The organism is Bradyrhizobium mercantei, from assembly GCF_001982635.1.
Lineage (GTDB): Bacteria > Pseudomonadota > Alphaproteobacteria > Rhizobiales > Xanthobacteraceae > Bradyrhizobium > Bradyrhizobium mercantei.
On record NZ_MKFI01000012.1, the window covers coordinates 57,672 to 115,342 of the forward strand.

Annotated in this window: 51 protein-coding genes (1 of these 51 only partly in view); 11 read left to right on the forward strand and 40 right to left on the reverse strand. The window is 65.6% G+C overall.

The window, feature by feature from the left end; translation table 11 throughout:
• The 19 genes from BI327_RS38385 to hutI form a co-directional block, all read right to left on the reverse strand.
• Window positions 1-4,116 carry the 5' portion of a filamentous haemagglutinin family protein gene (locus BI327_RS38385; RefSeq protein ID WP_076866829.1) on the reverse strand. The gene continues 7,884 nt to the left of window position 1, outside the view, so the window shows 4,116 of its 12,000 coding nt (coding positions 1-4,116); it begins with the start codon at window positions 4,114-4,116; the stop codon falls past the left edge of the window.
• 144 nt (window positions 4,117-4,260) lie between these two features.
• Entirely contained in the window at window positions 4,261-5,256 is a 996-nt protein-coding gene (locus tag BI327_RS38390) for a FecR family protein (protein WP_076866832.1), read from the reverse strand.
• A gap of 94 nt (window positions 5,257-5,350) precedes the next feature.
• Window positions 5,351-5,833: an RNA polymerase sigma factor gene (locus BI327_RS38395; protein ID WP_245335061.1), complete on the reverse strand. Its 483-nt coding sequence runs from the start codon at window positions 5,831-5,833 to the stop codon at window positions 5,351-5,353.
• A 31-nt stretch (window positions 5,834-5,864) separates the two neighbouring features.
• Entirely contained in the window at window positions 5,865-6,539 is a 675-nt protein-coding gene (locus tag BI327_RS38400) for a TonB C-terminal domain-containing protein (RefSeq protein ID WP_076866836.1), read from the reverse strand.
• A gap of 208 nt (window positions 6,540-6,747) precedes the next feature.
• Window positions 6,748-9,036, reverse strand: a complete 2,289-nt coding sequence (locus BI327_RS38405) for a nitric oxide reductase activation protein NorD (RefSeq protein ID WP_076866930.1) — start codon at window positions 9,034-9,036, stop codon at window positions 6,748-6,750.
• Window positions 9,037-9,050: 14 nt separating this feature from the next.
• Entirely contained in the window at window positions 9,051-9,863 is an 813-nt protein-coding gene (locus BI327_RS38410) for a CbbQ/NirQ/NorQ/GpvN family protein (protein ID WP_283807840.1), read from the reverse strand.
• 49 nt (window positions 9,864-9,912) lie between these two features.
• Complete coding sequence (locus BI327_RS38415; RefSeq protein ID WP_076866838.1) at window positions 9,913-10,932, reverse strand: alpha/beta fold hydrolase; 1,020 nt, start codon at window positions 10,930-10,932, stop codon at window positions 9,913-9,915.
• A 35-nt stretch (window positions 10,933-10,967) separates the two neighbouring features.
• Window positions 10,968-12,302 (reverse strand): purine-cytosine permease family protein, encoded by a 1,335-nt coding sequence (locus BI327_RS38420; protein WP_076866839.1) that lies wholly within the window; start codon window positions 12,300-12,302, stop codon window positions 10,968-10,970.
• Between the two features lie 81 nt (window positions 12,303-12,383).
• Window positions 12,384-13,421: an aliphatic amidase gene (locus BI327_RS38425; RefSeq protein WP_028331418.1), complete on the reverse strand. Its 1,038-nt coding sequence runs from the start codon at window positions 13,419-13,421 to the stop codon at window positions 12,384-12,386.
• Window positions 13,422-13,450: 29 nt separating this feature from the next.
• Window positions 13,451-14,143 carry an urea ABC transporter ATP-binding subunit UrtE gene (urtE, locus tag BI327_RS38430; RefSeq protein ID WP_076866840.1) on the reverse strand — a complete coding sequence of 231 codons (693 nt, stop codon included), beginning with the start codon at window positions 14,141-14,143 and terminating at the stop codon, window positions 13,451-13,453.
• Window positions 14,136-14,888 carry an urea ABC transporter ATP-binding protein UrtD gene (gene urtD, locus BI327_RS38435; protein WP_076866841.1) on the reverse strand — a complete coding sequence of 251 codons (753 nt, stop codon included), beginning with the start codon at window positions 14,886-14,888 and terminating at the stop codon, window positions 14,136-14,138. Before urtD (BI327_RS38435) ends, urtE (BI327_RS38430) begins: the two co-directional genes overlap by 8 nt.
• A complete protein-coding gene (urtC, locus tag BI327_RS38440) occupies window positions 14,885-16,024 on the reverse strand; it encodes an urea ABC transporter permease subunit UrtC (protein WP_076866842.1) in 1,140 nt (379 codons plus the stop codon). The genes urtD (BI327_RS38435) and urtC (BI327_RS38440) overlap by 4 nt, the downstream gene beginning before the upstream one ends.
• A 16-nt stretch (window positions 16,025-16,040) precedes the next feature.
• Window positions 16,041-16,910 carry an urea ABC transporter permease subunit UrtB gene (gene urtB / locus BI327_RS38445; protein ID WP_076866843.1) on the reverse strand — a complete coding sequence of 290 codons (870 nt, stop codon included), beginning with the start codon at window positions 16,908-16,910 and terminating at the stop codon, window positions 16,041-16,043.
• A 128-nt stretch (window positions 16,911-17,038) separates the two neighbouring features.
• A complete protein-coding gene (locus BI327_RS38450) occupies window positions 17,039-18,289 on the reverse strand; it encodes a transporter substrate-binding domain-containing protein (RefSeq protein WP_076866844.1) in 1,251 nt (416 codons plus the stop codon).
• Window positions 18,290-18,416: 127 nt separating this feature from the next.
• Window positions 18,417-19,058 (reverse strand): ANTAR domain-containing response regulator, encoded by a 642-nt coding sequence (locus tag BI327_RS38455; RefSeq protein ID WP_016845707.1) that lies wholly within the window; start codon window positions 19,056-19,058, stop codon window positions 18,417-18,419.
• The gene (locus BI327_RS38460) at window positions 19,055-20,209 is read right to left on the reverse strand and encodes a transporter substrate-binding domain-containing protein (protein WP_076866845.1); all 1,155 of its coding nucleotides are present in this window, start codon (window positions 20,207-20,209) and stop codon (window positions 19,055-19,057) included. Before BI327_RS38460 ends, BI327_RS38455 begins: the two co-directional genes overlap by 4 nt.
• A gap of 307 nt (window positions 20,210-20,516) precedes the next feature.
• A complete protein-coding gene (gene hutU, locus BI327_RS38465; RefSeq protein ID WP_076866846.1) occupies window positions 20,517-22,184 on the reverse strand; it encodes a urocanate hydratase in 1,668 nt (555 codons plus the stop codon).
• A 17-nt stretch (window positions 22,185-22,201) separates the two neighbouring features.
• Window positions 22,202-23,761, reverse strand: a complete 1,560-nt coding sequence (gene hutH / locus BI327_RS38470; protein WP_076866847.1) for a histidine ammonia-lyase — start codon at window positions 23,759-23,761, stop codon at window positions 22,202-22,204.
• A complete protein-coding gene (hutI, locus tag BI327_RS38475) occupies window positions 23,758-24,972 on the reverse strand; it encodes an imidazolonepropionase (RefSeq protein WP_076866848.1) in 1,215 nt (404 codons plus the stop codon). Before hutI ends, hutH begins: the two co-directional genes overlap by 4 nt.
• Window positions 24,973-25,057: 85 nt before the next feature.
• On the opposite strand from hutI, the gene BI327_RS38480 reads away from it, so the two are divergent.
• From BI327_RS38480 to BI327_RS38500, 5 genes are all read left to right on the forward strand, one after another.
• On the forward strand, window positions 25,058-26,416 hold the full coding sequence (locus tag BI327_RS38480) for a formimidoylglutamate deiminase (RefSeq protein ID WP_076866849.1): 1,359 nt from the start codon (window positions 25,058-25,060) through the stop codon (window positions 26,414-26,416).
• Window positions 26,413-27,156: a histidine utilization repressor gene (hutC, locus tag BI327_RS38485; RefSeq protein ID WP_076866850.1), complete on the forward strand. Its 744-nt coding sequence runs from the start codon at window positions 26,413-26,415 to the stop codon at window positions 27,154-27,156. Before BI327_RS38480 ends, hutC begins: the two co-directional genes overlap by 4 nt.
• Before the next feature lie 132 nt (window positions 27,157-27,288).
• Complete coding sequence (locus BI327_RS38490; protein ID WP_076866931.1) at window positions 27,289-28,233, forward strand: ABC transporter substrate-binding protein; 945 nt, start codon at window positions 27,289-27,291, stop codon at window positions 28,231-28,233.
• Window positions 28,233-29,006 carry an ABC transporter permease gene (locus BI327_RS38495; RefSeq protein ID WP_076866851.1) on the forward strand — a complete coding sequence of 258 codons (774 nt, stop codon included), beginning with the start codon at window positions 28,233-28,235 and terminating at the stop codon, window positions 29,004-29,006. The genes BI327_RS38490 and BI327_RS38495 overlap by 1 nt, the downstream gene beginning before the upstream one ends.
• Entirely contained in the window at window positions 29,003-29,788 is a 786-nt protein-coding gene (locus tag BI327_RS38500) for an ABC transporter ATP-binding protein (RefSeq protein WP_076866852.1), read from the forward strand. The genes BI327_RS38495 and BI327_RS38500 overlap by 4 nt, the downstream gene beginning before the upstream one ends.
• 192 nt (window positions 29,789-29,980) lie before the next feature.
• Here the strand turns inward: BI327_RS38500 and BI327_RS38505 are convergent, their stop codons facing one another.
• The 7 genes from BI327_RS38505 to urtA all read right to left on the reverse strand — a co-directional run bounded on the left by BI327_RS38505 (window position 29,981) and on the right by urtA (window position 36,668).
• Window positions 29,981-30,331 carry an FmdB family zinc ribbon protein gene (locus BI327_RS38505; protein ID WP_076866853.1) on the reverse strand — a complete coding sequence of 117 codons (351 nt, stop codon included), beginning with the start codon at window positions 30,329-30,331 and terminating at the stop codon, window positions 29,981-29,983.
• Between the two features lie 98 nt (window positions 30,332-30,429).
• The gene (gene fmdA, locus BI327_RS38510; protein ID WP_076866854.1) at window positions 30,430-31,659 is read right to left on the reverse strand and encodes a formamidase; all 1,230 of its coding nucleotides are present in this window, start codon (window positions 31,657-31,659) and stop codon (window positions 30,430-30,432) included.
• 31 nt (window positions 31,660-31,690) lie between these two features.
• Window positions 31,691-32,380 (reverse strand): urea ABC transporter ATP-binding subunit UrtE, encoded by a 690-nt coding sequence (urtE, locus tag BI327_RS38515; protein WP_076866855.1) that lies wholly within the window; start codon window positions 32,378-32,380, stop codon window positions 31,691-31,693.
• Window positions 32,381-32,391: 11 nt separating this feature from the next.
• Window positions 32,392-33,147 carry an urea ABC transporter ATP-binding protein UrtD gene (gene urtD / locus BI327_RS38520; protein WP_024579726.1) on the reverse strand — a complete coding sequence of 252 codons (756 nt, stop codon included), beginning with the start codon at window positions 33,145-33,147 and terminating at the stop codon, window positions 32,392-32,394.
• Between the two features lie 12 nt (window positions 33,148-33,159).
• The gene (urtC, locus tag BI327_RS38525) at window positions 33,160-34,293 is read right to left on the reverse strand and encodes an urea ABC transporter permease subunit UrtC (RefSeq protein ID WP_076866856.1); all 1,134 of its coding nucleotides are present in this window, start codon (window positions 34,291-34,293) and stop codon (window positions 33,160-33,162) included.
• A 17-nt stretch (window positions 34,294-34,310) separates the two neighbouring features.
• Entirely contained in the window at window positions 34,311-35,237 is a 927-nt protein-coding gene (urtB, locus tag BI327_RS38530) for an urea ABC transporter permease subunit UrtB (RefSeq protein ID WP_076866857.1), read from the reverse strand.
• 168 nt (window positions 35,238-35,405) lie between these two features.
• Window positions 35,406-36,668: an urea ABC transporter substrate-binding protein gene (gene urtA / locus BI327_RS38535; protein WP_050400067.1), complete on the reverse strand. Its 1,263-nt coding sequence runs from the start codon at window positions 36,666-36,668 to the stop codon at window positions 35,406-35,408.
• 172 nt (window positions 36,669-36,840) lie between these two features.
• Between urtA and BI327_RS38540 the strand changes: the two genes are divergently transcribed.
• Entirely contained in the window at window positions 36,841-40,209 is a 3,369-nt protein-coding gene (locus tag BI327_RS38540) for a hybrid sensor histidine kinase/response regulator (RefSeq protein ID WP_076866858.1), read from the forward strand.
• Window positions 40,199-41,125 (forward strand): response regulator, encoded by a 927-nt coding sequence (locus BI327_RS38545; protein ID WP_076866859.1) that lies wholly within the window; start codon window positions 40,199-40,201, stop codon window positions 41,123-41,125. The genes BI327_RS38540 and BI327_RS38545 overlap by 11 nt, the downstream gene beginning before the upstream one ends.
• 10 nt (window positions 41,126-41,135) lie before the next feature.
• Here the strand turns inward: BI327_RS38545 and BI327_RS38550 are convergent, their stop codons facing one another.
• On the reverse strand, window positions 41,136-42,098 hold the full coding sequence (locus BI327_RS38550) for an AraC family transcriptional regulator (protein WP_076866932.1): 963 nt from the start codon (window positions 42,096-42,098) through the stop codon (window positions 41,136-41,138).
• 132 nt (window positions 42,099-42,230) lie between these two features.
• Here BI327_RS38550 and BI327_RS38555 point away from each other — a divergent pair, with 132 nt between their 5' ends.
• The 3 genes from BI327_RS38555 to BI327_RS38565 all read left to right on the forward strand — a co-directional run bounded on the left by BI327_RS38555 (window position 42,231) and on the right by BI327_RS38565 (window position 43,864).
• A complete protein-coding gene (locus BI327_RS38555) occupies window positions 42,231-42,767 on the forward strand; it encodes a carboxymuconolactone decarboxylase family protein (RefSeq protein WP_076866860.1) in 537 nt (178 codons plus the stop codon).
• 36 nt (window positions 42,768-42,803) lie between these two features.
• On the forward strand, window positions 42,804-43,310 hold the full coding sequence (locus BI327_RS38560; RefSeq protein WP_076866861.1) for a YkgB family protein: 507 nt from the start codon (window positions 42,804-42,806) through the stop codon (window positions 43,308-43,310).
• Between the two features lie 362 nt (window positions 43,311-43,672).
• A complete protein-coding gene (locus BI327_RS38565) occupies window positions 43,673-43,864 on the forward strand; it encodes a hypothetical protein (protein ID WP_076866933.1) in 192 nt (63 codons plus the stop codon).
• 13 nt (window positions 43,865-43,877) lie between these two features.
• Here the strand turns inward: BI327_RS38565 and cobF are convergent, their stop codons facing one another.
• Genes cobF through cbiE form a run of 6 tightly spaced genes read right to left on the reverse strand, consistent with a single transcriptional unit; the run spans window position 43,878 to window position 49,007 of the window.
• Entirely contained in the window at window positions 43,878-44,627 is a 750-nt protein-coding gene (gene cobF / locus BI327_RS38570; RefSeq protein WP_076866862.1) for a precorrin-6A synthase (deacetylating), read from the reverse strand.
• A 7-nt stretch (window positions 44,628-44,634) separates the two neighbouring features.
• Window positions 44,635-45,363, reverse strand: a complete 729-nt coding sequence (gene cobA, locus BI327_RS38575; RefSeq protein WP_076866863.1) for a uroporphyrinogen-III C-methyltransferase — start codon at window positions 45,361-45,363, stop codon at window positions 44,635-44,637.
• Window positions 45,360-46,670, reverse strand: a complete 1,311-nt coding sequence (locus BI327_RS38580) for a cobyrinate a,c-diamide synthase (protein ID WP_076866864.1) — start codon at window positions 46,668-46,670, stop codon at window positions 45,360-45,362. The genes cobA and BI327_RS38580 overlap by 4 nt, the downstream gene beginning before the upstream one ends.
• Window positions 46,667-47,464: a precorrin-4 C(11)-methyltransferase gene (gene cobM / locus BI327_RS38585; RefSeq protein WP_076866865.1), complete on the reverse strand. Its 798-nt coding sequence runs from the start codon at window positions 47,462-47,464 to the stop codon at window positions 46,667-46,669. Before cobM ends, BI327_RS38580 begins: the two co-directional genes overlap by 4 nt.
• Window positions 47,461-47,829, reverse strand: a complete 369-nt coding sequence (locus BI327_RS38590; protein WP_076866866.1) for a cobalamin biosynthesis protein — start codon at window positions 47,827-47,829, stop codon at window positions 47,461-47,463. The genes cobM and BI327_RS38590 overlap by 4 nt, the downstream gene beginning before the upstream one ends.
• Window positions 47,826-49,007: a precorrin-6y C5,15-methyltransferase (decarboxylating) subunit CbiE gene (gene cbiE, locus BI327_RS38595; protein ID WP_076866867.1), complete on the reverse strand. Its 1,182-nt coding sequence runs from the start codon at window positions 49,005-49,007 to the stop codon at window positions 47,826-47,828. Before cbiE ends, BI327_RS38590 begins: the two co-directional genes overlap by 4 nt.
• Between cbiE and BI327_RS38600 the strand changes: the two genes are divergently transcribed.
• Window positions 49,006-49,755 carry a cobalt-precorrin-6A reductase gene (locus BI327_RS38600; protein WP_076866868.1) on the forward strand — a complete coding sequence of 250 codons (750 nt, stop codon included), beginning with the start codon at window positions 49,006-49,008 and terminating at the stop codon, window positions 49,753-49,755. The genes cbiE and BI327_RS38600 overlap by 2 nt on opposite strands.
• Here BI327_RS38600 and cobJ read toward each other — a convergent pair.
• The 7 genes from cobJ to BI327_RS38635 are packed head-to-tail and all read right to left on the reverse strand — an operon-like array spanning window position 49,731 to window position 57,638.
• On the reverse strand, window positions 49,731-50,465 hold the full coding sequence (gene cobJ, locus BI327_RS38605) for a precorrin-3B C(17)-methyltransferase (protein WP_076866869.1): 735 nt from the start codon (window positions 50,463-50,465) through the stop codon (window positions 49,731-49,733). The genes BI327_RS38600 and cobJ overlap by 25 nt on opposite strands.
• The gene (locus tag BI327_RS38610; protein WP_076866870.1) at window positions 50,462-51,193 is read right to left on the reverse strand and encodes a precorrin-2 C(20)-methyltransferase; all 732 of its coding nucleotides are present in this window, start codon (window positions 51,191-51,193) and stop codon (window positions 50,462-50,464) included. The genes cobJ and BI327_RS38610 overlap by 4 nt, the downstream gene beginning before the upstream one ends.
• Before the next feature lie 2 nt (window positions 51,194-51,195).
• The gene (locus BI327_RS38615; RefSeq protein ID WP_076866871.1) at window positions 51,196-51,825 is read right to left on the reverse strand and encodes a precorrin-8X methylmutase; all 630 of its coding nucleotides are present in this window, start codon (window positions 51,823-51,825) and stop codon (window positions 51,196-51,198) included.
• On the reverse strand, window positions 51,825-52,988 hold the full coding sequence (gene cobG, locus BI327_RS38620) for a precorrin-3B synthase (protein ID WP_076866872.1): 1,164 nt from the start codon (window positions 52,986-52,988) through the stop codon (window positions 51,825-51,827). The genes BI327_RS38615 and cobG overlap by 1 nt, the downstream gene beginning before the upstream one ends.
• Window positions 52,985-56,233: a cobaltochelatase subunit CobN gene (gene cobN, locus BI327_RS38625; RefSeq protein WP_076866873.1), complete on the reverse strand. Its 3,249-nt coding sequence runs from the start codon at window positions 56,231-56,233 to the stop codon at window positions 52,985-52,987. Before cobN ends, cobG begins: the two co-directional genes overlap by 4 nt.
• Complete coding sequence (gene cobW / locus BI327_RS38630; protein ID WP_076866874.1) at window positions 56,233-57,267, reverse strand: cobalamin biosynthesis protein CobW; 1,035 nt, start codon at window positions 57,265-57,267, stop codon at window positions 56,233-56,235. Before cobW ends, cobN begins: the two co-directional genes overlap by 1 nt.
• Window positions 57,264-57,638: a DUF1636 family protein gene (locus BI327_RS38635; RefSeq protein WP_076866875.1), complete on the reverse strand. Its 375-nt coding sequence runs from the start codon at window positions 57,636-57,638 to the stop codon at window positions 57,264-57,266. The genes cobW and BI327_RS38635 overlap by 4 nt, the downstream gene beginning before the upstream one ends.
• Between the last annotated feature and the right edge of the window lie 33 nt (window positions 57,639-57,671).

Sequence of the window (57,671 nt, forward strand, 5' to 3'; positions counted from 1 at the left end):
GGAAAGGTGAAGACTACGTGACAAGCTGAGATCGACATTGCCGTCAAACAGCAGAAGATCGCGCGTGTAGAGCGAAAGCGAACCAAAGCTGCCCTTCGCGATCTGGTCGACGCCGATGACCGTCCGTCCGTATTGCAAAGCCGGATCGGCCTCGCCGGGCAACAGATCGGCGCTCAGGCCGCTGCCCGCGGCGCGTTGCACCAGCGTGATATCACGCGATCTCTGGAACGCCTCGGGCAGATCGCCGGCGGCGTAAGGCGAGTGCGCGTCGGGCTGCCCCACAACATAGCCGCGCGACGACATGGTCAGGCTCAGCGAGCCGCCGGACGCGCCGCTGCCGCCGGCGGCCGCACGCAAGGTGCCGTCGAGCACGATGCCGAAGCTCGAATAAAGCGAGATCGCCCCGCCGTCGCTTGCGGCGGGCGTCGGGACATAAGCCTTGCCATTCTGGACATCGACCACCGCCGAAGTACCGGACGCATCGATCAGCGCGCCCGGGCGAACGATCACGAACGCATCGCTGATAACGGGATAGCCGTCTGCATCGAGCGCGCCCGTGCCGCCGATCCGGACCGAGCCGCCGTCGGGTATGGCCGCATAGGAGAGCCCGCGGTCGTCGCGCCCCACCGCGTCGCGGGCCGAAACATCGAGCACCGCGTCATCGCCGATCCAGAACGAACGCGTCAGGCCGAATTCGCCGTAGCCCATATTGTAGCGGGTGTCGCCGGGGGCATCCTGCAAGCTCGTGATCAGGATGTTGCCTGCCGGCGCCGTGATCGCACCCTCGATGACCGTCTGGCGATTGGCGTAGATCGAGACCGAGCGCCCGGGATCGACATTGATCGACGCGCCCTTCGCCAGCGTGAAATCATGCAGGCTCCAGAACGTCACGTCGGCGCCGACGCGCTGCGTGGCACTCTGCTTGAAGGAATCGATCGTGAACCTGGGTGGCGTCCAGAGCTCCGCGGCATCCGCGACGAGGCTGCCGCTCGGCGCGGAGTAGCTGTTCTGGATGAAGCGATAGACCGGCACCACGGCATCCACGCGCGTGCCTTCGCCGATCTGGATGCCGGTGTTGCTGCTGATGTTGTAGGCCGTGAAGCCGGACTGGAAGAGCGCGGGATCGAGCACCAGCGCATCGGCCACGGCTTCGCCGATCGCGATCTCCTGGCCCGCGTTCAGCGTCAGCGTGCCGCCGCCGGCGAAGCCATACGCGCGGATCGTGCCGTCGAGAACGAGCGGGTTGGTGAAGAACTGAGTCCAGACCAGATGCGAATAGTCATTGGCCACGAGGCCGACATTGCCGCCCTTGCCGCCCTTGGTTTTGCCGGTCGCCAGGATCGCACCACCTGACGACACGTCGATCAGCGAGCCGCCCGCAAGCGTGACGCCGCCGGTCGTCGAAACGGTGAAGTTGCCGCCATCGACATGCGCCTGGCCGGACACGTCGGTTCCGGTCAGCGCGTTGCTCCACAACCCGCTGAGATCAACGGTGACGTTCTGGCCGATCGTCATCTGCGACTTGCCGTCCGCGTCGCGAAGCGCCCACCATTGCTCGTTCTGCCCCTGGCCGAACACGGCATGCATGAGATTGGTCAGCGTCACGCTGCCACCATGCGTCGTGACGTTTGCGCCGATCTCGACATGCGGCGCCGTGAAGGTCACCTGCGCGCCGGGGGCAAGCTCGAGCGGCGCCTCGACGACGATTTCCTTGCTGCTCGCAATGTTGAGACCGCCCAGCCTGGCGGCATTGAGCGCGTCCGAATTGAACAGTGCGGTCCCGATGCGATCGTCAGGCAAGACCGACGTGACGTTCAGCGCATCTGATATCTCAGGCGTCCGGCCGAACACCACGCGCGCAGCGGAGGCATCGGTGAGGCCAAGCCCCGAATAGCCACCGAGCGCGAGCTTGCCCTGGAGTGGCGCGACATTCTGAGACAGCTTGTAGCCGTCGGTGGTGCCGACCGGCCGGGCCGTCGTCTGGCGTGAGCCGGTGACGACGTCAGCAACGATGTCGGCTTCGAAGACCGACGTCGGCGTCGACAGGATGAGAGAGCCGGCGTCGCGGCCGATGGTGTAGCCGTCCTCCCAGCGGCGCGTCAGGCGGCCGTTGCCGAACGGGCTGGTCCAGATTTCGGTCAGGTTCGGCGCAACCTTGCCGCCGAGCTTGTGCTCGCGAATGAATCCCCCGCCAAAGCCGTAGAACTGCATGTCGGCGCGTGCCTGACCGACACTGTAGAGACGGCCGTCCGCGCCGAGCAAATTGGTGGTCTGGATGTAGCCGCCTTGATAGCTGACCGAACCGCCGGAGACGTCGAACACCGCTCCCTTCTGCGCGACGACTTCCTGCGCCGACAGCGTGACGGTGCCGCCAATCGCGGCCCATTCGCCGATCCGGTGGGCGGTATTGGCGAGATATCCGGAAACCTCGAGCAGGCCGCCCGGCGTATAGTAGCGGTCCGTCGCATAGCCGCCGGTGCCCGCCGGGACCAGCACCAGGTCGCGCGCGTCGATCCAGACATCGGCGTTCTTCAGCGCGTCCTGGTCGCGATTGACCGGCGAGTCGCGCAGCTCATTGCCCTGCACGTTGATCAGGAGGTTGTTGGCCGACATCGGCAGCAGCACGCCGCGCACGCCCGAGACGTCGATGATCGATCCGCTCTCGGCGAAAACACGGCGACCGGCACTGACCGAGACCTGGCCGCCCTGCGCCTGCGTGACCGAACCGTCCTTGAATATCACATCGCCGCCGCTGACGACCTCGATACGCCCCTGATCGAGCCGGTCGGAGAGCCGGGAAAGGTTGTCGAACTGGGCGTTGGCGACCGGCACATGAGCGAACGCGCTGGAATCGGCGACCAGCTGGCTGCGCTGGCTGTCGAGCGCAGTGTCGGTGCTGTCGAGCTCGGGCAGGATCGCGGTCAGGCTGCCGCCGCCGAGCGTGATGCTGCCCGCAGCATCGGAGGCTGCGTTCAGGAGATGGATGGTGCCGCGGGTATTGACCGAGGTGGTGGCGACCAGCACGCCGTCCTGGCTGATGCTGCGGCCCGCGAGCGTGATGTCGCCCTGCTGGGCGAAGATCAGGCCCGAGTTGCCGACGGCGGCGATCGCGTCGCGGACGATCGGCGAGATTTCATTGCCGCGCGTGGTCGAAGCCTGGTTGGCGTCGGTGCTGTAGCCCGGCCGCAGCAGAAAGTCGTTGCCGGCGGCGAGTTGCACCTGGCCGCGCGGCGCGCTGATCGAGCCGGCATTGCTGACCTCGGTTCCCATCAGCAGCACGAAGCCGCCGCCCTGCGTCACCGAGGACGGCGCGCTGGTCGAGATCAACGCACCGGCCTCGACCTTCACGGCGCCACGGGCATCGGTGAAGCTCGGCACGTACTGGCCGCTCGCCTGCGGCGAGTAGATGCCGTTGCTGAGGAACTGGGTGTCGGTGATGCCGGCGGTCGAGGCGATCAGCGAGCCGACGTTCACCTGGCTCGCGCCGCCGAAGATGATGCCGTTCTGGTTGATCACATAGACCGCGCCGTCGGCCTTGATGTTGCCGAGGATCTGGCTCGGCGCCGTGCTGCCGACCACGCGGTTGAGCGCCACCCAATTCGCATTGCCCTGCTGGTCGTAGGTCAGCGTGGTGCGCGCGCCGACGTTGAACGAATTCCAGTTGAGGATCGCCTGCGCCCTGGTCTGCTGGATGCCGACCTGGGTCTGACCGGCGGCATCGACCGCCTGCGTCGGCGCATTCGCCCCCTGCCATCCCGGCGCCACCTGCAGGCCGCCGGGCGCGAGGCCGTTGGGGACGGCGACCTGCGGCAGCGTCACCGAACGCTGCGAGGCCTGCGCGGAGCTGCGCGCCGCACTCTGCAAGGCCTGCATCGCCTGGATGGCGCGCGTGGCCCGCGCCATCGCATCCTGGCCCTGCTTGGCGGCCGCCGCCGCATCCTGTGCGGTCGATTGCGACGCTGCCATCGCTGCGGCCGACGGTGACGCGGTCCCGGCCGATCCGAACGGGCGCGCGGCCACCGGCGCATTGGCAAGGAGCGCCGCGACGCTGACGCTGCCGAACAACGCGGCGCGAACGGACGCGCGGGACAAAGACCTGGAGAAGCCGGGAGCCATGGAATCGCTTTCTTGCGCGGGCGACGCGGAGCCGAATATTCGTGTCCCGGCGCCAGCACCGGGACCCTTGCGGCTGTGACGATCCCGAATGGGTCGACCCGCACGCCGGACTCGCACTTTTTTCGTAACCCGCGCGTCGCCTCCTCAGCTCAGCAGCACAATGCCGCCGGGAAGTGTTTTCGCCTTCACGCCGAAGGCCTGCTCGAGCTGGAGGAGAACCTCGTCGATCCGGTCGATGTGAAAGCGGCCGTTGATCAGATGGGCGTTCAGCTCGGCATTGACGACGAAGATCCGGCCCGATCGGTACCTGTTCACCTCCTCCACCACCTTGGGCAAAGGCGTGTAGCGGAAGATCAGCAAACCTTCTTGCCAGGCCGCTTCGACGGCGGGATCGATTGCGACGATGTCGCTCATGCGTCTGCCGTCATAGGCGATCTGCTGCCGTTCGCGAACAATGCGAGCATTCCCCTGATGCTCGACGCGAACCTCGCCGCCGAGACAGGTGACGCGCACCTCGGCTCCGAGGTAGCGCACGTCAAACGAGGCGTGCGTCGCGACCGTTTGACCGCTCGACGCGATCACGGTCACGGGTCTCGAGACCTGCGGGGTGGTTGCGATCGATGCCTGTCCCGAGATCAGCTCGATCCGGCTGGTGTCGCCATGGTCCGGCCGCAGGGCGATGCTGGTTCGTGAGTCCAGGTTGATCGACACGCTGTCGCTCAATGCGAGCTTGCGCTGCTCCCCCGTCCCCGTCCGATAGTCCGCCGCAAGCTCGGACCATGACGGCCAGAGTTCGAGCGGCGGACGCAGCGCCACCGCTCCAGCCGCGACGGCGGCGGTCGCGAGGCCGCCGCGAAGCACTAGCCTGCGCGTCATCACGCGCTTGGCTTCGCCATCCAGCAAGACGCCAAGCGATGCAGGATCGTAGCGGAGATTATGACCGGCGTTGCCGACCGTGTCCCAAAGCTTGCTGGCCTTCGCAAAGGCAATCGCATGAGCTGCGCTCTGGCGGCGCCACGCCTGGAATGCATCGGCATCGTCGACCGTCGCGTCGCCGGACGTCAAGCGCCGCACCCAGGCGTGAGCTTCACGCTCCATTGCGCCGAGCCCCATCGCCGATTTGCCGCCTTTACCCGTCATGCAGACTTGCCTCGCAGCGCACCTCGTCGGCTGCCTCCGCAGCCCGGACGCCCGCTTGTCCAATTGACGTTCGCCATGGCCATAAACCGCACAACTATTTTCCGAGCTTCAATGCGCAATGTTCCTGGGCGAGGCGGAGCTCCTTCTCGACCAAACGCAGCGAGACCCCGAGCCGGTTGGCGATTTCCCGCTGCGGCATCCCCTGAAGGCGCGCCGCCAGCAGGATGACCCGGCGGCGCGGCGTCAGCTCCGCAATCGCCTTCTCCAGCGCCTCGATCTCGAAACGGGCCTCCGCGATCTGGCCGGGCCCCGGGGCGTCGTCCACGATATGCAGCAGATCCTGGACCTCGTTGCGCGCCAAACGCCGTTTCTCGGCCCGCTGCCGGTCGATTGCGACGTTGACGGCCATGCGGAACAGATAGGCCGCCGGGCTTTGCACCGACCCCGCCACCTCGGCCTTCCCGAGACGCACATAGGTGTCCTGCAACGCATCGCTGGCAAGCTCCGCCGATCCCAGACGGCGGCTTAGCCGCAGCTTGAGATCATCGTAACGGGCAGCCAGGAAGCTGCGGAGCATGGTCCGGGTTGCGTCACTCATCGCAGCACGATCAGTTCGCTCCGCCGCTGGTACGGATTGCGTCGATACCGGCGCAGTCCTGCGCCTGCTCGGACGGACGCGGCGCCACGACCATCGTGAGGGGTTGCGAGATGCCCGGCGGAGGCACCTCCTTCATCTTCAATCCGCGAAGGGTGGTCTCGATCGCGCTATCGATGCGCGCATCGCCGCTCTTGCCCAGCAGTCGGGTCTGGTCGACAGTTCCCGTCGGAGCGATCCAGAACTGCACGGCGATCCGGTAACGGCCCGGCCGCAGCGCGCTGTCCCTGCAGAATGCCTCCCGAACGCGCTCCTGCACCACGGCGTAGTAACGGGCACGAAGGACTGGATCGCCCTTTCGCGTATCGACGTCGGCCGTTGTCCGCTGCCCGGCAGCCGGAGACGCGGACACAATCACCACTGCATTCTCCGACACCAGACGGCCGACAAGGCCGGTTCCATCAAGCAGGAGCTGCAAGGCTTCGGAAGGCGCGAAAACGCCCCTCACCTCGCCGGAGACCCGGCCGGTCGCAAGCCGCGCATCGTAAAGCACCTCACGCTTCGACGTGGCGCCGTAACTTTCCAGCGCGGATGTCAGGGGTTGCGACGGAATATCGAAGCTGATGCGCGGAGCAGAAGCAATCGGACTCTCTTGTCCCATCGCGAAATCGGTGCCGGCGCCCAGCACGCAAAGACAGATCAAAACGCACAATCGACGAGCGTCTGAGGGGCGCCCTGCCAAGCCCCTCGAAAGATATCCAATACTCATCGTATCCGCGTCGATTGTTTCCCGGGCGCGCCGCTGTGTCCAATCTGCAACGATAGCGCCGAAGTGTGACAGCGGTGCGTAGGCTGGTGGCGGCGGATGGGGACCGCGCTCCGGGCGGCGGCACTCTTTATTTCTTCAGTTCGGCATAAAGCTGCATCACCCGCTGCGGCAACACCTCGATGCGCGGCACCCGGAGTGCGTAGCGCTCGCCGAAAATGCGATCGAGCTGGGGAAATCTGTCTTCGCCTATCCCAAAAGCGAAAATATCGGTGCCGCGCCGCCGCAGCTGCTGCGCGGCACGGCGCGCGTCCTCCACAAGATATTGTGGGTCGGGCACATCGACGTCGGACGGCTCGCCGTCGGTCAGGACCAGCAGCACCTTCCGGAACGCGCGCCGTTCCGCGAGGTAGCCCCCGGCATGGCGCAACGCCGTGCCCAGCCGGGTGGAATGGCTGCTGCGAAGGCCCGCGAGACGCGATCGAACGACGGCGTCCATCGGCTCCTCAAAGCCCTTGATGCGGAGATAGCGCACGCGCCCGCGGCCATCAGAGCTGAAGCCGTGCACGGCGATCGCATCATCGGCGGCATCGACCGCCGTGGCCATGATCGCGGCCGCCTTGCGCTCGACGTCGAGAACCGTCCGGCCACGGCGGTCACGGTCGGCGGTCGATTGCGACAGGTCCAGCAGCAGCAGAATGGCGAGATCGCGCGGTCCCGGCGCGTCGCGCTGGTAGACCCTGGGCTCGCTGATGCTGCCGGCCCGCCGCTCGATCGTCAGCGCGATCGCCGCGTCGATGTCCAGCGCATCGCCATCGCGCTGGCCCTTGTGCCTGATACGACGGCCGATCGACGCATCGCGGGTCAGCTCCGTGATCCAGCGCATCGCCTCGCCATCCGTCGAAGGATCGAACGGCTGCGCGGAGGCCACCGCATCGGCCTCCAGGATCGTGGTCCAGTCGGCCCGCTCGGTACGCGCCGCATAGTCCCATTCCGGGTAGGTCGCGACCGGAAATCCGTCCAGCAGCGTCACCGCGCCGGCCTTCGCACGCAGCGTCTCGTCCGGCCTTGCGTTGTCGTCGGTCGATTGCCCAGCCGCATCGTCGCGCCGCTCGATGCGCACGGAATCGGCCGCGAGTTCGATCGTCTCGGTCGGACTGTCCGGCTGGTCGCCGAAATCCCACAGCGCCAGATTGTCGTCGCGGTAGGCGGGTTCGACGACATAGCTCTTGGCGTTGAACTGCAGCCGCATCTGCCCGATGTCGTTGCCGAGCAGTCCGCCGATCTCGCGGCTGATGGCCGGATCGGTCCAGCGGTCGGCGGCAGCGGCCAACAGCGTACGTCCTTTGGTCACCCAGGCATCCGGATCCTGGTAGTCCGGATCGATCAGCGCCCGCGCCAACCGCATCATCAGCCCGGCCGCCGTTGCCTGCCCCGATGGCGCTGCGGTGTGGAATGGCATCCAGAGCCGGCGCAGGCCGGGCATCTCGCGCAGCGCCAGCGTCTCGACCCTGGCATCCTCGATCAGCGAGACCAGCGCGATCTGCAGCGCCTTCAATCGCCCCACGGGGAAGCGCACGGTGGAATGCACCAGATGTGCTCCGGCATGCGCGACCGCCGCGAGATAGACAGCGTCCGCCCCCTCGCCCTCGAAGCCGGCAAAGGTCTCCGGCAAGCCGATGAAGCCGGCGGCAAGCGAGGCACGTCGCGGCACCGGCGTCGGTGCAACGGCTAGCTTGCGGAAACGCGGCTTTCTGTTCCACAGCGCGGTCGTGGTCGCGGCGAGGCGCTTCTCCAGCCGTGCAAAATCATCGCCGGTGCGGCCGACCGCGAACAGCCGCATCGACAGCGGATCGTCGAGCGCGAAATAAGCGCGCCGCCGCGCCGCGCGGCTGCCGCTTGCGCGCAGGCCGGCAGAAACCCAGGCGGAAAAATCTTCGCCCCCGGCATGCGCCAGCAATTGCCCCAAGCGGCCGATCGCAAGGCCGACCGATTCCGGACCCATCTCCGCGAGTTGGCCGAGCGCGGCAAGAACGGCGGAGAGTTCGCCGGCGGCCGCGAGCCGCGGCAGCACTTTGGACAGTTCGGTCAGCAACGCATGGGCGACGCGGCTTCCAGCATTGCGGCCGACATCGCCCGCGGCGCGGCCGATCGCGACCAGATCATCGATCGGTCGCTGCGCCGGCCATTGCTCCGATAGGCGCAGAAAGCCCAACACCACGGCCTGGCCGAAATTGGCCGCAAACAGATCGTGCACAGCCTCGTCCCAGGCCGCGACGTGATCGAGTGGACCTGTCCGAAGCAAAGCGGCTCGCGCCGCCTGCACGGCCGAGCCGATGTCATCGTGGCCGCGCAACAGCGCCGCAAGCCGGCGGGCGGATCGGAAGCTCTCGAGCGAACTGATTTGCGCGACCGCCACCTCGAGACTTCCGTTCACGCGCAGGCCGAGATCACGTCGCGCAACGTGTTCCTGGTGTCCGCATCGTCGGTCAGCGGGACCACGATCGTGGTCTCGCACGCCTTTTCGAGGCTGATGCCGCAGCCGATCAAGCGGCCGGCATTGACCAGCATCCGGGTCGAGGCGCCTTCATCAAGCCCCTGGCCTTTCAAATTGCGGCTGTGCTGGGCGATCTTCACCAGCAGATCGGCAAGGTTCGGCTCGATGCCGGCCTCGCGCGACACCACCTCGGTTTCCGCCGACCGGTCGGGGTAGCCGAAATCCAGCGCCGCGAAGCGCTGCTTGGTGGATTCCTTGAGGTCCTTGATCGCGCTCTGGTAGCCCGGATTGTAGGAGATCACGAGCTGGAAGTCGGAATGGGCGTGGATCAACTCGCCACGCTTTTCCAGCGGCAGCACACGACGATCGTCGGTCAGGGGATGGATCACGACCGTCGTGTCCTGACGCGCCTCCACGATCTCGTCGAGATAGCAGATCGCGCCGAGACGCACGGCCGTCGTCAGCGGCCCGTCACTCCACACCGTCCCCTCCGCATCGAGCAGCCAGCGCCCGACCAGATCGGCGGCCGTCATGTCCTCGTGACAGGCGACCGTGATGAGCGGTCGGCCGAGCCGCCAGGCCATGTATTCGATGAAGCGGGTCTTGCCGCAGCCGGTCGGGCCTTTCAGCATCACCGGCATGCGGTTCGCATAGGCTGCACCGAACAGTTCGACCTCATCCTTGAGCGGCCGGTAATACGGCTCCTCCCGGATGCGGTACTGGTCGAGCAGCAAAGCGGAATTGGACAAGCTCACGCCTCCCATGATCACGCAGGCAGCCGTTCGCAACCATTCAAGCTCACGATGCGAGCAGCTCCTTGAGCTTGGTATCGATGAACGCGACATCGACCGGGTTGGTGCCCGGCCCGCCCGCGAAGTGGCCCCAGATCGACGGCACCGGCACGAACTTGGCGTTCGGCATGTTCGCGACCTCGTTCTCGCTGTCTTCGGGCGGGAAGTAGAGATCGGTCTGTCCCGGCATGACATAGGTCTTGGCCTTGATCGCTCGCAGCGCGGCCTTGAAGTCGCCGTTGTAGATCTCGTTGGCGCTGATGTCGCCGTTCTGCCAGGTCCACAGCATGGTCAGCAGATTGTTGGGATCCTTCGGCAGGAAGAAGCCCTCCCAGAACGCCACCAGGAAATCCTCCAGCGACGAATAGCCCATGGTCTTGATGTCGAGCTGCTCGCGATAGAAGGCCTGCGAGAAGCCCCAGCCGGCATAGACCCGCGCGGCGGCACGCAGGCCGCGGGCCGGCTTGTCGGTGTACCAGCCCTCCTTCCACGCGGCATCCGCGGTCAGTGCGGCCTTGACGCCCTCGAGGAACACAAAATTGTGCCGCGAGCATTTGGCCGAGCCGCAGAACGGCGCCAGCAGGTCCATCATGTCGGGATAGAGCGCGCCCCAATGGAACGTCTGCAACGCGCCCATCGACCAGCCGACCACCAGGCGGATGTGCTTGATGCCGAATTTCTCGGTCACCAGCCGGTGCTGGGCCCGCACATTGTCATAAGCCGTCACCTGCGGGAAGCGCGGTCCATTATAAGGTTCCGGCGTGTTGCTCGGCGACGACGACAGGCCGTTGCCCAGCATATTGGGAATGATGATGAAGTATTTCGCCGGATCGAGCGCCATGCCCGATCCGATCAGCCATTCATTGTCGTAGTGCTGGCCGGAGTACCAGGTCGGATAGACGATCACATTGTCCTTGGCCGCATTGAGCTGGCCAAAGGTCTTGTAGGCGAGCTTGCAGTCGCGGATGGTCGCACCGCGCTGCAAGGCCAGATTGCCGAGATCAAAGATCTGATAGTCGACGCTCATTTGAGGTACCCTTCTTGCTTGATCGAGATCGTCGCTTACGCGGGACGCGCTACCTTCTCTGCCGAAGATTCCACCCGTGCGATCGCCCCGTAGACGATACCGGCGACCAGCGCGGCTGAGATCGCAGTGGACAACCCCGGCATCAGATTTTCAACCGCAAAGGCGCACAGCGACCCGATGCCCCAGGCAATGAACGGCTTCGCCCGCCAGTCGACGTCCGCACGCGCGTCGGTTCGCAGCAGGTACTGATCGACCAGAATGATCGCGCCGATCGGCGGCACCAGGATGCCGAGCAGCGACAGCCATTGGATGAAGAACGCCCAGACATTGCCGGCGGCGACGACGATGCCGATGGCGCCGAGGATCACGGCCATCAGGCGCATGTTGGTGCCGAGAATACGCGACCAGCCGGTCGCCGCATTGTACAGGCAGTGCGAGCAGACCGAGCCGAGGTTGGTGTAGAGGAAGATGAACGCAAGAATGCTGAGCCAGGTCAGCTGCTTGCCGTTCATGAAGCCGAACATGTTGTCGACACCGAATGGATTGGCATTCGGCACGGCCAGCGCCGCCGTCATCACGCCGCCGACCAGCATCGCCACCAGATTGGCGAACGGAAACGCGCTGAACGTGGCGAGCAGCGATGCCCGCGAACTGGGCGCCCAGCGGTTGAAGTCCGCCGTCACGGTGCCGGCGTCGATGAACAGCGCCAGCACCACCGTGAGGCCGACGCCCATCGACATGCTGGCGACGCCATTATTGCCGGCATAACCGAAGATCGCCGCTGACGTCGTGGTCGAGGCGGCGTCGGCCGCGACCCAGAGCCCGAGCACGACGAACAGCGGCACCGATGCCAGCCCGATATAGTGCAATCCCTTCACGCCGACGAAGGTGATCGCGATATAGAGCACGCCCGCAACGATGGTCATTGCCACATAGTTGAGGCCGTAGGTCGAGGAGATCAATGCGCCGGTGATGCCGGTCTGCACCGCGTACCAGCCGAGCAGCAAGGTCGACAGCAGGCCCGACGCCAGCACGTAGCCCTTCTTGCCGAACACGATGCTCGCGATCAGCGCGAAGTTCATGCCGCGGCGGGTCCCGATCAGGCCGAGCGCGCCGACATAGGCGAACATGATCAGATTGCCGATGATCATCGCCACCAGCGCATTCTTGAAGCCCATGCCGAGCACCAGCAGCGATCCGGTCATCGCGCCGGTGATGATCATCGGAAAGCCCAGCCACACCATCGTGACCGAGAAGGCGCTGCGCCGGGCGCTGATCGGCACCGGCTCGTGCTCGAATTCGTGGCCGAGAAGATCGTCGATCTGCTCCTCGGTCTGATGAACCAGTCCGTTATTTGCTTGGCTGCTCATGGTAACCCCCGTTTCCCCTTGCAACAGTTTCAGAACCGCGCCGGCGCAAATGATCGCGCCGGCACGGCGCGACTTCTCCGATCAACGATGTGCGACTTTCTGGTTCGGAATGCCCTCGATCGGGCATTCATCGGTCCCGACGGTCGGACGAGTCATGGCTTCAACCATCTCGCGCGTGCCTTCGGGATCCGTGATCCAGTTCTTGTAGAAGGTGTAGGGGCAGACCGCGTGGCCGCGGTCGCCGTCACCGGAATTGATCAGCCCGGTATAGCCGCGGTGCATCAGCTTGAAGAGATGGTTCTGCGACTGCATGTTGCGGCGGGCGTCGCGGATCAGCGACACCGAGAGCTGCGCGTACTGGATGCCGTTCTCCTCGGTGCCGCACTCGCCGAGCGTCCTTCCGTCGAAGCCGATCAGCGCGGAATGGCCGAAGTAGGAATAGACGCCGTCGAAGCCGGAGGCATTGGCGACCGCGACATAGCAGTTGTTGGCCCAGGCCATCGACTTCGAGATCTGGATCTGCTGCTCCTTGGCCGGATACATGTAGCCCTGGCAGCGGACGATCAGCTCGGCGCCGCGCATGGCGCAGTCACGCCATATCTCCGGATAGTTGCCGTCGTCGCAGATGATCAGGCTGATCTTCAGCCCCTTCGGGCCGTCAGAAACATAGGTGCAGTCGCCGGGATACCAGCCCTCGATCGGCACCCACGGCATGATCTTGCGATACTTTTGCACGATCTCGCCCTTGTCGTTCATCAGGATCAGCGTGTTGTACGGCGCCTTGTTGGGATGCTCTTCATGGCGCTCGCCGGTCAGCGAGAACACGCCCCAGACCTTGGCCTTGCGGCAGGCGTCGGCGAAGATGCGGGTCTCCTCGCCCGGCACCGACGACGCGGTCTCGTACATCTCCTTGGAGTCGTACATGATGCCGTGGGTCGAGTATTCCGGGAAGATCACGAGATCCATGCCCGGCAGGCCGAGCTTCATGCCTTCGACCATCTTGGCGATGTTGCGCGCGTTATCCAGCACCTCGGCCTTGGTGTGCAGGCGCGGCATCTTGTAATTGACCACGGCAACGCCGACCGTGTCCTTGCTGCTCGATATGTCTCCATGCAACATGTCTCGACTCCCTTTCCTGATAATTCCCGCTACACGGCCATGTGCAGCTGGATGAGATCATCGGTGAGCTCACCGATCGCGCCCTTGGCGACGACGCGTCCCTTTTCGAGCAGCGCGAAGCGGTGAGACGCACGCCGCGCGAACGCGACATTCTGTTCGACCAGCACGACCGTGATGCCGCGCTCGCGATTGAGACGGGTGATCACGTCCTCGATCTGCTCGACGATGTTCGGCTGGATGCCCTCGGTCGGCTCGTCCAGCAGGATGACCTTGGGCTGGGCCAGCAGCGCACGCGCGATCGCGAGCTGCTGCTGCTGGCCGCCGGAGAGATTGCCGCCATAGCGGTTGAGGAAATCCTTGAGCACCGGGAACAGCTCGAGCACCCACTCCTCGATGCCGTTGGCGGATTTCGCGGCGAAGGTTCCGAGCGTCAGGTTCTCCCGCACGGTGAACTTCGGCAGGATGCCGCGGCCCTGCGGCACATAGGCGATGCCGGCCTTGGCGCGCTGATAGGTCCGCAGCGGCGAGATGTCGGCGCCGTCGAGCGACAGCCGTCCGGTGCAGCGGTCCATCAGGCCGAGGATGCTGCGCATCAGCGTGGTCTTGCCGACGCCGTTGCGGCCGAGCACCGACAGGAACTCGCCATTGCCGACCATCAGGTTGATGCCCTGCAAGGCGCGGCTGTTGCCATAGAAAGCGTCGACGTCGGTCAGCTCAAGCATGGCTGATGCCTCCCGATCCGAGATAAGCGCGGCGCACCTCGGGATGCGCCTCGACTTCCGCCGCGGTGCCCTCAGCCAGCATCTGGCCCATGTGCATGACGGAGATGATGTCGCCGATCGCCTTCACAAAGCCCATGTCGTGCTCGACCACGATCAGCGTGTGCTTGCCCTTCAACCGCGCGAACAGTTCGGCGGTCTTGCGGGTTTCCTGCGCCGTCATGCCCGCGGTCGGCTCGTCCATCAGGATCAGCTCGGCGTCCTGGGCGACCAGCATGCCGATCTCCAGCCACTGGGTCTGGCCGTGCGACAGATAGGCGGCCGGGCGGTCGAGCTGTTCGGTGAGCCCGACCAGTTCGGCAAGCCGCTCGATGTCCTCTCGCCCGGAATTGCCGATATTCCAGCGCAGATTGCCGAGCACGGAGGTGCGGCGGGCGCGCGCCACGTCGAGATTCTCGGAGACCGACAGCTCGCGGAACACGCTCGGTACCTGGAACTTGCGGCCGACGCCGGCGCGGGCGATCTCATATTCCTCGAGGTCCTGCAGCGCGGTGCCGTCAAAGCTGACAGTGCCGGCGCTCGGCTTGACCTTGCCGCAGATGATGTCGAGCGCCGTGGTCTTGCCGGCGCCGTTCGGCCCGATCAGGCAGCGCAGCTCGCCCTTGCGCACGCTCATGTTGAGCGCGTTGAGCGCCTTGAAGCCGTTGAAGCTGACCGAGACGTCGCGGAGATCGAGATGCGAGCTCATGTGCTGCCCTCCGTCTGGCCGACGCCCTGGGCGACGCCGCGGGTCGAGGCCTGTCGGCGCTGCACGATCCAGCGCCAAACGACCTGTGCGAGGCCGGCGAGCCCCTTCGGCAGGAACAGCACGACGAGCACGAACAGCGCGCCCATCACCAGCGTCCAGGTTTCCAGGAACGCCGCGGACTCCGACAACGCCCCCTGCATGCCGGCGACCAGCACGGCACCGAGGAAGGCACCGACCAGGCTCTGCCGGCCACCGACCGCGCACCACACCACCACCGAAAGGGAAAGCTGCACGCCGAGGAAGGTCGGCGAGGCAAACTCCATCACGACGGTGTAGAGCATACCGGCGAGGCCTGCGATCGCAGCCGACAGCGCGAACACGAATATCTGGTAGAGCGCGACGTCGTAGCCGAAGTAGCGCACCCGGCTTTCGTGGTCGCGGATCGCCTGCACGATCAGGCCGGCCTTGGACTTCGTAAAGGCAAAGGCCACCAGCAGGCTGAGCAGCACGCACCCGGCTACGAGATAGTAGGTCGCGCGGCCATAGGCATCGAAGGCGACGCCGAACAACTCGAGCTGGGCGAGATCGGTGATGCCGTTGAAGCCGCCGGTGAAGCTCTGCTGGTCGATGATCACGAGATTGATCACCACCATGGTGGCGAGCGTGATGATCGAGACATAGACGCCGGTGACGCGTCCGCGGAACATGAACCAGCCGAGCGCCGCCGCGACCAGCGCCGGCACGATCAGGCCCGCGGCGATGGCAAAGGACAGCGAGCGGAACGGCTCCCAGAACCATGGCAGGTGCTGGACGTTGTTCCAGACCATGAAGTCCGGCAGGCCACTTGCTCCGGTGTGCACGGGAACGGTCTTGAGCTTCAGCGCCATCGCCATGGCGTAGGAGCCGAGCCCGAAGCTCATCGCCTGGCCGAGATTGAGGATGCCGCCGAATCCCCAGGACAGCCCGAGCGATATCGTGAGGATCCCCAGCACCAGATAACGCGCGACCTTGTTGAGCAGGAAGTCATTGTTGAGCAGCACCGGCAGCGCGAACACGATCGCGCAGACGACAAGTATCGGTGCAAGCTGCGCGATCAGGCGCTGCAATCCGTTGGGGTTAGTAACGTTCGACGGCATGAATGAGCGATCTGTCTCAGGCCCGCACGCGTGCGGTGAAAAGCCCTTCGGGGCGGAAGCGGATGAGGACGACGATGGCGAGCAGCACGATCGCCTTGGCCACCGTATCGTTCTGCAGGAAGGCGATGCCGCCGGAGAGCTCGCCGAGGATGAAGGCACTCGCCACCGTTCCGGCGAGGCTCTGCACGCCGCCGAGCACGACCACCATGAAGGCATCGACCACATAGCCGGTGCCCATGTCGGGCGACACGCTCTTGAGCGGCGACACCAGCGCGCCGGCAAGGCCCGCAAGGCCGGCGCCATAGGCAAAGGTCAGCGCATAGACCCGCTTGGCGTTGATGCCGAACGAGGCGGCAACCGAACGGTCCTGGATGATGGCACGCAGCTTCATCCCGACCGTGGTGCGGTTCATCAGCAGCCAGGTCGCCCCGAACAGCGCGATCGACACCACGAACAGGAACACCCGATAGGACGACACCGGGATCCCGAACACGCTCATGCTGTCGGACAGCGCCGGCGGCAGCTGGACGTAGCGCAATTCGCTTCCGACCATCAGCCGCACCGCCTGCTGCAGCATGATGCCGACACCCCAGGTCGCGAGGATCGTATCCAACGGCCGGTTGTTGAGCAGGCTCAGGACGTAGCGTTCGATGACCCAGCCGAACGCGGCGACCACCAGGAAGATCGGAACCAGGCTCGCCAGCAGGCCGAGCCCGAGATAGGTGTGGAACACCCAGGCCGCGTAAGCGCCGAGCATCACGAACTCGCCATGCGCGAGATTGATGATGCCCATTGAGCCGTAGATGATCGACAGCCCGAGCGCCACCAGCAGCAGGATCGACCCGATGCTGAGGCCGGTGACGATTTGTTCGATGAATTGGTCCACGCCGGGATCCAGTCTTCAATGTTCGTTTGCTGCGCCCTGCCCCTGCCCGATGCGTGCGAGGGGCGGCATTCGTTGCGAGGTGCCGGCCGCCGGCGCCGCACGCCGACGGCCTTGGTCGGCTCCCGTCGTCAGCTCTTCTCGACCAGGCCCTTTTCGGTGCAGGACTGCCCGGGATAGGCCGCGTAAGGCACCGGCTTCAGCCACTCCTTGGCCTCGACGAGAATCTCGAACTGGCCGTTCGACTTCGCCTGGGCGATCTTGGGCCACAGCCAGGTGTGCAGGTTCTCCGGCTCGATCTCGACCTTGCCCTGCGGCGCAATCATGCTTTGGCCCTTGACCGCATCGCGGATGCTCGGCGGCGTCAGGTCGCTGGTCGCAAGCTTCTCGACCGCCTGCTTGAACAGGTAGGTCTGGAAGTAGCAGGCCTCCGACACGAAATGCGTCACCTTGTCGGCGCCCCAGCGCTTCTTGTAGGCCTCGACGAACTTCTCGTTCTCGGGCGATTTGTGCACCATGAAATACGGCGCCGAGGTGAAGTGACCGGCGGCGGCCTCGCCGCCCATCGCCGCGACCTCGTTCTCCGACGTGGTCAGGCTCGCCATCGGCATCTTCTCCGGATCGAGGCCGGCAGCCTTGTATTGGCGATGCAGTGCGACCACGGAATCGCCGACCACGGTGGAGAAGATCACGTTCGGCTGGGTCGAGCGGATCTTGTTGATGACGGAGGAGAATTCGGAATGGCCGAGCGGCACATATTCTTCCGCCACGACCTCGCCGCCGAGCTTCTCGAGCAGCTTCTTGCAGTAATTGTTCTCTTCCTTCGGATAGATGTAGTTGGATCCGATCAGGTAGAACTTCTTGCCGAACTTCTTGACCAGCCAGGGCACGAACTCGTCCTGCTGCTGGTTCGGCACCGCGCCGGTGTAGATCACGTTCTTCGAGCACTCGCGGCCTTCATAGAGCGTCGGGTACCAATAGAGATTGTTCTGGCGCTCGAACACCGGAAGCACCGCCTTGCGGCTCGCCGAGGTGTAGGAGCCGAACACGCTGACACATTTGTCGCCGACGACGAGCTTGCGCGCCTTCTCCGAGAACGTCGCCGGATCGGACGCAGGATCCTCGACGATAGGCACGATCTTGCTGCCCTTGATGCCGCCTGCGGCGTTGATTTCCTCGATCGCGAGCAGCGTCGCCTTGTTCAGCGACTCCTCGATGATCGCGGTCGTTCCGGTCAGCGAGAACAGCACGCCGACCTTGATCTCGCCGCCAGCGGCGTAAGCGAGGTCGGCATTCTTGATCCAGATGTGCGGCAGTCCGGCGCCGGCAAACGCGCCAAGCGCCGCGGTATTCCTCAGCAAAGTCCGCCGTGAAATGCTCATCCCTTGCTCCCTTCAGGACTGAAAAAACAAAAAGCCCTCCCGATGCGCGCTGACGCGAGCATTGGGAGGGCTTTGTTGCCGGTTGTGTCGAAGGCGGCGCTGTCGCCGCCGGCCCCGCTATTGGGGCTTACTGTTGATGATCGTAGCCAAGCAGTTCGAACGAGTCAACAATCGCCGCAGCGACTGCGCTTGCGGACACGCGACGATCCATCGCCTGCCGTCTGATGAAGCCATAGGCTTCGGTTTCCGGCATCTGTCGCGTCGCCATCAGGATGGCCTTGGCGCGTTCCACCGTGCGCATCGAGCGCAGATTGTCGTCGAGCTTCTCGATCTTGCTGCGCAGCCGCCGTTCATAACCGAACTGGCTGCGCGCCAGCACGAGGCTCGACAACACCGCATTCTGCGTGAATGGCCGCGGCAGCACCGCGTTCGGCGTCGCATGACACAGTGCGTCGGCGTGAACGGTTTCCGTCGCCGGCAGGATCACGACCAGCGCCGAACGCGCATCGCCGGGAATCCACGGCAACCGCCGCGCCAGGTCGGGTGAATATTCGCAATACACCACGTCGGCATCGGCCGGCACGCTCTCCGGCATCGGCCAGACCTGACGGACCCGCATCCTGAACCGCTGCAACTCCCGCAGCAGCATGCCGACCTGATCGTCGACCGGCGCGACTACGACGGCCGACAGATCGGCGAGTTCCTGAACCATGGTCTTGCGTCCGCCGACGTCTCGGCTCAGCGACGGCTTACGCGACATCTCGTTCATTGGACGCTTCCTGTTTGCGTTGCACGACCATATCCGATCAGGAACGGATCCGCATGCACCGGCTCTTTTGACTGACTGACAACGTCGAACTGCCCCTGGCGGTTGGCGCGCCCGATGCGGGTCCACAGATCAGTATGGCCCGACATCGGGTTGACTGTCACCGCACCTTGCGGTGCATCAAAGCTGGTGCCGAACACCATGGAGCGCAGCACCTCGGTGTCGAGCGAATTGACCTGCTCGAGCGCTTTGGCAAACAGATGCAGCTGGAAATAGGACGCCTCGGCACACATGTTGGTCGAGATGTCGGCGCCGAACCGCTTCTTGAAGCGCTGCACAAACGCGTTGTTGGCGCTGCCCTCGACGCCCTGGAAGTACGACGCCGCCGTGACGTGTCCCTCGCCGACGTCGAAGCCCATGGCTGCGATCTCCGCTTCCGTCGTGGTCAGGCTGGCGATCGGCACCTGCTTGGGATCGAGCCCGACATTGGCATAGGCCTGATAGAGAAACACCGTGCCCTCGCCGACGACGGTCGAGAAGATCACGTCGGGCCTGACCCGCTTGATGTCCTGGATGATCGGCACGAAATCCTGCCAGCGCGCATAGACATTGACATAGCGCTCGCCCACGACAGAGCCGCCGTTGCTCTTCAGCAGTTCCCGCATCACCCGGTTGGATTCGCGCGGGTAGATGTAATCCGACCCGACGAAATAGAACCGCGTTCCGAACGTATCCATCAGATAGCGGCACAACGCGAGGCTGTTCTGGTTCGGCGAGGCGCCGGTGTAGATCACGTTCGGCGATGCCTCGAAGCCTTCGTAGAGCGTCGGATACCAGAGCAGGCCGTTCAGCCGCTCGACCACCGGCAGCACGGCCTTGCGGCTCGATGAGGTGTAGCAGCCGAAGATGGTGCTGACCTGATCCTCGACCATCAGCCGCTTGGCGTAATGGCCGTAGGCGGCCGAATCCGATCCGGGGTCGTAAGCAACGGGAACCAGCTCGCGGCCGCAGACGCCGCCGGCTTCGTTGACCTCTTCGATCGCGAGTTGCGTGCCCTGATACTGGGTCTCCTCGATCACCGACATGAAGCCGGTGCGCGAGAACAGCACTCCTATCCGCCACGGAGCGGATGTCGTTTGGGTAGGGTTCGACATGATCAGGCCCTCGACAGAATTGGAGGGACGAGAGGGATTATTGCTCTTGTTGCTCTCGAACAGCTTTGCCGGGAGCGGAAGATTGCATGTCGTCTGCCGCGAGACAAGGACCCTGGCCGCTCATCCTGTCAGCGAAGCTGACGCGAAAGCAGGCAGCGGCGGCGGAATAAAGGTGCAGCGCTCCACCCGGATATCTATCTCCGGTAGACCTGCGATCGATTTCCCGTATCAAGGCGTGTCCGGTCACCTCGCGTCCATCAACCGGAAGGTTGACGGCCGCGAAGAGATCTCGCGCTATCCTTCGCCGTCAGCGCAGGCTCGGCAGATCGAGCCCGTTGGCGCGGGCGCATTCGATCGCCGTCTCGTAACCGGCATCGGCGTGCCGCATGACGCCGGTCGCCGGGTCGTTCCACAGCACGCGCTCGAGCCGGCGCGCCGCTTCCGGCGTGCCGTCCGCGACGATCACCATGCCGGCGTGCTGCGAATAACCGATGCCGACGCCGCCGCCATGATGCAGCGACACCCAGGTGGCGCCGCTCGCACAATTGAGCAGCGCATTGAGCAACGGCCAATCGGACACCGCATCGGAGCCGTCGCGCATCGCCTCGGTCTCGCGGTTCGGGCTCGCCACCGAGCCGCTGTCGAGATGATCGCGGCCGATCACGATCGGCGCCTTGAGCTCGCCCCGCGCCACCATCTCGTTGAAGGCAAGGCCAAGCCGATGACGGTCGCCGAGCCCGACCCAGCAGATCCGCGCCGGCAGCCCCTGAAACTTGATGCGCGCCTTGGCCATGTCGAGCCAGTTGTGCAGATGGCCGTCGTTGGGCATCAGTTCCTTGACCTTGGCATCGGTCTTGAAGATGTCCTCGGGATCGCCCGACAGCGCCGCCCAGCGGAACGGACCGACGCCGCGGCAGAACAGCGGCCGGATATAGGCCGGAACGAAGCCCGGAAAATCGAACGCCTGCTTCAGGCCCATGTCCTTCGCCATCTGGCGGATGTTGTTGCCGTAGTCGAGCGTCGGGATTCCCTGCGCGTGAAAATCCAGCATCGCCTGGACATGATCGACCATCGAGGTCTTGGCTGCCGTCTCGACCGCCTTCGGATCGGCAGCGCGCCGCGCTTCCCATTCGGCAAGCGTCCACCCCTTGGGCAGATAGCCGTTGATCGGATCATGCGCGCTGGTCTGGTCGGTGACGATGTCCGGACGCACGCCGCGCCGCACCAGCTCGGGAAAGATCTCGGCCGCATTACCGAGCAGGCCGACCGAGACAGGCTTCCCGCTCTTCGCCGCGTCGGCAATGATGGCGAGGGCTTCGTCGAGCGTCGCGGCCTGACGGTCGAGGTAGCCCGTGCGCAGCCGCATCTCGATGCGGCTCGGCTGACATTCGACCGCGAGCATCGAAGCGCCGGCCATGGTCGCCGCCAGCGGCTGCGCACCACCCATGCCACCAAGGCCCGCCGTCAGAATCCATTTGCCGGCGAGACTGCCGCCATAGTGCCGGCGGCCGACCTCGACGAACGTCTCATAGGTCCCCTGCACGATCCCCTGGCTGCCGATATAGATCCAGGAGCCGGCCGTCATCTGGCCGTACATCATCAGGCCCTGGCGATCGAGCTCGTTGAAATGATCGAGCGTCGCCCAATGCGGCACCAGGTTCGAGTTCGCGATCAGCACGCGTGGCGCGTCGGCATGGGTGCGGAAAATGCCGACCGGCTTGCCGGATTGCACGAGCAGCGTCTGATCGCCCTCGAGCTTGCGCAAGGAGGCCGCGATCCGGTCAAAGCTCTCCCAGTCGCGCGCCGCACGGCCGATGCCGCCATAGACCACGAGCTCGCTCGGACGCTCGGCAACGTCGGGATCCAGATTGTTCATCAGCATGCGCAGCGGCGCTTCGGTCAGCCAGCTCTTCGCGCTGATGTCGCTGCCGCGGGGTGCACGGATGATGCGTTCGTTATCCAGTCGGCGGTTCATGACGGGTGTCCTGTCGGCTAAGCAAGTTTTGGAAACGGATCGGTCGAAAGGACGGCGATCGCGGCGGCGGGCAACGCATCGGCTTCGATCAGCGACGCTGCCCGCGCGATATCATCGGCCATGTAACGGTCGGCGGCGAGCGCGGAAACCTGCTCGCGCAGCGCGGCAATGACCGCGGCGAGCGGTGCACTCGTCGAATGCGGCGCGCGCAGCGTGATGCCTTGCGCAGAAACCAGCAGCTCGATGCCGAGGATGGCCGCAAGATTGTCGGCCATATCGGACAGCCGGCGCGCGGCATGCGCGGCCATCGAGACGTGATCCTCCTGGTTGGCGCTGGTCGGCGTCGAATCGATCGAGCACGGCATCGCGCGCTGCTTGTTCTCGGCGAAGAGCGCGGCGGCCGTCACCTCGGCGATCATGAAGCCGGAATTGATGCCGGGCTGCGGCGTCAGGAACGGCGGCAAGCCGAAGTTCAGCGCGGGGTCGACGAGGGTCGCGATGCGGCGCTCGCTGGTGGCGCCGATCTCGGAGAGCGCAAGGGCGATCTGGTCGGCGGCGAACGCGACCGGTTCAGCATGGAAATTGCCGCCTGACACGATCTCGCCGGTCTCGACCAGGACCAGCGGGTTGTCGGTGACGGCATTGGCTTCAATGGTCAGTCCGCGCGCGGCCTGCGCGAGCAGATCGAGCAGGGCGCCTGCGACCTGCGGCTGGCAGCGCAGGCAATAAGGGTCCTGCACGCGCTCGTCGCCTTCGAGATGCGATTGCCTGATGTCGCTGCCGTCGAGCAGTGCCATCAAGGTCGCGGCCGCAGCGATCTGTCCGTCATGGCCGCGCAAGGCCTGGATCTCGGGGCGAAACGGCACGGTGGACGCCATCGCCGCATCGACCGACAGCGCACCGGTCACCAGTGCGGCGCACGCCAGCCGGTGCGCGCGCAGCAGGCCGGAAATCGCGTAGGCGGTGCAGAACTGCGTGCCGTTGATCAGCGCGAGCCCCTCCTTCGGACCGAGCGTCAACGGCGCGAGGCCGGCCGCGGCAAGCGCCTCACCGCCGGGGACGACCTTGCCGTCAAGGATCGCCTGGCCCTCCCCGATCATCACGGCGGTCATATGCGCCAGCGGCGCGAGATCGCCGGAGGCACCAACCGAGCCTTGCTGGGGCACCAGCGGCGTGACGCCGTGCGCCAGCATGCCCTGCAACTGCTCGATGACGTCGCGACGCACGCCGGACGCGCCGCGGCCGAGCGAGATCACTTTCAACGCCATCATCAGCCGCACGATCGGCTCTGATGTCGCCGGGCCCACGCCGCAGCAATGCGACAGGATCAGGTTGCGCTGAAGCAGCGCGGTCTGGTCGGGCGCGATCCGCGTCGACGCCAGCTTGCCGAAACCGGTATTGATACCGTAGGCGGGAACGTCGATCTGCGCCGCCTTCGCCACGATCGACGCGGCCGCCTCCACGCGCGGCCAGAACGAAGGATCGAGCACGACGGGCGCGCCGGCGAGCACGCGCGCCAGGATGTCGAGGCCGACGGTGCCGGGCGTCACGACGACAGGCGCGGCAGGCACGTTCATTGTCCCCTCCACACCCTGCTGTGCAGCGGATTGAAGCCGATGCGGTAGACCAGCTCGGCGGGGCGCTCGATGTCCCAGATCGCCAGATCGCAGCGTTTGCCGGCTTCGAGCGTGCCGGTCTCGGCGAGCATGCCGAGCGCACGCGCCCCTTCCCGCGTCACGCCAGTGAGGCATTCGGCGACGGTCATCCGGAACAGCGTTGCGGCCATGTTCATGGTCAGCAACAACGAGGTCAGTGGCGAACTGCCGGGATTGCAGTCGGTCGCCAGCGCCATCGGCACGCCATGCCTGCGGAACAGCTCGACCGGCGGCTTCTGCGTCTCGCGAATGAAATAGAATGCACCGGGCAGCAGTACCGCCACCGTCCCCGCCTTCGCCATCGCGACGGCGCCGGCCTCGTCGGTATGCTCGAGATGATCGGCCGACAGCGCCGAGAAGCTTGCGGCGAGCGCCGCGCCGCCGAGATTGGACAACTGATCGGCATGCAGCTTGACCGGCAGTCCAAGCGCACGCGCCGCCTCAAACACAAGCGCCGTCTGCTCTCCCGAAAATGCGATGCCTTCCATGAAACCGTCGACGGCATCGGCGAGGCCGGCTTTCGCAACCGCCGGCAGCATCTCGTTGCAGACGAGGTCGATATAACGGTCCTTGTCGCCATTGGCTTCTAGCGGCAGCGCGTGCGCGCCGAGGAACGACGTGCGGATCGCAACCGGCCGCTTGCGGCCGAGGCTGCGCGCGGCCGCAAGCTGCCGCATCTCGGTCTCGGCATCGAGGCCATAGCCGGACTTGATCTCGACGGTGGTTGCGCCTTCACCGATCAGCGCGTCGAGCCGCGGCAGCGCGCCGGCGACCAGCTCGGCCTCGGCCGCCTTGCGCGTCGCAGCGACGGTCGAGACGATGCCGCCGCCCGCGCGTGCGATCTCCTCGTAGCTCGCGCCCTTCAGGCGCAGCTCGAATTCGTGCGCGCGATTGCCGCCGAAGACGAGATGGGTGTGGCAATCGACCAGCCCGGGCGTGATCCAGCGGCCGCCGCAATCGATCCGTTCGACGGCGGCCGCATCCACCGGAAAATCCGACTGCGCGCCCGCATAGACGATGCGGCCGTCCCGCGCCGCGATCAGGCCCTGCTCGATCTCGCCGAGATCGGCGCGGTCGCCGCGCATCGTGGCGAGGCGGGCGTTGTGCCAGATGCGGTCGAAGCGCTCTGCCATGCGATCGTCCCCTCGAGGTGGGATGCTTGACTTATATGTCTAGACATATAATCGTGTCACGGTTCTGTCCAGCCGGCGTGGAAAAATGACACGACTGCATTTCTCATTCGCGCTGCTGCCTTCGGGCTGGGCCAATGACGTGCGGGTCGAGCTCACCGGCGGCACGATCGGCTCGGTGACGGCAGGCGTCGCGCCCGCATCCGGCGACGAGCGTCATCAATTGGCGGTTCCGGGATTGGCGAGCCTGCACAGCCACGCCTTTCAGCGCGGCATGGCCGGCCTTGCCGAACTGCGCGGCGATACGACGGATACGTTCTGGACCTGGCGCGAGACGATGTATCGCTTTGCGCTGACGATGACACCGGACGACGTCGCCGCGGTTGCGACCCTGCTCTATGTCGAGATGCTGGAACGCGGCTTCACGCGCGTCGGCGAGTTTCACTATCTCCATCATGATCGCGACGGCACGGCTTACGCCAATCCAGCCGAGATGGCCGTGCGCATTGCAGAGGCATCCGGCGCCTCCGGTATCGGGCTCACTTTGTTGCCGAGCTTTTATGCCCACGGCACCTTCGGCGGCGTGGCACCGCATGCCGGACAGCGCCGCTTCATCTGCTCGGCCGATCAATTCGCCAAGCTGATGGCAGCCTCTCGCGAGGCGATCCGAACACTCCCCGGCGCCAATATCGGCATCGCCCCGCACAGCCTGCGCGCCGTGGCGCCGGAAGAGCTCGCGGCGCTCCTCCCGCTTGCCGAAGCGGACCCAATCCACATCCACGCCGCCGAACAGGTGCTCGAGGTCGAGGATTGCCTGGCCTGGTCGGGACGGCGGCCGGTCGAATGGCTGCTCGAACATGCGCCGATCGACCAGCGCTGGTGCCTGATTCATGCGACCCACATGACGGAGCAGGAAGTCACCGCGCTCGCCCGCAGCGGCGCAGTCGCCGGCCTCTGCCCCGTCACCGAAGCGAGCCTCGGCGACGGCATCTTTTCGGCGCGCGAGTTCCTGGCCGCAGGCGGCCGGTTCGGCATCGGGACCGATTCCAACGTGCTGGTCGGCGTTGCCGACGAGCTTCGCCAACTTGAATACGGCCAGCGGCTGAAGCACCGCGAGCGCAACGTGCTCTCGGGGCGTCCCGGCGCATCCACCGGCCGCGCGCTGTTCGACCACGCACTTGAAGGTGGCGCGCAGGCCTTGGCGCAGACCAAGGCCGGGCTCGTACCCGGCGCGCGGGCCGACATCGTCAGCCTCGACACCGCGCATCCATCCCTCGCCGGACGGTCGGGCGATGCCGTGCTCGACGGCTGGCTGTTCGCAGCCGGAAGTGACGCCATCGATTGCGTCTGGGCCGGTGGCGACAAGGTCGTCGCGGGCGGGCGGCACCGGCTGCGCGACACCGCGCGCGAGCGGTTCAATGCCAGCGTCCGGAGGCTCGTCGCATGAGCCTCGCCTCCGATCGGGCCCGCCCTGCCGCGGCCGGCAAGCCGACGCTCTACAAGCGGATCCGGCTCGATATCGAAACGCGGATCCTGACCGGCGAATGGCCGCCAGGTCACCGCATCCCGTTCGAGCACCAGTTGATGGCGCGCTACCGCTGCTCGCGGATGACAGTGAACAAGGCGCTGTCGGAGCTGGCGCAGGCCGACCTGATCGAGCGGCGGCGGCGCGCCGGCACATTCGTGCGACGTCCGCAGCATCTGTCGGCGGTGCTCAAGATCGCCGACATCCGCGCCGAGATCACGGCGCTCGGCCGCAGCTACGGCTATCAGCTGATCGATTGCCGGCGGCGCACCGCGACATCGGCCGATCGCGCCCGCCTCGGCATGAGCACGGCCGGCAAGGTGATCGCGATCGCCTGCCGGCACAGCGCGGACGATGTGCCGTTCGCCGTCGAGGACCGGCTGATCGATCTCTCCACGGTGCCGGAGGCCGCCACGGCCGATTTTGCCCGTGAACCGCCGGGATCATGGCTGCTGCATCATGTTCCCTGGACGGAAGCTGAGCACACGATCAGCGCTGTGCTCGCCGATGACCACACGGCGAAGGCCCTCGACATCGCGGTCGGCGCGCCCTGCCTCGTGATCGACCGCTACACATGGCGCAGCGCGCGCACGGTGACGGCGGTGCGGCTGCATTATCCAGGCGAGACGCACCGGCTGGTCGCGCGCTTCAAGGGAGGCTGAGGACCTTGCGCGGCATATTTCGTGCGATGCATCATGGGCCGCCATCCGCCGGCAGGCTTCATGCGGCAATCCGCCGCGACTGACGTGAAGAGATCAACAGGGTTCAATCCATCGTTCAAGGGGTCGACTATCATGCGTTCCTTCAAGCTATTGCCCGCAATCGCAGCTCTGCTCGCGTCCACGGCCGCGTTCGCCGATGACGTCAAGGTCGGCGTCGGCATTTCCGGCTGGACCGGCTTTGCACCGCTGACGCTCGCCAAGGAAGCCGGTATCTTCAAGAAGAACGGCCTCGATGTGACGTTGAAGAAGATTCCGCAAAAGGACCGCCATCTCGCGATCGCCTCGGGCGACATTCAATGCGCGGCCACCACGGTCGAGACCTGGATCTCCTGGAACGCCAATGGCGTTGCGACCAAGCAGATCTTCCAGCTCGACAAGAGCTATGGCGCCGACGGCATGGCGGTGCGCAACGACGTCGCCGCGATCAAGGACCTCAAGGGCAAGACCGTCGCCGCATCTGCGCCGGGCACCTCGCCCTATTTCGCGCTGGCCTGGATGTTGAAGAAGAACGGCCTCACCGTGAAGGACGTCACCGTGGTGAACCTGGAGCCCGCCGCCGCGGCGCAGGCCTTCGTCTCCGGCCAGAACGATGCCGCGATGACCTACGAGCCCTATCTGTCGACCGTGCGCGCCGCCCCCGACAAGGGCAAGATCATCGCCACCACGCTCGACTATCCGATCGTGATGGATACGTTCGGCTGCACCCCGAAATTCCTCACCGACAATCCGAAGGCGGCGCAGGCGCTGGCCAATAGCTATTTCGAGGCGCTCGACATGATCGCCAAGGATCAAGCCAAGTCCTACGAGATCATGGGCGCGGACGTGAAGCAGAGCGGCGAGCAGTTCGGCAACTCGGCAAAATATCTGCGCTGGCAGGACAAGGCCGCCAACCAGAAGTTCTTCGCCGGCGACTTCCTCACCTTCAACAAGGAGGCCGCCGAGCTCCTGCTCGAGGTCGGCATCATCAAGGCCGCGCCGAAGGTCGAGGACATCTACGACGCAAGCTTCATCAAGTAATGCGTCCTCTCGAGCCCACCACATCGAAGCAGCGCGTGGCCTATGGCCTCGCGTTCTTCGTGCTGTTCGTCGCGCTCTGGTCCTGGGCGACGTTCGGCGGCCATGTGTCGAAGACATTTCTCGCCAACCCGCTGGCCATGGTGCAGGAAGGCTATGAGCTGCTCGCCAAGCAAGGTTTTCTGTTCGACATCGGCATGACGATCTGGCGCGTCATCGGCGGGTTTGTCCTCGCCGCCATCATCGCCGTGCCGCTCGGCGTGCTGATGGGGGCCTACAAGCCGATCGAGGCCTTCCTCGAGCCGTTCGTGTCCTTTGCACGCTATCTGCCGGCGTCGGCCTTCATTCCGCTGCTGATCCTGTGGGCGGGCATCGGCGAATTGCAAAAGCTGCTGGTGATCTTCATCGGCGCGGTGTTTCAGATCATCCTCATGATCGCCGTCACCGTCGGCGCCACGCGGCGCGATCTCGTCGAAGCCGCCTACACGCTCGGCGCCCGCGACCGCGGCATCATCCGCCGGGTGCTGCTGCCCTCCGCCGCGCCCGAGATCGCAGAGATCCTCCGCCTGGTGCTGGGCTGGGCCTGGACCTACGTCATCGTCGCCGAGCTGATCGGATCGTCCTCCGGCATCGGGCATATGATCACCGACAGCCAGGCGCTGCTCAACACCGGCCAGATCATCTTCGGCATCATCGTGATCGGGCTGATCGGCCTGATCTCCGATTTCCTGTTCAAGGCATTCAACGCCTGGCTGTTTCCGTGGAAGCTCGCATGACCCTGCTTCGGATCGACCAGGTCTCGCGAACCTTCCCCGCGCGCGCGGGCAACGCACCGACCCGGGCGCTGGAGCCGACTACGCTCGACGTCGGCGACAACGACTTCGTCACCATCCTCGGCCCGTCAGGCTGCGGAAAGTCCACCCTGCTCCGGATCATCGCCGGCCTCGACCGTCCGACCAGCGGGCGCGTCACGCTGGATGGCCGTGAGGTCACCGGCCCCGGCGCCGATCGCGGCATGGTGTTTCAGTCCTACACGCTGTTTCCCTGGCTGACCGTGCGCGAGAACATCGCCTTCGGCCTGCGCGAGCGCGGCGCGCCGGAGAAGAAACGCCACGACATCGCCGATGCGTTCATCCGCCGGGTCGGGCTATCGGGCTTCGAAAACCATTGGCCCAAGCAGCTGTCGGGCGGCATGCAGCAGCGCACCGCGATCGCCCGCGCGCTGGCCAACGATCCCAAGATCCTGCTGCTCGACGAGCCGTTCGGCGCGCTCGACAACCAGACGCGGGCGCTGATGCAGGAGATGCTGCTCGGGATCTGGGAGCGCGACCAGAAGACGGTGCTGTTCGTCACCCACGACATCGAGGAAGCGATCTTCCTCGGCAGCCGCGTCATCGTCATGAGCGCGCGTCCCGGGCGCATCAAGGCAGAGATCGCGGTCGACCTGCCGCATCCCCGCTCCTACAAGATCAAGACCACGCCCGAATTCGTCGCCTTGAAGGAACGACTGGTCGAGGAAATCCGCACCGAGGCGCTGAAGGTGGCCGAGCAGGCCTGAGAGTCCGTTTCGAAATATTCCGTCATGCCCGGCCTTGTGCCCGCCTTCGCTGAAGCTTCGGCGAGACCAATAACAAGCACGGCGAAGCCTTGGCGTAGCCGGCTGCCGGGCATCCACGTCGCTGCTCCAAATCGGGCAAGAAAGACGTGGATGGCCGGGACGAGCCCGGCCATGACGATGATTGGCAAGCCGTCAGTGGCTGATCATCCAGGGACGCGCGGTCGGAAAGCCCTTGGCGCCGCTCTTGGTCTTGGTCATCAGCCGCGCCGGCTTCTTCTTTCCCGACGTGGAGCAGCAGCCGCAGCCCGGGCCGTGCGTCGCCTTGTACTGATCGAGCGTCTTCGGCGCGTGCCGGCTCTGTTCGTTGGTGGCGTGCGCCTTGCGCTTCTCGGACGGCATGCAGAAGAACGCGGGCGCGGTGAGGATCACACGAGGCGACGTCGTCTCGCATTGCGGGCAGTCCTGCGGCAGATCGCATTCCGCCATCGGCCGCATGTCGGTGAACGGGCCGCAGTCGTTGCAGAGATATTCGTAGATCGGCATGTCCTCAATCCTTGCGCAGTCGTGCGACATCCGGCGATGGATGCGGGGCAGCGCCGGAGCGCCGTCCCGCACCCTTCGCGCAGGGATCACTTAAAGCATTACTTGTCTTGCGAAATCGGCATCTGCACGTCGCCCTTGATGTGTTTGATCGGTCCCGCCGACGACGGCATGATATCGAAATCGAAGATCTCCGTCGGCAGCCACAGCGTGGCGCAGGCGTTGGGCACGTCGACCACGCCGGAGATGTGGCCCTGGCACGGCGCGGTGCCGAGGATCGAATAGGCCTGGGCGCCGGAGTAGCCGAACTTCTTCAGATACTCGATCGCGTTCAGGCAGGCCTGGCGATAGGCGATGTGCACGTCGAGATAATGCTGCTTGCCGGCCTCGTCGACCGAGATGCCCTCGAAGATCAGGTAGTCCTTGTAGTTCGGCGTGATCGGCGACGGCTTGAACACGGGGTTCTTGATGCCGTATTTCGAGACGCCGTCCTTGATGACGTCGACCTTGATGTGTAGCCAGCCGGCCATTTCGATGGCGCCGCAGAAGGTGATCTCGCCGTCGCCCTGGCTGAAATGCAGGTCGCCCATCGAGAGCCCGCCGCCCGGCACATAGACCGGGAAGTAGATCTTCGAGCCGCGCGACAGATCCTTGATGTCGCAATTGCCGCCATGCTCGCGCGGCGGCACGGTACGCGCGCCCTCGAGGCCGATCTTGGCCTTGACGTCGCCCTTGGCCTGGCCGGCATGCGCGGTCGGCGCGAACGGCGGATTGGCGAGACCCGGCACGCGGGTCGGATTGGTCGCGATCAGCTCGGCTTCGCGCGCATTCCACGCCGCCAGCATCTTGGCATCGGGCAGACAGCCGATCAGGCCGGGATGGATCAGGCCGGCGAAGTTGACGCTGGGAACGTGACGCGACGAGGTGTAGAGGCCCTTGATGTCCCAGATCGACTTCTGCGCCAGCGGGAAATGATCGGTGAGGAAGCCGCCGCCGTTCTGCTTGGAGAAGAAGCCGTTGAAGCCCCACAGGCTCTCCTTGAGCGGACCGACGTCGAGCAGGTCGACGACCAGGAGATCGCCGGGCTCCGCGCCCTTGACGCCGATCGGGCCGGACAGGAAGTGCACGATCGACAGATCGATGTCGCGCACGTCATCAGCGGAATCGTTGTTCTTGATGAAGCCGCCGGTCCAGTCGACGGTCTCGATGATGAAGTCGTCACCCGGGCTGACCCACTCGACGATCGGAACTTCGGGATGCCAGCGATTGTGGATCTTGTCGTTTTCATAGGCCGACTTGCTGAGATCGACCTTGATCAGTGTATCTGGCATCGCATTGCTCCCCTTCGTTTACTGATGGTGGTTACACAGACAGATATTTCGAGATCTGCGCGGCATCGACGCTGGCGCGCGGATCGTCGCGGACGATCTCGCCGTTCTCGATCACGAGCACGCGGTCGGCGATGTCGAGCGCGAAGCTCAGCACCTGCTCGGAGACGACGATCGACAGCCCCCGCTCGTCGCGGATCCGCTTCAGGGTGCGCGCCATGTCCTTGATGATCGAGGGCTGGATGCCTTCGGTTGGCTCGTCGAGCAGCAGCACCTTGGGCTTGGTCGCGAGCGCGCGGGCGATCGCGAGCTGCTGCTGTTGCCCGCCGGAGAGGTTACCGCCGCGGCGCCCCTTCATCTCGAGCAAGACCGGGAACAGCTCGTAGATGTCGCCGGGCACCTCGGAGCCGCCCGACACCACGAGCCCGGTCTCGATGTTCTCCTTGACAGTCATGGTGGAGAAGATCATGCGGCCCTGCGGTACATAGGCGAGGCCCTTAGCGACCCGCTCGTAGCTCTTCATCGCGCCGAGCTCGGTGCCATCCATCGTGACCTTGCCGCTCTTGGCCGGCAGGATGCCCATCAGCGACTTCATCAGCGTGGTCTTGCCCATGCCGTTGCGGCCCATGATCGCGACGATCTCGTTCGACGCGACCTTGACGTTGAGGCCGTGCAGCACCTCGCTCTGGCCATAGGCGACGTGAAGATCATTGATTGCCAGCATCGCGGTCTTCCTTAGTGTCCGAGGTAAACTTCGATCACTTTTGGATCGTTCTTGACGTGCTCCATCGTGCCCTCGGACAGGATCTGCCCCTGGTGCAGCACGGTGACCTTGTGCGCGATGTCCTCGACGAACTTCATGTCGTGCTCGATCACCAGCACCGAACGGTCCTTGATGATGCGGTTGAGCAATTCGGCGGTCTTGGCGCGCTCGGAGACGCTCATGCCGGCGACCGGCTCGTCGAGCATCAGGAGGTCCGGGTCCTGGATCAGCAGCATGCCGATCTCGAGCCACTGCTTCTGGCCGTGGCTGAGCTGGTCGGCATAAGTATTGAGCCGGTCCTTCAGGAAGATCATCTCGGCGACCTCCTCGACCCGCTGCTTGACGGTGTCATCGCGCTGGAAGGTCAGCGAGCCGAACACTGTGCGTCCGCGCGGGAAGGAAATTTCGAGGTTCTCGAACACGGTGAGATCCTCGAACACCGACGGCGTCTGGAACTTGCGCCCGACGCCGGCCTGCACGATTTCGTTCTCGCGCAGCTTGGTCAGCTCCTGGCCGCGGAACTGGATCGAGCCTGACGTCGCCCGCGTCTTGCCGCAGATCAGGTCAAGCACCGTGGTTTTGCCGGCGCCGTTGGGGCCGATGATGACGCGGATCTCGTTCTCCTCGACATAGAAGGAGAGATCGTTGACGGCCTTGAAGCCGTCAAAGGACACGGTGAGGCCGGAGACCGCGAGCAGGAAGTCCTTGGGCTGATGGCCGACGAGCATGATGGTCCCTCCTCACTCGGCCGGTGCGCCATCGGCGATCATGCCGGCCGCCGATTTCGATTTGCGTGATGCCAGCAGCCGATCGATGCGGGGTTGGACGTGGTCCGCCCAGATGCCGGACAGCCCGTTCGGGAAGGCGAGCACGACCGCGATGAACAGCGCGCCGAGGCCGAACAGCCAGAGCTGCGGGAAGGATTCCGAGAGGCTGGTCTTGGCGAAATTGACCAAGAGCGCGCCCCAGACCGCGCCGAAGATCGACATCCGGCCGCCGACCGCGGTGTAGATCACCATCTCGATCGACGGCACGATGCCGACGAAGGACGGCGACATGAAGCCGACCTCGAGCGTGAACATGGCGCCGCCGATCGCGGCGAACACCGCCGCGGCGCAGAACGCGAAGATCTTGAAATTGGCGACGCTGTAACCGGAGAAGCGCACGCGATCCTCCTGCTCCCGCATCGCCACCAGGATGCGCCCGAGTTTTGTCAGGCGGATGAACTGCGCGGCGACGATGCATCCGAACAGCAGCACAACCTCGACGAAATACAGAATGAACTTGGCGTGATCGGTGCGGATGTCCCAGCCGTGCAGCGTGCGCAGGTCGGTGATGCCGTTGATGCCGCCGGTGTAGCCCTGCTGTCCCACAATCAGGATGGTGAGGATCGCGGCGATCGCCTGCGTGATGATCGCAAAGTACACGCCGCCGACCCGGCGCTTGAACATCGCGGCGCCGATGATCAGCGCAAAGAAGGCGGGAACCAGCAGGATCGCCAGCAGCGTGATCGGGAAACTGTGGAACGGCTTCCAGAAGAAAGGCAGCGCGGTGAGCTGGTTCCAGTCCATGAAGTCGGGAATTCCCGGCGTCGACTGGATCTTGGTGTTCGCGACCGAGGACGCCTCGAGCTTGAGGTACATCGCCATGCAGTAGCCGCCGAGGCCGAAGAACACGCCCTGCCCCAGGCTCAGGATGCCGCCATAGCCCCAGCACAGCACGAGGCCGATGCCGACAAAGGCGTAGGTGAGATATTTGGCGACCAGGTTGAGACGGAAGATATCCAGAGACAGCGGCAGGATGAGAAACAGCAGCACCGCAAGTGCAAGGAAGCCGAGCAGTTCGGAGCGATTGAAAAAGCGCGAGTTGATCATGACCAGCCTGCTTGTTCTTATTTGCGGACCTTGAGCGCGAAGAGCCCCTGCGGACGCACCATCAGGATCGCGACGATGGTCAGCAGCGTGATCACCTTGGCCATCGATCCCGACAGGAAGAACTCCAGCGTCGACTGGGTCTGCGAGATCGAGAAGGCGGAGGCGATGGTGCCGAACAGCGAGGCCGCGCCGCCGAACACGACGACCAGGAAGGTGTCGACGATGTAGAGCTGGCCGGCGGTCGGCCCGGTCGAGCCGATCATGGTGAAGGCCGAGCCCGCGATCCCGGCGATGCCGCAGCCGAGCCCGAAGGTGTAGCGATCGACCTTCTCGGTGTTGATGCCGACGGCGCCTGCCATCACGCGGTTCTGCACCACCGCGCGCACCTGCTTGCCCCAGCTCGACCAGAACAGGATGTAGAACACGACGATCGTGATCAGGATGGTCAGCGCCATCACGAACATGCCGTTGATCGGGATCTGGATGGAATCGGTCGCCTGCCAGGAGCCCATCATCCATTCCGGCAGTTCGACGCCGACCTCGCGCGCGCCGAAGATCGACCGATAGGCCTGCTGCAGGATCAGGCTGAGGCCCCAGGTCGCCAGCAGCGTGTCGAGCGGCCGCTTGTAGAGGTGGCGGATCAGCGCCCACTCGACCAGCATGCCGAGCGCGCCGGAGGCGATGAACGCCAGGATCATTGCAATGAAGAAGTAACCGGGGAACAGCCAGGGCGCTGTGTGCTGCACGGCGTTCGACGTCATCCAGGTGACGTAGGCACCCAGGATCATGAACTCGCCATGCGCCATGTTGATGACGCCCATCTGGCCGAAGATGATGGCAAGCCCGAGCGCCATCAGCACATAGACGGAGAACAGGATGAGCCCGGCAAATCCCTGCATCGCAAGGATGGCGCCGAGATCGCTGATCGAATAGTCGCCGAACATCTATCGTCCTCCAGTCCAAGGGCATGCGCCGCAGCAGTGCGGCGCCCGATCAGCGGCGTGGGCGGTGACGTCCACGCCGCGATGCGTTGTGGAACTTCGTAGCCCGGGTGAGCGGTAGCGATACCCGGGACGGTCCCGCATATCGCTCCGCTCATGCGGGCTACCGGCTCACTGGTAGCCCTTGGGGAACGGATCCGGCTCGACGAGATCGGCGGTCTCGTAGATCAGCTCGTACTGGCCATCGGCCTTGGCGCGTCCGACGCGGGTCTTCGACCAGAGGTGATGGTTCTCGTGGATCCGGACGTAGCCTTCCGGTGCGCCCTTGAACTCGACGCCGGGAGATGCCGCCGCGATCTTGTCGATGTCGAAGGAGCCGGCCTTCTCCACCGTCAATTTCCACAGCCACGGGCCGAGATAGGCAGCCTGGGTGACGTCTCCGATCACGGTCTTCTCGCCCCACATCTTCTTGAACGCGGGCACGAAGGCCTTGTTGTTCGGATTGTCGAGCGACTGGAAGTACTTCATGCAGGCATAGGCGCCCGCGATGTTTTCACCGCCGATGCCGTCGATCTCGTCTTCGGTCACCGAGATGGTGAGCAGCGTCTGCTTCGACAGGTCGATGCCGGCCGCCTTCAGCTGCTTGTAGAATGCGACGTTCGAGCCGCCGACGATGATCGCGTAGATCACGTCGGGCTTGGTCAGCTTGATCTTGTTGATGACAGAGTTGAACTGGGTCGAGCCGAGCGGGAAGTACTCCTCGCCGACCACCTTGCAGCCCTGCAGATGGTTCTCGATGTGCTTGCGCGCGATCTTGTTCGAGGTGCGCGGCCAGATGTAGTCGGAGCCAAGCAGATAGAAGCTCTTGGCGCCCTTGGTCTTGTTGACCCAGTCGAGGCCGGCGATGATCTGCTGCGTCGCCTCCTGGCCGGTGTAGATCACGTTCTTGGACTGCTCGAGGCCTTCATAGAAGGTCGGGTAGTACAGCATGCCGTTGTACTGTTCGAACACCGGCAGCACCGCCTTGCGCGAGGCCGAGGTCCAGCAGCCCATCACGGCGGCGCATTTGTCGTTGACCAGGAGCTTCTTGGCCTTTTCGGCGAAGGTCGGCCAGTCGCTGGCGCCGTCCTCCTGGATGAACTTGATCTTGCGGCCGAGCACGCCGCCGGCGGCGTTGATCTGCTCGATCGCGAGCTTCTCGGCCTCGACCGATCCGGTCTCGGAGATCGCCATGGTGCCGGTGACGGAATGCAGGATGCCGACGGTGACTTCGCTATCGGTGACTGCAAGACCCGTGGTGTTGACCGCGGAGGTTGCAGGAACGTCGGCAAATGCCGGACGGCCCAGCATCGAGACCGCCGGCAAAGCGGCCATTCCCATCAAGAGCTTGCGGCGGAGCGGAGACTTCAGGCCTGGTTTGGTTTCGTCTGACATGAGCACCCCATTGGTTCGAGAACGCTGATTGATGGGGCGAGGATTGCTCACTTTTGTGCACCGCACGGATACGTGAGATCGCGTATACGGCACCGCAAAATAGCGACGTAGATTTTGGTACGGGATTTGCTCGCGTCACGATCGGAGCATCACGGACCAGGAGAGTAAGCGAGTGGCAGGGCGGCAGCGGATAGACCGCGTCAGGCGCCAATACAATCAATGGGTCGCCAACCAGACGCTGGAAGACTACGCGCTGCGCTTCACCGCCAAGAGCGCGCGGCGCTGGTCCGCCGCCCGCGTCGCCAATACCGCGCTCGGCGCGATCTCCTTCCTCGCGCTGGAGGCGATCGGCGGCACCATCACGCTGAACTATGGTGCGATCAACGCCTCCGCCGCCATTCTGGTGGTCAGCGTCATCATCTTCCTGTGCGGACTGCCGATCGCCTATCATGCCGCAAAAAGCGGCATCGACATCGACCTGCTGACCCGCGGCGCCGGCTTCGGCTATATCGGCTCGACCATCACCTCGCTGATCTACGCCTCCTTCACCTTCATTTTCTTCGCGATCGAGGCGGTGATCCTGGCCAGCGCACTCGACATGTGCTTCGGCATTCCGCGGCCGATCGGCTATCTGATCAGCGCGGTCGTGATCATTCCGCTGGTCATCTACGGCATCACGCTGATCAGCCGCTTCCAGCTCTGGACCCAGCCGCTGTGGGTCATCCTCCACATCATGCCGTTCGCGGCGATCGCCTGGGCCAATCCGCATTCGTTCACCGAATGGCGCAAATTCGCCGGCGACCATGGCGATCCCGCAGGCAATCTCGATCTGCTGCTGTTCGGCACCGCGGCCTCGGTCGTGTTCGCGCTGGTGGCCCAGATCGGCGAGCAGGTCGACTTCCTGCGCTTCCTGCCACGTGACCGCCGCACCTCGCGCAAGGCCTGGTGGATCGCGTTGCTGTCCGCCGGTCCCGGCTGGATCGTGCTCGGCGCGCTCAAGCTGCTGGCCGGCTCGTTCCTGGCCTTCTTCGCGCTGAGCCACGGCGTCTCGGCCGAGCATGCGGCCGAGCCCGCCAACATGTATCTCGAAGCCTTCCGCTACGTGCTGTCGCAGCCGGATCTGGCGATGGCGCTGACCGGGACGTTCGTGATCCTGTCGCAGGTCAAGATCAACGTCACCAACGCCTATGCCGGCTCGATCGCCTGGTCGAACTTCTTCTCCCGCCTCACCCATTCGCATCCCGGCCGCGTGGTGTGGCTGGTGTTCAACGTCGTCGTCGCGCTGCTGTTGATGGAGATCGGCGTCTACAAGGCGCTGGAGCAGACGCTGGCGCTTTACTCGAACGTCGCGATCGCCTGGGTCGGCGCGCTGGTGGCCGACCTCGTCATCAACAAGCCGCTTGGCCTGCGGCCGCAGCACATCGAGTTCAAGCGCGCCCATCTCTGCGACATCAATCCGGTCGGCGTCGGCGCCATGACGATCGCGACCGTGGTCTCGATCAGCGCGTTCTACGGCCTGTTCGGTCCGACCGCGAAGGCGCTGTCCGCCTTCGTCGCGCTCGCGGTCGCCTTCATTGCGGCGCCCCTGATTGCCTGGGCGACCGACGGCAAGTACTACATCGCGCGCAAGCCGAAGCGGAGCTGGCAGAACATCGAATCGATCCAGTGCTGTATCTGCGAGCATGCGTTCGAGCCCGAGGACATGGCCGCCTGCCCCGCCTATGCCGGCCCGATCTGCTCCTTGTGCTGCTCGCTCGACGCGCGCTGCCACGACCTCTGCAAGCCGCATGGCCGGATCGGTGCGCAGGTCTCGGACGCGCTCGGCAAGGTGATGCCGCAGCCGATCTACGCCCGCATCAACTCGCAGCTCGGCCATTACCTCGGCGTGTTCGCGGTCTCGGCCGGCCTCGTGGCGCTGGTGCTCGGCCTGATCTATCTGCAAACCACGGCGGCCGTGCATGCCAACGAGTTGCTGGCCGACGTGCTGTGGAAGGTGTTCTTCGCGCTGACCCTGATCATCGGCGTGGTCGCCTGGCTGTTCGTGCTCGCGCAGCAGAGCCGCCGCGCTGCGGAACAAGAAACCCGCCGGCAGACCACGCTGCTGATCCAGGAGATCGACGCCCACAAGCGCACCGACGCCGAATTGCAGCGCGCCAAGGAAGTCGCGGAATCGGCCAATCTCGCCAAGAGCCGCTATGTCGTCGGCCTCAGCCATGAGCTCCGCTCGCCGCTCAACGCGATCTCCGGCTACGCGCAACTGCTGGAGCAGGACGACAGCCTCCAGGTGCGGCCACGCGAGCAGGTGCGCGTGGTCCGCCGCAGCGCCGATCATCTGTCGGGCCTGATCGACGGCATCCTCGATATTTCCAAGATCGAGGCCGGCCGGCTCTATCTGTCGCGCGACGAGGTGCGGCTGAACGATTTCCTCGAGCAGCTGGTCGGCATGTTCCGCCTGCAAGCGGCCGCCAAGGGCATCGACTTCGTATTCAGGCGGCCGGCCGTGCTGCCGGTCGTGGTCTATGCCGACGAAAAGCGGCTGCGCCAGATCCTGATCAACCTGCTGTCGAACGCGATCAAGTTCACCCAGTCCGGTCAGGTGCAGTTCGTGGTGCATTACCGCAGCCCGGTTGCCGAGTTCGAGGTGATCGATACCGGACCGGGCATCCAGCCCGACGACCTCGAGCGGATCTTCGCGCCGTTCGAGCGCGGCGCGCTCGGTGTCAGCCAGCCGCAGACCGGCACCGGGCTCGGCCTCACCATCAGCCGCCTGCTCGCGGGTGTGATGGGTGGCGACATCAAGGTTTTGAGCACGGTCGGCGCCGGCAGCACGTTCCGCGTCAAGCTGCTGCTGTCCGAAGTCACCAATCCGCGCCGCGACGCGCCGGTCGACGCTCCCGTGTACGGCTATCACGGCCCGCGCAAGACCATCCTGATCACCGACGACGATCCGACCCACCGCGACCTGCTGCGCGAGATCCTGGCGCCGCTCGGCTTCATCCTGCTCAGCGCGCCGGACGGTCCGGGCTGCCTGGCGCTTGCCCAGCATTGCCGGCCCGACATGTTCCTGCTCGATATCTCGATGGCGGGCATGGACGGCTGGACGGTCGCCGAAACCTTGCGCTCCGAAGGCCATCACCAGGCGCGCATCCTGATGATCTCGGCGAGCGCACTGGAAGCCCATGGCGCGCCGCTGGCGCAACCGTTCCACGACGGCTATCTGATGAAACCGATCGACATCCCGCGGCTGCTCGAGACCATCCGCCAGCTGCTCAAGATCGAGTGGCAGTACGAGGCCGAGCTGGCTCCGCCTCCGCAATGGAAACCCGACAGCGGCTCGGGCCCACCGGTAAAATATATCGAGGAGCTGATCAGCCTCGGCCAGCTCGGCTATGTCAGGGCGATCCAGCTCAAGCTCGACGAGATCGGCAATGAGTGTCCCGAACATGCCGATTTCGTCGCCCAGATGCGCACGCTGATCGACCGGTTCGATCTTGATCAATATATGGCGACGTTGAAGACATTGCACAGCTATGACCATTGAACAGAGAAAGCGCGACGTCGCGCTCGTCGTCGACGACTCGCCGGAGACGTTGCGCCTCCTGACCGACGCGCTCGACGGCGCCGGCATGACCGTGATGGTCGCGCTCGACGGCGCCTCGGCCATGCGCATCGTCGACCAGATCACGCCCGATATCGTGCTGCTTGATGCCGTGATGCCCGGCATGGACGGCTTCGAGACCTGCAAGCGGCTGAAGCGCGATGCCGGGCTCGACGGCGTCCCGATCATCTTCATGACCGGGCTCGCCGAGACCGAGCACATCGTGCGCGGGCTGGAGGCCGGCGGCGTCGACTATGTCACCAAGCCGATCGTGGTCGAGGAGATGCTGGCGCGGATCCGGGTCCACCTCGCCAATGCGCGCATGACGCAAAGCGCCCGCGCGGCGCTCGACGTCTCCGGCCGCTATCTGCTCGCGGTCAACAGCGCGGGCGCACTGCTATGGGCGACGCCGCAGGCACAGCGGCTGCTGTCGGATACGCTGGCCGATGCCGCCGATAATTTCGTGCTGCCCGAGCCGATGCCGCAATGGCTGGAGCAGGCTCAGAAGGGCAAGGCGGGACCGAAGACCGCGACGGTGGCGTCATTCCCCGGTAACGAGCAGCTCCGGCTGCAATATATGGGCAAGCTCGGCCCCAACGAGTTCCTGCTGCGTCTGGCCAAGGACACCAGCGGCGACATGCCGGCCGAGTTCTCCAGCGAGCTCGGCCTGACCACCCGCGAGGGCGAGGTGCTGTCCTGGCTTTCCAAGGGCAAGACCAACCGCGACATCGCGCAGATCCTGGGCTTGAGCCCGCGCACCGTCGACAAGCATCTCGAGCAGATCTACGCCAAGCTCGGCGTCGAGAACCGCACCGCCGCCGCCGCGATCGCCGTCAACGCAAGGCATCGCAAGTCCTGATCTGGCGCCGCTAGCCTTTCGGATCGGCGGACGCAGCAGTTTCTTGTTCCGGCGGTTGCGCCTTTCGCCACTGCGCCGGCGTCACGCCCATGTGGCTCTTGAAAGCGCGCTGAAACGCGGCCTCGGACTGGTAGCCGACCATTTCCGCAACGGCGCCGGTCGAAAGCGACGATCCCTTCAACTCGTTCGCCGCGAGCGTCATCCTGATATCGGTGAGCAGGTCGCTGGCCGATCGGCCAAGCTTCTCCTGGAATTGCCGCGCAAGCGTCGCGCGCGACATGTTGCAGAGACGCGCGAGCTCCGGCAGCGACCACGCACGCGCGGGCTCGTTGAACATGGCGGCCACCGCCGGCGCAAGGCGGGGATCACCGACCAGCGCCAGCAGACCAGACGACCTGTCATCGGTCTCGCTCGCAAGCCGCAGCGCCAGCGCAAACATCGCCGTGGATAGCGCATTCAGCATGGCGCGGCCGCCCAGATGATCTTCGGCCGTTTCGCCGCGCATCAAGGATACGAGTCCGGCGAGCTGTGCGGCCGTCCCCTTTCCCATCCGCGGGCCGGCATGCACGACGAGACGCGGCGGAAGATAGCTGCGCAACAAACGATCGTGCGGAGGTGCAATCGCGAAGTGCCCGCACAGCAGGTCGAGCCGTTCGTCCGAACCCAGGTTTTCGCTGATCGTGAAATTCTGCGCCGCCCGATTTCGGGCCGGCAGCGGTGTCGCCCCGGTGCCGTCATGCATCACGTGTCGCGGATTGCCTGGCAGTAGAAGAATGTCGCCGGTCTTCAGCAGCAGCGGCCGACCGCCTGCGGGATCGTCCAGGATCGCCGACCCGGCAAGCACCGCATGATAGGGGATCTCGTTGGTCGCGCCTGGACCCTGCTCGATACGCCAGGGGACGCTGTAGCTGCAGCGAATATCGAGCCGCCCGTGCACCGGCATCATCTCGAACAGCCGGCTTAGCCAATCCATGGCCGATCCTCCCTCGAGGCGCATCATGAGACGATTGAGCATATAATTGAGACATATGAACATTCAATGTCTCAGACCGTGCTCCTATTGTCGCTCCGTACTCGTTCACCACCCCAAACAAGGAGCGCCACCATGTCCCGTCTTTCTGTCCCCAATCTCGAAACCGACACCGGCCCGTCGGGCCAGATCTACGCCCAGATCAAGAAGGCGGCCGGCAGTGTCCCGAACGCCTATGCGGCGATCGCCGCCCACGGCCCGGCCGCGCTGAAGGCGATGGTCGCCGCCGATGCGGTGCTCGCCGGCGGCACGCTGTCCAGACGCGATCGGGAGATCATTAAGCTCGTGGTCAGCGCCGCCGGCGGCTGCGACTACTGTGTCGCCGCGCATTCCCACCTCGCCAAGCTCGCCGGCGTGAAGACCGACGCGCTGAAGCAGATCCGCGACGGTGCGCCGACCGGCGATGCCAAGTACGACACGCTGATCAATTTCGTTCGCAAGCTCGCGCAATCGAGCGGCACCGTCAGCGCCGACGACTTCGCCGCGATCAAGGCCGCCGGCTACAGCGACGCGCAGCTGGTCGAGATCAGCCTGGCGTTTGCGACCATCGTCTTCACCAACGTCTTCAACCGCATCAACGACACCGACATCGACTTCCCCGCGGTCGCGTGAAGCGACCGGGCGATGTCACGCATAGGGATCACGACCATGACCACGCTTGCCAACACCACACAGAATCCGCTTGTCCGCGCGCTCGACAGGTCCGGCCTGCTCGCGGAGGATCTCGACTACCACGTCGTCCGGGCCGCGATGGTGATCATGTTCCTGTTCTTCGGTTACCAGAAATGGTTCCCGTATGAATTCGAACGGCTGGTCCCGTTCATCAGCAACGGGCCGCTGATCTGGTGGCTCTATCCGGCCTTCGGCCATGCCGGCGCCAGCTACTTCCTCGGCGCCTCGGAGTGGACGTTCGGCTCGCTGCTGCTCGCGGGCTTCTGGGACAAGCGGCTCGGCGTCCTCGGCGCGCTCGGCTCAACCGGCACCTTCATCGCAACGGTCACCATCATCCCGTTCATGCCTGATGGCTGGGATGTCGCCGCCGGTGGCTTCCCCGCCATGACCGGCAACGTGCCCTTCCTGATGAAGGACGTCGTCCTGCTTGCCGTCTCGCTCTATTTGCTGAGGCAGGATGTGGTTCGCCTGACGCGGCAGTAGGTGGCATCCGCTGATGGTGATGGATCGCCGGCGAACCCTGCGTTCGCCGGCGATCGCGCGTTGCCGAGGGATTGAGCAGGCGCAACATCTGCCCCGGGCGCCGCAACATGGCAGCCATTATCGCCGCGCAAATCCGATCGCCCGCGGTCCTTTAAGGCCACGCCGTAACCCATTGCCGAATTTGCGGAATGCCTTGAAATTGACCACCCGCTCTGCGCGATCGGTTGCGCGGCCTCCCGCTCGATGCAGACGCATCGTTTATTCCCATGCAGGAATGATCCGTAGTTCTCCACCCGTGAACATAGTTCCGCCGCGCAGTCTGCGCTAAAGAAGGACCGCCGGTGTTGTTCTGGGGTGAGTTGATGAAGAAGGACGACGTCACATGTCCGCGCTGCGGGGCCGGATTCCGACGCCTTGAGCTGGCATCCGGATCAGGAAGCAAGGGCGAGTATCGCTGCCCGGTCTGCGAGACGACACTCGAGCAGTTCGACGGGGACAAGCTCGTCGCCTACCGCCTCACCATCCAACCCTCGATTCGCGGGTTGAAGACCTGACGCAATCCCTGGGTCACGGTCTCCGCTTCAGCACATAGCTGTCCATGATCCAGCCGTGCCGCTCACGTGCCGCACGACGCGCGGCGACGATGCGGGAGCCGACCTCAGCGAGCTCGCCCGCCATGATGATCTGATCGGTCATGCCGAGATAGGCGCCCCACCAGATCGTTAGGCCTTCAGGATCCAGCGTCTGGAAGGCCGCAGCGCCGTCGAGCATCACGACCACGGTGTCGACGCCGGAGGGCCAGCCGCCTTCGCGCAGCCGCCGCCCGGTCGTGATCAGGAACGGCTCGCCGATCTCGTTGAGCGGCAGCGCATGCGCCGCGCACAGCGCCTGGATCGACGTGATGCCTGGGATCACGTCGATCAAGGGTAGCGGATCGAGCCGTCGCGCAATCCTCAAGCTCGAATCGTAGAGCGAGGGATCGCCCCAGATCAGCAGGGCGACGCGTCCCTCGCCGCCGAGATGCCGCGCGATTTGCTCCGACCAGGTCGCGGCGATCGCATCGTGCCAATCGTCCACGCCCTTGCGATAGTCCTCCTCACCGGCATCGCGCACCGGCAGGTCGAACTCGGCAATGCGGGTGCGGTCGTTGCTCAACGCCTGCGCGCAGATCGCTCGTCGCAGTTCGGCGAGGTCCGACTTCGCGGTCCCCTTGCGCGGGATCAGGATCAAATCGGCAGCGTTTATCGCGTCGATCGCAGCGAGGGTGAGCTGCTGCGGATCGCCGCATCCGATACCGATCAGGGACAGCGTCAACATGGCCGCGTCACTTTTCTTCCGGCGCCAGCGCGCCGAACAGAATAATGGAAGCCGCCGTGGCAGCGCCGGCATGCGCGAGCTGTTCGGCGAGCCCTGCGATCGTGGTCCGATGAAGCTGCTCGTCGGCATGGCCGAGGGACTCCGCCAGCAGCGCCGGCGTGTCGGGGGCGAGACCATGCGCGATCAGCCCTGCGGCCAGAGCCGGGAACGTGCGTCGCCCCATATAGACGACCGTGGTCGCTTCCGGGTCGGCGAGCGCCGCCCAATTCAGGTCCTTGGGCAGCTCGCCGGTGACATCGGCGCCGGTCACGAACTGGACCCGCCGCGAGGTCAGCCGTCGCGTCAGCGGAATGCCGGCCTGCGCGGCGGCAACCGAGGCCGAGGTGACACCGGGAATGATCTCGTAGCCGATGCCTGCACTGCGCAGCGCCTCGATCTCCTCTTCGAGCCGGCCAAAGATGCCGGCATCGCCGGATTTCAGCCGCACCACGCGCACGCCGGCGGCCGCGTAGTCGACCAGCAGCCGGCTGACATGATGCTGCTTTGCCGAGAGGCGGCCGGCCCGCTTGCCGACCGCGACGAGATTGGCGCCGGAACGCGCGAGATCGAGGATCGCACCCGAAGCGAGGTCGTCGTAGAGCACCACGTCGGCCTCGCGCAGCCGCGCCGCTCCCTTCATGGTGAGGAGTTCCGGGTCGCCGGGACCGGCCGAGACGAAGGAGACGAAACCGCTCATCGGTCCTCCGCAATCAGATGGAAGAATGTGCCCGTCGCGTGGCCTCGCCGCGATCCGGTCTCCGCAACGATCGCGCCGGTCGCATCGCGCACCACCGCAAGCGGCGTGTCAGGCTGCGCGATGATCGTCGAGTAATGAAATTCGTGGCCGCGCAGGCGTGCGCCGGAGGCGTAGCCCGGAATCGGTTCGGCAAGCTCGGCGAGCCGATAGCCCAGATGCATGCGGCGCTTGGCATAGCTGGTCTCGAGGCCGAGCAGCCCAGCCATCTCATGGCGCGCGCCGTCGGCATCGGTCAGCGCGGCGCCCAGCACCATGTAGCCGCCGCACTCGCCGTGCACCGGCCTCGTCTCAGCAAAGGCGCGCAAGCCCCTGAGAAATCGTCCGCTGGCGGCAAGCCGGGCGGCATGCAGTTCGGGATAGCCGCCGGGCAGCCAGCAGACATCGGCGTCCGCGTCGGGACCTTCGTCGGCAAGCGGCGAGAACGTCACGATCTCGGCGCCGGCCGCGCGCCAGGCTTCCAGCATATGCGGGTAGACGAACGAGAATGCAGCATCGCGCGCCAGCGCGATGCGCTGGCCGGGCGGCGTGATGTTCAGGCTGCGCGCGGCCGGTTGAGGAGACCAGGCCCGTGCCAATTGCAGCACGGCGTCCAGATCGACATGTTCAGCCACGAAGCGTGCGGCCTCATCGATCAGGCCGTCGATCTCGGCCTGCTCCTCGGCCTGCACCAGGCCGAGATGCCGCTTCGGCAAGGCGATCTCGGCGTGGCGGGGCAACGCACCCAGCACCGGAATGCCCGCGCCTGCCATCGCATCGCGCACCAGCGCCTCGTGCCGCGCACTGGCGACACGGTTGAGGACGACGCCGGCAAGCCGCACGCCGGCGCGAAAATCGCGCAGTCCCGCCGCGATAGCCGCTGCCGTCTGGGCCTGGCCGGAGGGATCGATCACCAGCAGCACCGGCCATCCCATCATCTCGGCAATGTCGGCGGTGGCGCCGGTGCCGGAGACGCCGCGCGCGGCGACGCCGTCGAACAATCCCATCGAGCCTTCGGCCAGCACGAGATCGGCATCCGCGCCGCGTCTTGCCAGATGCGCGATCGCATCTGATGCCATCGCCCAGCTATCGATGTTGACGGAGGCTCGGCCGGTTGCGACCGCATGAAAGGCCGGATCGATATAATCAGGTCCGCTCTTCAGGCATTGCACCTGCAGCCCGCGACTGCGATAGGCGCGCGCCAGCGCCAGTGTCAGCGTCGTCTTGCCGACCCCGGATGCCGGCGCAGAGATCACGAGCCCCGCGGTCATTGCGATGAGTCCGGCGATGATTCCGGAAAGCGCGGCGCCGTGCCGACCGGGCGGTAGCGGCGGTCATAGTCTGCGGCATAGAGACGGCTCTCGGCGAATTCGCCGGCGCCGAGCGTCTTGCCGACCAGGATCAGCGCGGTCCGTTCGAGCTCCGGGCCAAGCGCGGCATCGAGCGTCGCGAGCGTGGCGCGCACGATACGCTGGTCCGGCCAGCTCGCGCGCCAGACGATCGCCACCGGGCAGTCCGCGCCATAATGCGGCGTCAGCTCGGCCACGACCTTGTCCAGTAGATGGATCGAGAGATGGATCGCGAGCACCGCGCCGGTCGCGGCAAAGGCTGCGAGCGTTTCACCATCAGGCATCGCGCTCGCCCTGCCCGGCGTGCGCGTCAGCACCACCGACTGCGCTAGGCCGGGCAGCGTCAGCTCGGACTCCAGCGCCGCCGCCGCCGCCGAGAAGGCCGGCACGCCGGGGGTGACCGAATACGGAATCTGCAACGCGCGCAACCGGCGCAGCTGTTCGCCCATCGCCGACCAGATCGAGAGATCGCCGGAATGCAGCCGCGCAACATCCTTGCCCTCGGCATGCGCCGCCGCGATCTCGGCGATGATGTCGTCGAGCGAGAGCGACGCCGTGTTGACGATGCGCGCGTCCTTCGGGCAGTGCGCCAGAACGCCCGCCGGCACCAGCGATCCGGCATAGAGGCAGACCGGGCAGGAGGCGATGAGGTCGCGCCCGCGCAAGGTCAGAAGATCGGCGGCGCCAGGTCCCGCGCCGATGAAATGCACCGTCATTCACCGTCTCCTTCCGCGATCGCCGCGGTCGCCATCCGATCCTGCGAAACGGCCCTCGCCGAAATCAGCCGCGCACCGCGTCCCGCCGCCGCGATCGCCGCAGCTTCCGCAATCGAGCCTGTGCCAAACTCGGCACGGATCAGTTCGGATTGCGTCACAGTTTCGATCTCGGCCAACGCCTCGGCGGGGATTCCCCGGATCGACAGCCCGAGTTCCTGCGCCAGGCCTCTCAACGCCGCCGCATCCACCTTGTCACTCACCGTTGCGAGCGCCGCAAGGCCTTCGGAACCACCGGCCGCGTCGAGCGCGTCGCGCAAGGACGCGACACTGGCATTGCTCCGGAATCCCAGGCCCGCGACCTTCATCTGATCACGCTCCATTGCACGATCGGCCGCGCGGCCTTCCAGGATCGATAGCGGCCCAACGGCTCGGCCTGCGCGATCTCGAGGCGCATCAGTTCGCCGCCATGGCGCTGGTGCAGATCGCAGAGCAGCGCCTCGGTTTCCAGGGTCACCGCGTGCGCAACCAGCCGCGCTCCCGGCGCGATACGCGACCAGATCGCATCGAACATATCGACATCGAGGCCGCCGCCGATGAACACCGCATCGGGGGCCGCGAGCTCTGACAAAACGCCGGGCGCCTCACCTTCGATCACGGTGATCCGATGCGTCAGACCGAAACTCGCGGCATTGCCGCGGACGTTGGCGGCGCGTTCGCCGCGCGCTTCGATGGCAATCGCTGTCCCGCCGCAGAGCGCCCATTCGATCGAGATCGAGCCCGAGCCGGCGCCGATATCCCACAACCGCTCGCCGGGTCGCGGCGAAAGCGCCGACAGCGCGAGCGCGCGGACCGGCCGCTTTGTCAGTTGCCCGTCGTGCACGAAGAGCGCGTCGGGAAGACCCGAGCTACGCGCGATCCCCTGCGTTCCCCTCGCCTCCAGCGCAACCGCGACCAGGCTGTCGCCGGAATCGCCGGCATAACCATCAGCGCGATGCCGCGTGATGGATTCACGCGGTCCGCCAAGCGCTGATAGCGTCCACATCGCCGACGCGCCCCAGCCATGATCCGTAAGCCAGCCGGCGAGATCGGAAGCCGCCTTGCCGTCGCGCACCAGGCAGACAATGCGTGCATCGCGCGCGAGATGCGGCACCAACCGTTCGAATGGAGCGGCATGAAGGCCGAGACAGACAACATTCTCGAGTCGCCAGCCCAGCCGTGCCGCCGCCAGCGAGAACGTCGACGGCGCGGAATGCGCGATCCATTCTCCGACTTGTAGTTTCTCAACAAGGGCTCCGCCGGCGCCATGCCAGAACGGATCGCCCGAGGCGAGCACAACGGTTGGACGACCGCGGCATTCAAGCACGATGTCGGCATTGAACGGCACCGGCCAGGCATGGCCACGATCGCTGATACCGGCCAATGCGAGGTGCCGTTCGCCGCCAAAAACCGCTTCGGCTTCATCGAGCGCCTTTCGGCTTGCGTCTGACAGCCCCGCAAGGCCATCTTCGCCGATACCGATGATGGTCAACCAGGGATTACCCATGATGCGCGCCCTGATCCTGGGCGGAACTGCCGACGCCAATTTGCTTGCCGCTGCGATCGCGCGCGCGGGCATCGACGCGGTCTATTCCTATGGCGGACGTACCGCCGCCCCTGCCGAACAACCTTTGCCGACCCGGATCGGCGGGTTCGGCGGCGTCGGCGGTCTTGCCGATTATCTGCGTCATGAAGCCATCACGCATGTGGTCGACGCGACGCATCCGTTCGCGGCCGAGATGAGCCGCAACGCGATCGCGGCCTGCACGCAAACCGCAACGCCGCTGATCGCGCTCGAACGCACGCCCTGGGACAGGGCCTCCGGCGATCGCTGGATCGAGGTCGCGGACGTCGTCTCCGCCGTCGCGGCGTTGCCTGGGCGCCGCGCCAACGTGTTCCTCGCGATCGGCCGCCAGCACATCGCACCGTTCTACGCCCGGCCGCAGCATGCCTATACGTTGCGTTTCGTCGACCCGCCCGAGCAAGCGCTGCCGTTGCCCGATGCCGACGTCATCGTCTCGCGCGGACCGTTCACGCTCGAGAACGAGCTCGAGATGATGCGCACGCGCTCCATCGAGTGGATCGTCGCCCGGAACTCCGGCGGAACCGGCGCACGCGCCAAGATCGACGCCGCCCGCGCGCTTGGCCTCCCCGTCATCATGATCACGCGGCCGCTGCTGCCGGACAGGCCGCGGGTGGAAAGCGTGAGCCAGGTGATGGAATGGCTCGGTCATCGGACCTGCCTCGGCGCATAGACCCAGCGGCCGACCCGCCGCATCGCCGAATTGCCGACGATCACGAGCGTCCGCATGTCGGCCATCTCGGGCCGCGCGTCGCGCAGCTCAACCGTCTCGATCCGCTGCTCGGGCGTGGAGACGGCACGCGCGAAAATCACAATGCGCTCGCCGCAGCCCGCCTCTTTCAGGATCTCCAGCGTCCGCGCGAACCCTTCCGGCCGGCTCGCCGAGCGCGGATTGTACATCGCGATGGCAAAGTCGGCTTCGGCGGCGAGCCGCAGGCGTTTCTCGATCAGCGGCCATGGCTTGAGATTGTCCGACAGGTTGATCGCGCAAAAATCATGACCGAGCGGCGCGCCGGCGCTTGCCGCCGCCGCCAGCATCGCGGTCACGCCGGGCAGCACGCGAATGGGCAGGTCATGCCATTGCGGCGCCTCCTCAAGTGCCTCGAACACGGCGGACGCCATCGCAAACACGCCGGGATCGCCTGACGACACCACGACGACGTGCCGCCCTTCGGCCGCCAGCCGCAGCGCCTCGGCGGCGCGCTGCAACTCGACGCGATTGTCGGATGGATGCAAAGTCAGCCCGTCGCGCGGCGGCACGCGCGTCACATAGGGCGCATAGCCGATGATGTCGGTCGCCGCCGCGAGCGCAGCCGTGACTTCCGGCGTGATCTTCGCCGCGTCGCCCGGCCCAAGTCCCGCAATGGTCAGCGTGCCGGTCATTCGGCGCCCTCCCTGCGCTGCCCCCGCCCGTGCACCAGCACGATCGCAAAATATGGACAGTCGGCCTCGGCGATATCGGCGAGCCTGACGACCCGCTGGTCCGGCATGGTGCCGCGTTCAACAAGCCACGCATCGTCGAGACGGCCCGCGGACACGAGTGCGCGCCGTATCTTGGGAAGATTGCGGCCGGTCTTCATCACGACCAATCCATCGGAGCTGCGCATCCGCTCGGCGAGTTCGGCCTCCGGCAGCGTGCCCATCAGAACGGTGGTGACATCGTCGGCGAGCGCGATCGGCTGGCCGACCGCATTCCAGCAGCCGACCATGCCGGGAATGCCGGCGATCACCTCGATCTCGACGCGGCCTTGCAGGCGCGCATAGAGATGCATGAACGAGCCATAGAAAAAGGGATCGCCCTCGCAAAGCACGACAACGTCACTCTCGCGCGCAAGCCGAGCCAGCCGCTCGGCCCATGCGTCATAGAAATCCGCAAGCAGCCGCGCGTATTCGGAGCTGTCGAAAGCGATCTCCGTGGTGACCGGATATTCCATCGGATATTCGCTGACGTCAGCCGCGAGCATGCCGTCCACGATCCGCCGTGCCTGCCCGAGTTGCCCCTTCTTGCGGAAGAAAGCGACATGCTTCGCGGCGCGCACCATACGGTCGGCGCGCAGGCTCACCAGGTCTGGATCACCAGGGCCGAGGCCGCAGCAGATGATGCGTCCCATCGCTATTCGCTCCGGCTCGCCAGCGCATTGATCGCAGCAACCGTGATTGCCGAGCCGCCGAGACGTCCCTCGACCGTCAGCGCCGGCACGGGAGGCTCAGCCATCAACGCCGCCTTGGATTCGGCTGCGCCGACGAAGCCGACCGGACAGCCGATGATCGCCGCCGGCCGCGGGCAGTCGGCATCCTCCAGCATGTTGAGCAGGTGAAACAGCGCCGTCGGCGCATTACCGATCGCGACGATGGCGCCGTCGAGATGCGGCCGCCACAGTTCGAGCGCCGCCGCCGAACGCGTGTTGCGCATCGATTGCGCGAGCGCGGGCACCCTGCCGTCGCCGAGCGTGCAGATCACTTCATTGCCGGCCGGCAGCCGCGCACGCGTAATTCCTTCCGACACCATGCGCGCGTCGCAGAGGATCGGCGCGCCGTTCCGCAGGGCAGCCCGCGCGCTTGCGGCCATGCCGGCTGTGAAGCGCACATGCGCCTCCAGCCCCACCATCCCCGCGGCATGGATCATGCGCACGACCACCGGCTCCTCGTCTGAATTGAAGCGGGCAAGATCGGCCTCGGCGCGGATCGTGGCAAAGGACTGGCGATAGATCTCCGCGCCGTCGGTCTCATAGACGTGCGGCATCAATGGCCTCCCATCAGCAACGAGGGATTTGCCACGAGGTCCGAACCGGCCAGTCCTCGCATGACCGGCGCATCCCGCGTCGTGCCGCCGCGGATCAGATCAAAGCCTTCGTGCGTGGCCACGAGGGTGACATCCGCAGAGCCGGAATGGGCACAGCCCTTGGCGCAGCCGGAGACGTGAAGCCGGGCATTCGCCGGAATTAGTCGTGCAAACGCCGATGCCAACGCACGTGTGTCGGCGTAGGCCTCACCACAGCGCGGCGCGCCACTGCAGGCGATGACGCGGAGCACCGGATCATCAGCATCCGTCACGAGGTCCGCACCATGGGGCATCTCACGCAACCCCTCCGCCAGCACCATCCGCCATGGCGTCATGCGAAGCGCGTGCGCGCATCCGGCCAGCTGGCGGAGCGTCTGGTGCGGCATTAGCCCGAAGGCCACGCCGACCATCGCGCCGGTCGGATAGAGACCGGGAACGGGGTCCGTCGATTTGCCCACAGGCTCGGCATCGCCGCGAAGCGATTCGGGAAGCGTCGCGCCACCGGCAAGGTGCGCCGCCATCCGCCGCTTCTCGCCGTTGGCTCCGCCGCACGCGACGAACCATTCGGCCAGCGCCAGCGCGATCGGCACGGCCTCGCCTCGCGTGACCGAGCGCCCGTGCTGCGCACCATCGGCACGTACCAGCAGTCCGCCGCTGCGTTCACGTTCGATCCTGACATCCGCAGGCGCGCCCGCCAGCACGCGCGCGTTGCCATCATCGATCGCGAAGCCGAACTTGGTCGGAAGATCGAGTGAAGCGCCGGCAAGCGCCCGCTCGAGCTCAGCAGCGAGCGAGCGTGTGTCGCCCTCGGCAGTCCAGAACGGCGTCACCAGAATGTTGCGCTGCGCCTCGGTATCGCAATCGGAATCGAGCAGCCCAAGCTCGGCGAGCCCATCGATCAAGGCCGGATAGCCGTCATCGGCGACGCCGCGGATCTGGAGATTGGCGCGGCTGGTCAGATCGATCAGGCCGTTGCCGTGTCGCGCGGATAGCTCGGCGATTCCTGCGGCCTGCGCCGCCTCCAGCCGTCCGCCGCGCGGGCGAATGCGCACCACGAGGCCATCGCCGGACTGCATCGGCCGCAGCGCGCCGGGGCACCAGCCCTTGACCGCGATCGCGCTCATGAAACCTCCTGCAGCGCTGCCGCAATCGAATTGCGCCGCGTTTGCCACAGCGAGGCTTCATGCAGCCGGGTGAAGCAGGTCTCGATCGCCGCCAGCGCTGCCGGATTCTCGCGCGCCATGAAGCCGCGAACCTCGTCATTGCCGAGCGTCGCGTCGTAATAGAGGTCGAACAGATGCGGCGGCACCGCACCGGCAAGATGCGCAAATGCCGCCATGTGCTCCAGCGTCGCCGTGATCTCGGCGGCACCGCGAAAACCATAACGCATCATCCCCGCGATCCACGCCGGATTGGCCGCGCGCGCCCGCACCACGCGCGAGATCTCCTCGGTCAGGGAACGGGCATGCGGTTGATCCGGCCGCGTCGCATCGAGGTGATAGAGCGACGGGGCCTTGGCGCCGACGCGCCGGGCCGCCGCGGCGATGCCGGCCTCATGCGCGGCATAGTCTGCGGCCAGCAGCAGATCGGTCTCGGGCAGGTCCTGGGTATGAACAAAACTGTCGGCAGCGGCGAGCCGTGTCTCGATACCGGCACGATCCGGCCGGATCTCGCCATCGGACGCAATCGCCCAGGACGATGCCGACAGCCACGCCTCGCCGGCCGCCTCGCGCGCCTCCTGTGTGAAAACGTCGGGAATCGACGCAATGCCGGCGCCATAATGTCCGGGGCGCGGACCGAACACGCGCGAAATGCGGTGCAGGTAAGGATTCTCGTCGCTCTCATCGATGCGCTCGGACAACGCCTCCGTCGCGGCTTCGAATAATTGGGCCAGGCCTGAAAAAACGTCGCGGAACAGTCCGGACACGCGCAGCGTCACGTCGATGCGCGGACGGCCGAGCTCCGCCGGCGCGATGATGTCGTAGCCGGACACGCGGCCCGACCCATGATCCCAGCGCGGCGCGATGCCGGCGAGATGCAGGGCCATCGCAAAATCCTCGCCGGCGGTGCGCATCGTCGACGAGCCCCAGAGGTCGACGACGAGCCCCTTCGGCCATTCGCCGTGATCCTGCAAGTGTCGGCGCAACAGCTCCTCAGCGAGCTTCACGCCCTGCGCATGCGCCGACGGCGTCGGCACCGCACGCGGATCGACCGCGAACAGATTGCGTCCGGTCGGCAGCACGTCGCTGCGCCCGCGATAGGGCGAGCCCGACGGCCCCGGCGCAACACGCCGGCCGGATAGCGCGTCGAGCAAAGCCACCCGCTCGGCCTCGCCGCATGCGCCCTGCCCGAACACATGCAGGCCGTCGCCGAACTGGCTTTCCTTGAGATCGCAGACGAAGCGATCGATCTGCGGAATCGCCTCGACCGCGGAGACCGATGCGGCGAGACCGAGATCGTCCTCCAGCCCGGCAATGCGCGCTTCCTCGCGGATCGCGGCAATCAGCCGCTGCCGCCGCGCCGGATCGAGACCGTCCGCAGTCGAATATTCATCGAGCAAACGCTCGAGCCGGCGCAACCCCTCCGGCACCGCGGCCTGCGCCAGCGGCGGCGGCAGATGGCCGATCGTCACGGCACCGATCCGGCGCTTGGCCTGTGCAGCCTCTCCGGGGTCGTTGACGATGAAGGGATAGGCGACGGGCAGATCGCCGATCAGCGCTTCCGGCCAGCATGCCGATGACAGCGCAACCGATTTTCCCGGCAGCCATTCCAGCGTTCCATGCGCGCCGATGTGGACGACGGCATCGATGCCCTGCTGCCGGAGCCACAGATGGAACGCGACATAGGCATGGCGTGGCGTGCGCGACAGATCGTGATAATCGGTATCGCGATGACCGGCCTCGCCGCGCTCGGGCTGAACCGCGATGATCGACTTGCCGCTTTGGATCGCCGCGAAATGAAACGCGCCGTCACGGCAATCGGGATCATCCTCCGGCGCGCCCCACGCGTGCGCAAGGTCGTCCCGTAGCTGCTGCGGCAGGCTCGACATTGCCGCGCGATATTCGGTAACGCCCCAGGTCAACTTCCGGCGCAAGAGCACATCGCCAAGCGACTTCACCGGCTCGATATCAAATCCGGCATCCGCGAGATCAGCCAGCATCGCCTCGACCGAGGCAAGCGCATCGAGGCCGACGGCATGGGCGATCTGATGCGGACGGCCCGGATAGTTCGAGAGTACGAGCGCGAGCTGCTTGTCCTGCGCGGGCTTCTCGGCAAGCCGATGCCAGGCTGCGACGCGCGCAACGATGGCTGAAACACGCTCGGCATCCGGCCGATGCGCAAGATGCGCGAACTGCAGATCGGGATCGCGCTCGCCGGCCGATTTGAAGCTCACGACTCCCGCGAACAGCCGGCCATCGACCTCCGGCAACACCACGTGCATGGCGAGATCGCCGGGCGACAGGCCGCGCAGCGACAAGGCCCAATCCTCGCGCCGCGCGGTGGACAGCCCGACCTGGAACACCGGGCAGGATACCGCGTCGAACGGCGTCGTGCCGTCGTCACCGGCCGCGGAGAACGCGGTCGCATTGACGATGGCGGCCGGGACGCATTGCACGAACTGGGCGCGCAACCAGTCGGCGACGCCCACCGCCTTCAGCGAGGTGACGAAGACACCACGGGCATCGAAGCCCTTGTCGCGCAACGCATCGATCAATGCATCGACCGGCGCGGTGTCGCCGGCGGCCAGATAGGAGCGATAGAACGTCACGAGCACCCGCGGCCGGCCATCCGATGCCGGCAGCGCCGCGATGGCGCCGCGCCGCGAATCGTAGGCGCCGATCTCGGGCAGATCGATCTCACCGACCACGGGCCCGGCATAAAGGCCGGACGCCAGCGCCAGTTGCGCGATCACGGCCTGCGCGGCGACGGGCCCGCCCTTGTCGCACAGCACCTTCAAACGGCGTAGCGTCGAGACCGGCAGCGTAGAAAATTCATCCAACCGCAGATCGTCGCGGCCATCCGCGGGCAGCACCACCAGGGCGATGCCACGCTCCTTCGCCAGCCGATGCACCGCGGCCAGCCCGTATGACCAATAGGGCTCGCCGCCGATCAGCCGAACCAGGATGCCGCGCGCGTGCGACAGCGTCCGCTCGATATAGGTGTCGATCGACAGCGGATGGCGCAGCTCCGCGAGATTGGCAAGCCGCAGCGACGGCAATGCGGCACGCCCTCGCCGCCAGCCGGCCGCGAACGCCGCGAGATCGCTGTCGGAGAACGACAACACCACGAGATCGGCCGGATCCTGGCCGAGGTCCCTTGGCGTCGCGGTCTCCTCAAGGCCGCGGCTCTCGCGGAAGACGACGTGCATCAGACACCGAGCCTGGCCCTGATCGCGGCTTCATCGATATCGCCGTGTTCGCCGATCACGACGAGCTTGGACTGCCTGGGCCGTGCGCCCCAGGGCATGTCGAACTGATGCCGTACCCGCTCGCCGACCGATTGCACCAGCAAACGCATCGGCTTGCCTTCGACCGCGATATAGCCCTTGGCGCGCAGCACGTTCTGCTCGCGCGCCAGCCCCTTGATCGACGCGACCAGCGCGTCGATATCAGCGATCTCCGGAAGGTCGATCACGACCGAATTGAAATCGTCGTGCTCGTGTTCCTCCTCGCCATCGTGATGCGACGGCCGCGACGCGAGATCATTCTCCGCCGCCGCCTCGAGCCCGAGGATCACGCGGGCATCGATCGCACCATCGACGATGGGCAGCATCGGCACCTCGCGCGGCATTTCGGCCGCGATGACCTCCTTGGCCGCCTTGATCCCCTCGGCGCCTGCGAGATCGGCCTTGGTCAGCAGCACGATATCGGCGCAGGCGATCTGATCCTCAAACACTTCGGACAGCGGCGTCTCGTGATCGAGATTCTCATCGGCCGCGCGTTGCGCATCCACCGCATCCACATCAGGCGCAAAGCGGCCGGCCGCAACGGCCTCCGCATCGGCCAGCGCGATCACGCCGTCGACCGTGATCCGCGAACGGATCTCCGGCCAGTCGAACGCCTTCAGCAGCGGCTTCGGCAGCGCGAGCCCGGATGTCTCAATCACGATGTGATCGGGCTTTACGGGGCGCGCCAGCAATTGCTCCATCGCCGGGATGAAATCATCGGCGACGGTGCAGCAGATGCAGCCATTGGCAAGCTCGACGATGTTCTCGGTCGGGCAATTGGCATCGGCGCACGACTTCAGGATGTCGCCGTCGACGCCTTCGCTGCCGAACTCGTTCACCAGCACCGCAAGCTTCTTGCCATTGGCATTGCGGATCAGATGCTGGATCAGCGTCGTCTTGCCGGACCCGAGAAAGCCAGTCACGACGGTGACCGGAACCTTGGCGAGCGTGGTCATTCTGCGGCCTCCGGCACGATGGCGATGGGTGGAATGCGGGCGAGCGATTGCTTGCGGAAGATTTCGGGACGGCTGCGCCACGGCACGATGCCGTCCGGCGCCGCGGCATAGGCGGAGGCGCCGGCGATCACATCCCTGGCATTGTCGGCGGACAGGCGGCCGTAGACATACGACCACCGGCCGGGCGCACTGAGCGCGACCGAGCAGCCCTGGCTGCAAGCCGACAGACATTCGACGGGAACCAGATTGACGTCATCGGGCACGCCGGCCTCGACAAGTGCGGCATGCAGGCGCGCACCGGGCGCGACCTCACCTTCCGCCAGCGTCTGGCCGGCACGACAGGTGATGCAGACATGAAGTGTAACGCTCATCGCCCTTCCTGGATTGACAACGGGAAGCGATGA

Bases quoted from the DNA above. Each gene is read 5' to 3' on its own strand.
- urtD (WP_076866841.1), bottom strand. From the start codon at position 14,888: ATGAGCTCGCATCTCGATCTCCGCGACGTCTCGGTCAGCTTCAACGGC.
- cobN (WP_076866873.1), bottom strand. From the start codon at position 56,233: ATGCACGTCGTCTTCCGCGAGAGCCGCGGCCTTGAGGAGACCGCGACG.
- BI327_RS38580 (WP_076866864.1), bottom strand. From the start codon at position 46,670: ATGACCGCGGGGCTCGTGATCTCTGCGCCGGCATCCGGGGTCGGCAAG.
- BI327_RS38565 (WP_076866933.1), top strand. From the start codon at position 43,673: ATGAAGAAGGACGACGTCACATGTCCGCGCTGCGGGGCCGGATTCCGA.
- hutU (WP_076866846.1), bottom strand. From the start codon at position 22,184: ATGAACCGCCGACTGGATAACGAACGCATCATCCGTGCACCCCGCGGC.
- BI327_RS38500 (WP_076866852.1), top strand. From the start codon at position 29,003: ATGACCCTGCTTCGGATCGACCAGGTCTCGCGAACCTTCCCCGCGCGC.
- cbiE (WP_076866867.1), bottom strand. From the start codon at position 49,007: ATGGGTAATCCCTGGTTGACCATCATCGGTATCGGCGAAGATGGCCTT.
- BI327_RS38555 (WP_076866860.1), top strand. From the start codon at position 42,231: ATGTCCCGTCTTTCTGTCCCCAATCTCGAAACCGACACCGGCCCGTCG.
- cobJ (WP_076866869.1), bottom strand. From the start codon at position 50,465: ATGACCGGCACGCTGACCATTGCGGGACTTGGGCCGGGCGACGCGGCG.
- urtC (WP_076866856.1), bottom strand. From the start codon at position 34,293: ATGATCAACTCGCGCTTTTTCAATCGCTCCGAACTGCTCGGCTTCCTT.
- BI327_RS38460 (WP_076866845.1), bottom strand. From the start codon at position 20,209: ATGTCGAACCCTACCCAAACGACATCCGCTCCGTGGCGGATAGGAGTG.
- BI327_RS38415 (WP_076866838.1), bottom strand. From the start codon at position 10,932: ATGAGCGTCGACTATCAGATCTTTGATCTCGGCAATCTGGCCTTGCAG.
- BI327_RS38505 (WP_076866853.1), bottom strand. From the start codon at position 30,331: ATGCCGATCTACGAATATCTCTGCAACGACTGCGGCCCGTTCACCGAC.
- BI327_RS38600 (WP_076866868.1), top strand. From the start codon at position 49,006: ATGATGCGCGCCCTGATCCTGGGCGGAACTGCCGACGCCAATTTGCTT.
- BI327_RS38480 (WP_076866849.1), top strand. From the start codon at position 25,058: ATGACACGACTGCATTTCTCATTCGCGCTGCTGCCTTCGGGCTGGGCC.
- BI327_RS38455 (WP_016845707.1), bottom strand. From the start codon at position 19,058: ATGAACGAGATGTCGCGTAAGCCGTCGCTGAGCCGAGACGTCGGCGGA.
- urtE (WP_076866840.1), bottom strand. From the start codon at position 14,143: ATGCTTGAGCTGACCGACGTCGACGCTTTCTATGGCAACAGCCGCGCC.
- BI327_RS38590 (WP_076866866.1), bottom strand. From the start codon at position 47,829: ATGAAGGTCGCGGGCCTGGGATTCCGGAGCAATGCCAGTGTCGCGTCC.
- hutH (WP_076866847.1), bottom strand. From the start codon at position 23,761: ATGAACGTGCCTGCCGCGCCTGTCGTCGTGACGCCCGGCACCGTCGGC.
- urtE (WP_076866855.1), bottom strand. From the start codon at position 32,380: ATGCTGGCAATCAATGATCTTCACGTCGCCTATGGCCAGAGCGAGGTG.
- BI327_RS38490 (WP_076866931.1), top strand. From the start codon at position 27,289: ATGCGTTCCTTCAAGCTATTGCCCGCAATCGCAGCTCTGCTCGCGTCC.
- cobG (WP_076866872.1), bottom strand. From the start codon at position 52,988: ATGAGCGCGATCGCGGTCAAGGGCTGGTGCCCCGGCGCGCTGCGGCCG.
- cobA (WP_076866863.1), bottom strand. From the start codon at position 45,363: ATGAGCGGTTTCGTCTCCTTCGTCTCGGCCGGTCCCGGCGACCCGGAA.
- cobW (WP_076866874.1), bottom strand. From the start codon at position 57,267: ATGACCACGCTCGCCAAGGTTCCGGTCACCGTCGTGACTGGCTTTCTC.
- hutC (WP_076866850.1), top strand. From the start codon at position 26,413: ATGAGCCTCGCCTCCGATCGGGCCCGCCCTGCCGCGGCCGGCAAGCCG.
- BI327_RS38610 (WP_076866870.1), bottom strand. From the start codon at position 51,193: ATGGGACGCATCATCTGCTGCGGCCTCGGCCCTGGTGATCCAGACCTG.
- urtB (WP_076866857.1), bottom strand. From the start codon at position 35,237: ATGTTCGGCGACTATTCGATCAGCGATCTCGGCGCCATCCTTGCGATG.
- cobF (WP_076866862.1), bottom strand. From the start codon at position 44,627: ATGTTGACGCTGTCCCTGATCGGTATCGGATGCGGCGATCCGCAGCAG.
- hutI (WP_076866848.1), bottom strand. From the start codon at position 24,972: ATGGCAGAGCGCTTCGACCGCATCTGGCACAACGCCCGCCTCGCCACG.
- BI327_RS38395 (WP_245335061.1), bottom strand. From the start codon at position 5,833: ATGCTCCGCAGCTTCCTGGCTGCCCGTTACGATGATCTCAAGCTGCGG.
- BI327_RS38450 (WP_076866844.1), bottom strand. From the start codon at position 18,289: ATGAGCATTTCACGGCGGACTTTGCTGAGGAATACCGCGGCGCTTGGC.
- BI327_RS38550 (WP_076866932.1), bottom strand. From the start codon at position 42,098: ATGGATTGGCTAAGCCGGCTGTTCGAGATGATGCCGGTGCACGGGCGG.
- cobM (WP_076866865.1), bottom strand. From the start codon at position 47,464: ATGACGGTGCATTTCATCGGCGCGGGACCTGGCGCCGCCGATCTTCTG.
- BI327_RS38635 (WP_076866875.1), bottom strand. From the start codon at position 57,638: ATGAGCGTTACACTTCATGTCTGCATCACCTGTCGTGCCGGCCAGACG.
- fmdA (WP_076866854.1), bottom strand. From the start codon at position 31,659: ATGCCAGATACACTGATCAAGGTCGATCTCAGCAAGTCGGCCTATGAA.
- BI327_RS38425 (WP_028331418.1), bottom strand. From the start codon at position 13,421: ATGTTGCATGGAGACATATCGAGCAGCAAGGACACGGTCGGCGTTGCC.
- BI327_RS38390 (WP_076866832.1), bottom strand. From the start codon at position 5,256: ATGACGGGTAAAGGCGGCAAATCGGCGATGGGGCTCGGCGCAATGGAG.
- urtC (WP_076866842.1), bottom strand. From the start codon at position 16,024: ATGCCGTCGAACGTTACTAACCCCAACGGATTGCAGCGCCTGATCGCG.
- urtD (WP_024579726.1), bottom strand. From the start codon at position 33,147: ATGCTCGTCGGCCATCAGCCCAAGGACTTCCTGCTCGCGGTCTCCGGC.
- BI327_RS38420 (WP_076866839.1), bottom strand. From the start codon at position 12,302: ATGAGCAGCCAAGCAAATAACGGACTGGTTCATCAGACCGAGGAGCAG.
- urtA (WP_050400067.1), bottom strand. From the start codon at position 36,668: ATGTCAGACGAAACCAAACCAGGCCTGAAGTCTCCGCTCCGCCGCAAG.
- BI327_RS38615 (WP_076866871.1), bottom strand. From the start codon at position 51,825: ATGCCGCACGTCTATGAGACCGACGGCGCGGAGATCTATCGCCAGTCC.
- BI327_RS38545 (WP_076866859.1), top strand. From the start codon at position 40,199: ATGACCATTGAACAGAGAAAGCGCGACGTCGCGCTCGTCGTCGACGAC.
- BI327_RS38495 (WP_076866851.1), top strand. From the start codon at position 28,233: ATGCGTCCTCTCGAGCCCACCACATCGAAGCAGCGCGTGGCCTATGGC.
- BI327_RS38560 (WP_076866861.1), top strand. From the start codon at position 42,804: ATGACCACGCTTGCCAACACCACACAGAATCCGCTTGTCCGCGCGCTC.